Origin of the sequence: Rhodococcus mengyinensis, assembly GCF_048381435.1 — a bacterium.
Lineage (GTDB): Bacteria > Actinomycetota > Actinomycetes > Mycobacteriales > Mycobacteriaceae > Rhodococcus_F > Rhodococcus_F opacus_D.
The window spans coordinates 1-53,802 of sequence record NZ_JBLWIT010000162.1 but is presented as its reverse complement, the minus strand read 5'-3'; the positions used below and the strand labels follow the sequence as shown (position 1 = coordinate 53,802).

43 protein-coding genes and 1 pseudogene are annotated in these 53,802 nt (G+C 64.4%); 30 read left to right on the top strand and 14 right to left on the bottom strand.

All coding sequences use genetic code 11. The features are described 5' to 3' along the window. The first annotated feature begins 113 nt into the window (after nucleotides 1-113). From ACNJ7E_RS43715 to ACNJ7E_RS43690, 6 genes and pseudogenes are all read left to right on the top strand, one after another. The gene (locus tag ACNJ7E_RS43715; RefSeq protein WP_418340359.1) at nucleotides 114-1,316 is read left to right on the top strand and encodes a tyrosine-type recombinase/integrase; all 1,203 of its coding nucleotides are present in this window, start codon (nucleotides 114-116) and stop codon (nucleotides 1,314-1,316) included. Between the two features lie 680 nt (nucleotides 1,317-1,996). Continuing rightward, nucleotides 1,997-4,000 carry a tyrosine-type recombinase/integrase gene (locus ACNJ7E_RS43710; RefSeq protein ID WP_418340358.1) on the top strand — a complete coding sequence of 668 codons (2,004 nt, stop codon included), beginning with the start codon at nucleotides 1,997-1,999 and terminating at the stop codon, nucleotides 3,998-4,000. 103 nt (nucleotides 4,001-4,103) lie between these two features. Further along, the gene (locus ACNJ7E_RS43705) at nucleotides 4,104-4,541 is read left to right on the top strand and encodes a maltose acetyltransferase domain-containing protein (protein ID WP_418340357.1); all 438 of its coding nucleotides are present in this window, start codon (nucleotides 4,104-4,106) and stop codon (nucleotides 4,539-4,541) included. Nucleotides 4,542-4,654: 113 nt separating this feature from the next. After that, nucleotides 4,655-5,715, top strand: a pseudogene (locus tag ACNJ7E_RS43700) (double-stranded RNA binding motif domain-containing protein); the annotation flags it as partial. Nucleotides 5,716-5,912: 197 nt separating this feature from the next. Further along, nucleotides 5,913-6,626 (top strand): nucleotide-binding protein, encoded by a 714-nt coding sequence (locus ACNJ7E_RS43695; RefSeq protein ID WP_418342714.1) that lies wholly within the window; start codon nucleotides 5,913-5,915, stop codon nucleotides 6,624-6,626. Further along, nucleotides 6,626-7,498, top strand: a complete 873-nt coding sequence (locus ACNJ7E_RS43690; RefSeq protein WP_418342713.1) for a ParB/RepB/Spo0J family partition protein — start codon at nucleotides 6,626-6,628, stop codon at nucleotides 7,496-7,498. Before ACNJ7E_RS43695 ends, ACNJ7E_RS43690 begins: the two co-directional genes overlap by 1 nt. Nucleotides 7,499-7,768: 270 nt before the next feature. On the opposite strand, the gene ACNJ7E_RS43685 is transcribed toward ACNJ7E_RS43690, so the two are convergent. After that, complete coding sequence (locus ACNJ7E_RS43685; protein ID WP_418342712.1) at nucleotides 7,769-8,944, bottom strand: hypothetical protein; 1,176 nt, start codon at nucleotides 8,942-8,944, stop codon at nucleotides 7,769-7,771. 511 nt (nucleotides 8,945-9,455) lie between these two features. Between ACNJ7E_RS43685 and ACNJ7E_RS43680 the strand changes: the two genes are divergently transcribed. After that, on the top strand, nucleotides 9,456-10,076 hold the full coding sequence (locus ACNJ7E_RS43680) for a recombinase family protein (RefSeq protein ID WP_242324515.1): 621 nt from the start codon (nucleotides 9,456-9,458) through the stop codon (nucleotides 10,074-10,076). A gap of 65 nt (nucleotides 10,077-10,141) precedes the next feature. Here the strand turns inward: ACNJ7E_RS43680 and ACNJ7E_RS43675 are convergent, their stop codons facing one another. From ACNJ7E_RS43675 to ACNJ7E_RS43650, 6 genes are all read right to left on the bottom strand, one after another. After that, entirely contained in the window at nucleotides 10,142-10,585 is a 444-nt protein-coding gene (locus ACNJ7E_RS43675; protein ID WP_418342711.1) for a hypothetical protein, read from the bottom strand. An 812-nt stretch (nucleotides 10,586-11,397) separates the two neighbouring features. Next, nucleotides 11,398-12,381, bottom strand: coding sequence for a DUF2637 domain-containing protein (locus tag ACNJ7E_RS43670; protein WP_418342710.1), 984 nt, complete (start codon nucleotides 12,379-12,381; stop codon nucleotides 11,398-11,400). A gap of 1,469 nt (nucleotides 12,382-13,850) precedes the next feature. Continuing rightward, nucleotides 13,851-14,063, bottom strand: a complete 213-nt coding sequence (locus ACNJ7E_RS43665; RefSeq protein WP_418342709.1) for a hypothetical protein — start codon at nucleotides 14,061-14,063, stop codon at nucleotides 13,851-13,853. Between the two features lie 1,132 nt (nucleotides 14,064-15,195). Next, nucleotides 15,196-15,444: a ParB family protein gene (locus ACNJ7E_RS43660; RefSeq protein WP_418342708.1), complete on the bottom strand. Its 249-nt coding sequence runs from the start codon at nucleotides 15,442-15,444 to the stop codon at nucleotides 15,196-15,198. Nucleotides 15,445-15,550: 106 nt separating this feature from the next. After that, nucleotides 15,551-16,375, bottom strand: coding sequence for a ParA family protein (locus ACNJ7E_RS43655; RefSeq protein ID WP_418342707.1), 825 nt, complete (start codon nucleotides 16,373-16,375; stop codon nucleotides 15,551-15,553). Nucleotides 16,376-16,974: 599 nt separating this feature from the next. Beyond that, nucleotides 16,975-17,643, bottom strand: coding sequence for a ScbR family autoregulator-binding transcription factor (locus ACNJ7E_RS43650; protein WP_418342706.1), 669 nt, complete (start codon nucleotides 17,641-17,643; stop codon nucleotides 16,975-16,977). A gap of 247 nt (nucleotides 17,644-17,890) precedes the next feature. Here ACNJ7E_RS43650 and ACNJ7E_RS43645 point away from each other — a divergent pair, with 247 nt between their 5' ends. From ACNJ7E_RS43645 to ACNJ7E_RS43635, 3 genes are all read left to right on the top strand, one after another. Further along, nucleotides 17,891-18,715 carry an MBL fold metallo-hydrolase gene (locus tag ACNJ7E_RS43645; protein ID WP_418342705.1) on the top strand — a complete coding sequence of 275 codons (825 nt, stop codon included), beginning with the start codon at nucleotides 17,891-17,893 and terminating at the stop codon, nucleotides 18,713-18,715. Nucleotides 18,716-18,790: 75 nt separating this feature from the next. Beyond that, on the top strand, nucleotides 18,791-19,888 hold the full coding sequence (locus tag ACNJ7E_RS43640; protein ID WP_418342704.1) for a GAF domain-containing protein: 1,098 nt from the start codon (nucleotides 18,791-18,793) through the stop codon (nucleotides 19,886-19,888). 142 nt (nucleotides 19,889-20,030) lie between these two features. Further along, nucleotides 20,031-20,483 carry a hypothetical protein gene (locus tag ACNJ7E_RS43635; RefSeq protein ID WP_418342703.1) on the top strand — a complete coding sequence of 151 codons (453 nt, stop codon included), beginning with the start codon at nucleotides 20,031-20,033 and terminating at the stop codon, nucleotides 20,481-20,483. A gap of 54 nt (nucleotides 20,484-20,537) precedes the next feature. Here ACNJ7E_RS43635 and ACNJ7E_RS43630 read toward each other — a convergent pair whose 3' ends face one another. Then, nucleotides 20,538-21,743 (bottom strand): replication protein, encoded by a 1,206-nt coding sequence (locus ACNJ7E_RS43630; protein ID WP_418342702.1) that lies wholly within the window; start codon nucleotides 21,741-21,743, stop codon nucleotides 20,538-20,540. 787 nt (nucleotides 21,744-22,530) lie between these two features. Then, the gene (locus ACNJ7E_RS43625; protein ID WP_418342701.1) at nucleotides 22,531-22,983 is read right to left on the bottom strand and encodes a helix-turn-helix transcriptional regulator; all 453 of its coding nucleotides are present in this window, start codon (nucleotides 22,981-22,983) and stop codon (nucleotides 22,531-22,533) included. Between the two features lie 1,277 nt (nucleotides 22,984-24,260). On the opposite strand from ACNJ7E_RS43625, the gene ACNJ7E_RS43620 reads away from it, so the two are divergent. The 20 genes from ACNJ7E_RS43620 to ACNJ7E_RS43525 all read left to right on the top strand — a co-directional run bounded on the left by ACNJ7E_RS43620 (nucleotide 24,261) and on the right by ACNJ7E_RS43525 (nucleotide 45,330). Next, entirely contained in the window at nucleotides 24,261-25,412 is a 1,152-nt protein-coding gene (locus ACNJ7E_RS43620) for a hypothetical protein (protein ID WP_418342700.1), read from the top strand. Between the two features lie 204 nt (nucleotides 25,413-25,616). After that, a complete protein-coding gene (locus ACNJ7E_RS43615; protein ID WP_418342699.1) occupies nucleotides 25,617-26,315 on the top strand; it encodes a DUF8176 domain-containing protein in 699 nt (232 codons plus the stop codon). A gap of 200 nt (nucleotides 26,316-26,515) precedes the next feature. Next, the gene (locus ACNJ7E_RS43610) at nucleotides 26,516-28,138 is read left to right on the top strand and encodes a cutinase family protein (protein WP_418342698.1); all 1,623 of its coding nucleotides are present in this window, start codon (nucleotides 26,516-26,518) and stop codon (nucleotides 28,136-28,138) included. 10 nt (nucleotides 28,139-28,148) lie between these two features. Further along, nucleotides 28,149-29,423: a MinD/ParA family ATP-binding protein gene (locus tag ACNJ7E_RS43605; RefSeq protein WP_418342697.1), complete on the top strand. Its 1,275-nt coding sequence runs from the start codon at nucleotides 28,149-28,151 to the stop codon at nucleotides 29,421-29,423. Continuing rightward, the gene (locus tag ACNJ7E_RS43600; RefSeq protein WP_418342696.1) at nucleotides 29,420-30,082 is read left to right on the top strand and encodes a hypothetical protein; all 663 of its coding nucleotides are present in this window, start codon (nucleotides 29,420-29,422) and stop codon (nucleotides 30,080-30,082) included. The genes ACNJ7E_RS43605 and ACNJ7E_RS43600 overlap by 4 nt, the downstream gene beginning before the upstream one ends. Next, nucleotides 30,079-30,372 (top strand): hypothetical protein, encoded by a 294-nt coding sequence (locus ACNJ7E_RS43595; RefSeq protein WP_418342695.1) that lies wholly within the window; start codon nucleotides 30,079-30,081, stop codon nucleotides 30,370-30,372. Before ACNJ7E_RS43600 ends, ACNJ7E_RS43595 begins: the two co-directional genes overlap by 4 nt. Then, the gene (locus ACNJ7E_RS43590) at nucleotides 30,369-30,632 is read left to right on the top strand and encodes a hypothetical protein (RefSeq protein ID WP_418342694.1); all 264 of its coding nucleotides are present in this window, start codon (nucleotides 30,369-30,371) and stop codon (nucleotides 30,630-30,632) included. The genes ACNJ7E_RS43595 and ACNJ7E_RS43590 overlap by 4 nt, the downstream gene beginning before the upstream one ends. Nucleotides 30,633-30,681: 49 nt before the next feature. Beyond that, on the top strand, nucleotides 30,682-31,305 hold the full coding sequence (locus ACNJ7E_RS43585; RefSeq protein ID WP_418342693.1) for a DUF8175 domain-containg protein: 624 nt from the start codon (nucleotides 30,682-30,684) through the stop codon (nucleotides 31,303-31,305). Further along, nucleotides 31,302-32,198 (top strand): DUF8175 domain-containg protein, encoded by an 897-nt coding sequence (locus tag ACNJ7E_RS43580; RefSeq protein WP_418342692.1) that lies wholly within the window; start codon nucleotides 31,302-31,304, stop codon nucleotides 32,196-32,198. The genes ACNJ7E_RS43585 and ACNJ7E_RS43580 overlap by 4 nt, the downstream gene beginning before the upstream one ends. Next, the gene (locus ACNJ7E_RS43575; protein WP_418342691.1) at nucleotides 32,192-34,006 is read left to right on the top strand and encodes a hypothetical protein; all 1,815 of its coding nucleotides are present in this window, start codon (nucleotides 32,192-32,194) and stop codon (nucleotides 34,004-34,006) included. Before ACNJ7E_RS43580 ends, ACNJ7E_RS43575 begins: the two co-directional genes overlap by 7 nt. Further along, entirely contained in the window at nucleotides 34,003-35,538 is a 1,536-nt protein-coding gene (locus ACNJ7E_RS43570) for an SCO6880 family protein (RefSeq protein WP_418342690.1), read from the top strand. Before ACNJ7E_RS43575 ends, ACNJ7E_RS43570 begins: the two co-directional genes overlap by 4 nt. A gap of 4 nt (nucleotides 35,539-35,542) precedes the next feature. Next, nucleotides 35,543-37,324, top strand: a complete 1,782-nt coding sequence (locus ACNJ7E_RS43565; protein ID WP_418342689.1) for a helicase HerA domain-containing protein — start codon at nucleotides 35,543-35,545, stop codon at nucleotides 37,322-37,324. Nucleotide 37,325: 1 nt separating this feature from the next. Further along, nucleotides 37,326-37,604 (top strand): hypothetical protein, encoded by a 279-nt coding sequence (locus ACNJ7E_RS43560; protein WP_418342688.1) that lies wholly within the window; start codon nucleotides 37,326-37,328, stop codon nucleotides 37,602-37,604. 2 nt (nucleotides 37,605-37,606) lie between these two features. Further along, complete coding sequence (locus tag ACNJ7E_RS43555) at nucleotides 37,607-39,217, top strand: VldE C-terminal domain-containing protein (RefSeq protein ID WP_418342687.1); 1,611 nt, start codon at nucleotides 37,607-37,609, stop codon at nucleotides 39,215-39,217. Nucleotides 39,218-39,249: 32 nt separating this feature from the next. Next, nucleotides 39,250-39,924 carry a hypothetical protein gene (locus ACNJ7E_RS43550; RefSeq protein ID WP_418342686.1) on the top strand — a complete coding sequence of 225 codons (675 nt, stop codon included), beginning with the start codon at nucleotides 39,250-39,252 and terminating at the stop codon, nucleotides 39,922-39,924. Further along, a complete protein-coding gene (locus ACNJ7E_RS43545) occupies nucleotides 39,921-40,475 on the top strand; it encodes a hypothetical protein (protein WP_418342685.1) in 555 nt (184 codons plus the stop codon). The genes ACNJ7E_RS43550 and ACNJ7E_RS43545 overlap by 4 nt, the downstream gene beginning before the upstream one ends. 98 nt (nucleotides 40,476-40,573) lie before the next feature. Beyond that, complete coding sequence (locus ACNJ7E_RS43540) at nucleotides 40,574-41,227, top strand: hypothetical protein (protein WP_418342684.1); 654 nt, start codon at nucleotides 40,574-40,576, stop codon at nucleotides 41,225-41,227. Beyond that, entirely contained in the window at nucleotides 41,227-43,173 is a 1,947-nt protein-coding gene (locus tag ACNJ7E_RS43535; RefSeq protein WP_418342683.1) for a type IV secretory system conjugative DNA transfer family protein, read from the top strand. Before ACNJ7E_RS43540 ends, ACNJ7E_RS43535 begins: the two co-directional genes overlap by 1 nt. Further along, nucleotides 43,170-44,018: a DUF4913 domain-containing protein gene (locus ACNJ7E_RS43530; RefSeq protein WP_418342682.1), complete on the top strand. Its 849-nt coding sequence runs from the start codon at nucleotides 43,170-43,172 to the stop codon at nucleotides 44,016-44,018. The genes ACNJ7E_RS43535 and ACNJ7E_RS43530 overlap by 4 nt, the downstream gene beginning before the upstream one ends. A 112-nt stretch (nucleotides 44,019-44,130) precedes the next feature. Then, nucleotides 44,131-45,330 (top strand): hypothetical protein, encoded by a 1,200-nt coding sequence (locus ACNJ7E_RS43525; protein ID WP_418342681.1) that lies wholly within the window; start codon nucleotides 44,131-44,133, stop codon nucleotides 45,328-45,330. A 73-nt stretch (nucleotides 45,331-45,403) separates the two neighbouring features. On the opposite strand, the gene ACNJ7E_RS43520 is transcribed toward ACNJ7E_RS43525, so the two are convergent. Genes ACNJ7E_RS43520 through ACNJ7E_RS43500 form a run of 5 tightly spaced genes read right to left on the bottom strand, consistent with a single transcriptional unit; the run spans nucleotide 45,404 to nucleotide 53,661 of the window. After that, nucleotides 45,404-46,459 (bottom strand): Abi family protein, encoded by a 1,056-nt coding sequence (locus ACNJ7E_RS43520; RefSeq protein WP_418342680.1) that lies wholly within the window; start codon nucleotides 46,457-46,459, stop codon nucleotides 45,404-45,406. A 47-nt stretch (nucleotides 46,460-46,506) separates the two neighbouring features. Then, entirely contained in the window at nucleotides 46,507-49,314 is a 2,808-nt protein-coding gene (locus tag ACNJ7E_RS43515) for a helicase-related protein (RefSeq protein WP_418342679.1), read from the bottom strand. Continuing rightward, complete coding sequence (locus ACNJ7E_RS43510) at nucleotides 49,311-49,892, bottom strand: DUF6262 family protein (protein WP_418340445.1); 582 nt, start codon at nucleotides 49,890-49,892, stop codon at nucleotides 49,311-49,313. Before ACNJ7E_RS43510 ends, ACNJ7E_RS43515 begins: the two co-directional genes overlap by 4 nt. Then, nucleotides 49,889-52,495, bottom strand: coding sequence for a site-specific integrase (locus ACNJ7E_RS43505; protein ID WP_241962424.1), 2,607 nt, complete (start codon nucleotides 52,493-52,495; stop codon nucleotides 49,889-49,891). The genes ACNJ7E_RS43510 and ACNJ7E_RS43505 overlap by 4 nt, the downstream gene beginning before the upstream one ends. Next, the gene (locus ACNJ7E_RS43500; RefSeq protein ID WP_241962425.1) at nucleotides 52,492-53,661 is read right to left on the bottom strand and encodes a site-specific integrase; all 1,170 of its coding nucleotides are present in this window, start codon (nucleotides 53,659-53,661) and stop codon (nucleotides 52,492-52,494) included. Before ACNJ7E_RS43500 ends, ACNJ7E_RS43505 begins: the two co-directional genes overlap by 4 nt. Nucleotides 53,662-53,802 lie beyond the last annotated feature (141 nt).

The following is a 53,802-nucleotide window of genomic DNA, read 5'->3' as shown; positions in this document are numbered from 1 at the left end:
GTGCACGGCCTTAGCGACTGACATTTGCGTGTTCTCGACGTTCGCGGTGTGTCATCAACTGCTATGTCGCGTACACGTGCTAGATGTGATGTACGCGAGATGAGGAGCCACCCGTGGAGAGCGATGGCCAGCGGTACCGCGTTCGGCAGGTTCGCCACCGGGGTGGGCAAATCTCCTATTGGATCTTTAGTTCGGATGGGGAGCTCCATCACGATTCGATGCGCGTGTTGGCGTCGTATGGCACTGCAAGCCAGCAGACTTATGCCTTCAGTCTGGTAGACCACCTGAATTGGTTGCACATCAACGGCATCCAGACGAAGTCGGTAACCTTTGACGACTTGCGTCGGTACATGAATGCGCTCACCAACGAGGGCGCGGAGATCTTTGTGCCGTGGAGACGTGCTGATCAGCGACCACTTGGTGCCTCGTCCGCGTGCAACGTGGCAACTGTCGTGAAGGCGTTCTACATGTCGCTGCTCAAATCGGGGACGGTGAACGAAGACCTGGTATGCAAGCTCAACGCACCAGCGTCCCGCACGCAACGGGGCACCTTCGTACAGAGGAATCCCCTAGCCCCGAAACGAACTTCGCGAAGACCTCGGGTAGTTACGGACGCCACTGTGCAGGCCCTGTTTGAACCGGACATCCTGAGAAGCGCTCGCGATGTCATGATCGTGACCTGGCTGCACGACACCGGCATCCGGGTCGGAGGCCTTTGCGGACTGAGGTTTACCGACCTTCATCTCGTTGCGGATCATCCCTGCGGGCAACACCGATATCCACATATCCACGTGGTGGGGCGCAACGACAATCCGAACGGTGCTCGCGCCAAGATCCCAGGTGCGTTGAGCCGGGTTCAGCTGAATTCCGAAGGGTATGTCATTGATGGTGTCATTCGTGCAGTGAGTGACGACATGATCAGCACCTTCCACGCGTACCTCCTCGACGAATACAAGACCGTCCAGCACTTCATTGATCACCAGCAAGTACTCGTCCACACGGATGGTCGAACGCCGGGCGCTGCTCTCACGACAACTGGTGTTCGAGGCATGCTTCGGAGAGCGGGGGAACGAGCCGAGCTGCCGACCCGTGTCACGCCACACGCGTTTCGCCACAAGGCTGCCTCGGATTTCTATGCGGTCACGGACTTTAACGCCGAAGAAGTGGCGGAGGAATTCGGCTGGTCCAGACCGGAAATGGTCACGGAGCTCTACGGCAAGTCGGCTAGCTCATCGGTACTTTTGCACCTCGATCAGTACTGGACAGCAACTGCACGTCCGAGCGCAGAGCACGACCTCGTGCCGGACCGGAAGTGAGGGCTGGCGCAGTGGCAACGACTACCAGCAGGTATCCGACACTCACAGTAGTAGCGCATGATTCGGACATAGATAACCTCAGCATCGAGCGGCGATACACCATCGCCAGCGAGTTCTTCCCCGAGTGGATGAAGAACGAGCCGATCCAGTTTCCGCCCGATCACGACACGTTTGGGTGGGCGTGCCGGGTTCCAAACTGCGCGGCAATGATGTGCGGGAGCTACACGCTCCGTCTCTGCGAGGCTCACGCGACCAAGTACCTTCAGGCGAAGGACAGATTGACGCTCGATGAGTTCGCCGAACAGGCTCAGCCACAACGGAGTCTACGGTTCGGGTGGGCCCTCGAACGCGGTAGGGACTGCGAGGTGTGCGGGTCCCATCGTGAAGCAGTGACACGAGGACTCTGCGTGCAGCACAACAACGCGAGAATGAGGGCATCGGAGTGCGGCATACCGCGGCCCGACTGGCTGTCAACTGCAGTTCCACTTCCTCCTTTCGCCTGCTGCGAACTCGGGGTTTGTGTGCGTGACGCTACGATGACGATTGGGGTAGGCGCCGCCAGTCGGCGGGTTTGCCGCGGACACCAGCACGTGTGGTCACGCTGGCGCAAGTCATTGACGAAGCCTCCCACACGGCGGCAAGCCGAGGAATGGTTCTCCAGGGAAGACGCCGGGGATGCAATGCAGCCGCACGAGAGTCGTGGCCTGCTCTCACTCTCGGACCTTCCGGCCAACGTTCAAAGAGAGGTCCGGTACGGCATCTATAGACACGCCAAGGCGCCGAACCGGACCCAGTGGCGTCCGCTCGACATCAGGGAAGCACTCAATCGACTCGCAGCCGAGGGCATTGAGACCTTGGCCGATCCACGTGTCGAGGCCATCGCGGGCGCAGCGAAACGCGGCAGCATGGTCAAACGAGTACTCACGGACCTGCCGATCGCGGCCCGGCCGCTACTCCTCGACGCCAAATCGGCGAAAGATGCTGGCGTGTTCGACCCGGTGTTTGTCGGTGGCGAGCCCTTCCAATCATCGTCGGTGCGACACCGCCGCTACCTGTTTGATCTTCGAAACGTGTCACAGCGATGGCTTCGAGATGTTCTGTGGGACTATCTTTCCGACCAGGCACTCGCAACCAACGGGAAGCGTGCCACGCTGCCAACCATCCAACTACGTATAACCAGCGTGATCGTCCTGTCCTTCATGCTCCGCCAAATCCGTCAGGACGGCGGCAACGTGGCAGAAATTCTCACCAGCGAGGATTCGGCGGCACTCGGCGATCTCTGGAATATCTGGGTATCAGAAAATATTCACGTCCCGTGCATCAAGCCGCCCAATCGCCCAGTCAAGGACGAGCGCACCGCCTTGGTTCGCGCACGGTTCAACTTCACCACGAACGCACGAATCGTTCTCCTTCACGCGTTGAACCACAATACGATCGCGCGTAAGACGGAGAGCTTCATCCTCCGCTTTCCGGAGTACTCCAGGCCGAAGACCAGTCCTCGCCCACGACCGCTCAGCGACGAGGAGTTCATGCGTCTGGTATCGGACGAGAGCATCACGAAGCTCGAGGATTTGGACACAAACGACGTTGGGATCGCCGACATCTGGGTAACTCATGCATTCCAGGGCGGGCGAATCAATGAGACACTCACGCTACGCCTCGGATGTATCGGCTTTGTGGGCGCGATGCAGCCCTACCTGTGGCGGGACATATCGAAAGCAGGTCAACTTGACTACGGCATTCCGTGCCACCAACCCGTCTATCAGAGACTGCTGAAGCGGCAAGAGAAAACCCGGCAACTACTGCGCCAACGGTATGCAAAGGAATTGTCGAAGCTCGGAAAGCGCCAGGCGACGGCGTTGGAGACCAATTGGGACCGGGAGATGCCGCTGTTTCCACGCCCGAGCAGCAACCCTGACCTGGTTATACCATTCTCCTTCAGCGGTTTTCAAGATTCGTGGATGACGTGGCTGGAACAGATCGGAGTCGCAGGTGTGACGTCGCACCGGACACGTGCGACGATGGCAACCACCCTCCTCGACAACGGGGCACCACCAAAGCTCGTTCAGCAGATTCTCGGGCACTTCTCCGATGCCGCTCTCGCCTTCTACGGAAGGTACAGCGACGAAACCACCGTCCGCCACCTCCAGATGTTCTGGGCAGGCGGGCCAGGCACCAGTAAGCCTGGCGCCATCGTGGCGCAACCCAGCGATTTTGCCGACAGCACGTCAACTGCCGCTCGAATAGACCTTGCGGTTGTGCCCGTGGAGCACGGCCTCTGCCGATACGGCCCGGTCGTTGGTGGCGCGCTCTGTCCAAAGCAGAAGAACTGCACCACCGGACCTGGCGGCGTGTGTGAGCACTTCGCCCTCACCGGTGCGGATCTCGCGTATTGGGAACGGAAACGAGACGCCGACTACCAGTTCGCGGAGGGAGCACCCACCGAGGAGGCGCGCGAGTACATCTTGAGCCAGTGGCGCGAGTGGGAACCAGTGATCGACGGCCTCAGGGAAGCGCTCGAGGACGCCGGCCTGTTGGAGGCCGCAGAACAACTCGACTTGAGAAGTCCAGCCCAGGACTACTTCAGCCCGGTGTTCTCCATCGGCTGGACGGCAGGAGAATTGGATCAGAATTCCAACGAAGTGGGAGGCGGTGACGATGGCCACGGAGCGACGGCCAGCTGAGGCAATTGCGCGGCGCACTGCCCAGTCGAAAGCTTGTGAAGATAGGGTGCGCCAGGCGCTTTCACGACTCGTGAAGGCGGGGGTTCCGTTCACCGTTGCTGATGTGTGCACTCTCGCCGGGGTTGGACGAACGTTCATCTACAGCCAGAAGCGGCCCGAGCTCACTCAGGCAGTCCTCGACGCACGGAAGCATTCAGTCCGGGCAGCGACCACAAGGGCCGAGGAGTCGCTCGATACGCAGACCGCATCCTGGCGCGAACGAGCACTCAACGCCGAGGCAGTTGTCACCTCGCTCAGGTCAGGGATTCAGCGGCGTGACGAGCAGGTCAGCGCCCTCACCGGGATGCTCTATGACGCCGACGGCGTCCACCTTGTCGAGGAGAACACACGACTGCGCGAGCTGATCAGGAATCTCACCCGAAGCCTGGCGGAGTCGGAGAAGGAACGAACCAGACTCACGAGATCCCTCGACGGCGCACGGGCCAACGTGAAGCGCGAAAGGGAACGCAACGTCACGCAGCTCTTCGGCGACAACCCATAACGCAAAGGCGATGGTTTCGCTGTTCGTACCCGGTTGCGGGGACTGTCGAGAGCATGTTCGCGATACCGTGACCTGCAAAGATAGTGGCAGCTGACTCCGGATCAGTCGCTAAGCACGGCCACTACGGATTACGGCTCAGCGCCTACACCCACGTCACCTCCCCGCTACGCCGGGTCGCCGACCTGATCAACCAACGAATCATCCTCGCCCACCTCGATCACTCCCCACCCCCTACACCCCGGACCAGTTGGCGGCCCTCGGCGCCGACCTGAACCGACGCACCCGCGCCGCCCGGGAAGCGAAGAAGAACCACTTCAAACACGCCGACCAACGCATCGTGACCCAAGAGGCAGCACGCGACCTCACTGCCCTCGATGCCCGCACCTTCCACAAGGTCCTCAAAACCGCAGCCGCCGCACCACTTCGCGACGAGATCGCCACCGAACTCGGCCGCCGGCTCGCCACCGACGCCTTGACCGTCGCCGACGTCGCACAGCTCGTCGACATTGCCGATCCCACCTGGCGTCCGATCCAACTCCTGATCGTCGACACCTTGACCGACACCCACCCGGAGATGGGACCGAGCGTGTCGTCGGTGTGGCGACAAGCCCACCCCGACCAACCAGAGCCCACGGTCGATCACCAAGCGCGCGGTGCCGACCACAATAGAACCTTCGCCGCCCGCGCCACCCACCTCGGCGTCCGCGGGCCGTGGGTCACGGCAACGGCGAAGAAACCGGCCGAACAGGCAGCGCTCTGGTCGGCGCTGCGGGCCTATCTCACCGACGCCGACCACACTCAGCCGGAACCGGAATGGCCGCTCCCGCCGCAAACCCCGGAAGCCGAGCGCGGGGACGTCGCCGACGCTTCCCTCGCACGGACCCCAATCAAGGGTGCGACCGGCGTGCCGCTTGCCACGATTACGGGCCTGTCCGAGACGAAGAAGCGCAAGGCGCTGTCCAACCCGGTCGCCTGGCTGATGAGTCTCGCCCAGAACGAACAGCTCCCGAAGCCCGAGTGGGAATTCCACACCGACGGTCCCGCGCACGCACCCCACTTCACCGCCACCGCGCACTTCGCCGGATGCACAGGCATAGCCGATGCCTCGTCGAAGTCCGCCGCCAAGATCGCATCTGCCACCGCACTGGTCGAGGCAATCGCAACGGAAGCTTGAACGCGCACTGACGCGGTTTGTTTACCGCGGTAAACAAACCCGACCCCAGGTTGGTTTTGTTTACCGCGGTAAACAACGTCAGCGATCACACCGATGCATGCGCGTGTCATCCCCGATATCGACCCCTCGGTGCCGTACCGTCCGTACCCGTCCGAAGTAGCCCGCACCAGGTGGGTGAAGCAAACGGAAAGGGTCTCATGACCATTCATGTCCTTCTCAATCAGAAGGGCGGCGTCGGAAAGAGCACCGTCGCCGTCAATCTCGCCGCCGTCACCGCAGATGTTCTCAATCAAGACGACGACCCCGATGCCACCTCCCCCGTGGCAGCCGTCTCCGTCGACCCACAGGGTTCGGCGATCTGGTGGGCCGACCGTCTCGACAATCTGCCATTCCATGTCGTTCAGGCCCACGACGACCTCAATGGGCTCCGCCAGCTGGGGCAACTGCCCGGCATCCGCCACACGTACGTCGACACCCCAGGCTGGATCGACCTCAACGCCGCCGACGACACCTCCGACCCCCTCGGCCGTGGACCAGCTGCCGATGCCTTGCGGACGGTCCTCGAGGTTGCCGATCACGTCATCGTGCCGATGGAAACCGAACCTCTATCCTTCGACCCGACCGCACGCACGATCCGAAAGATCCTCGAGCCCCGCGGAATCCCGTACACCGTGGTGATCAACAACTGGGATCCCCGCGACGGCAAGTCCGACCTCGAGGAGACCAAGGACTTCGTGCGCGCGAACAAGTGGCCGCTCGCCAAGACCGTCATCCGGCATTACAAGCTGCACGCCCGGGCCAGCGCCGACGGCCTGGTCGTCACCGAATACCCGGCGAACCGCGTTGCACTGCAGGCCCGCGAGGACTTCTACCGGCTCGCCCTCGAGCTGCGAATCGACGGTGGTCGGTGATGGCGCGCGGATCCCGCACCAACCTGGCAACCCTCGCAGCTGCCGTCGGCGACAACTCCCCCGTCGACCGGCCGAGCAACGGAATCTCCGCGACGCCGACCAGCGTGCCGCTGAGCGAACTCGCACCGAACCCGCGCAACCCGCGCGACGACCTCGGCGACCTCGCGGACCTGGTCTCGATCACCGGCACCCAGCTTCAGCCCGCTCTGGTGGTCACCAGATCGGCCTACTTGCGGCTGTATCCCGAAGACGAAACCGAGATCGGCCTCGCCCGCTGGATCGTGATCAACGGCTGCCGGCGCCTTGCCGCCGCAGCCAATTTCGGTCGCCCGGACCTAGACATCGTCGTCAAAGACGAGGTCGCCGCGGACCGGATAACACTGCTGGCGGCGGCGGTGATCGAGAACGTCGGCCGGCGAGACTTCGACGTCATCGAAGAGGCCAAGGCCGTCGAACTGATGGTCGTCGAATGTGGAACCGTCGAGAAGGCCGCCCTCAAACTCAACAAGTCCAAGGGATGGATCTCGCAACGACGGGCGCTGCTCAAATTGGCCCCCGAACTCCAAACGGCCATTCGTACAGGTGAACTCGCGATTCGTACCGCACGCTCCCTCGCGCAGGTTCCGCAGGCGGAACAAGTCGACAAGTGGCAAGCCGAACGGCAGCGTGAGCATCAGGCACACGAGAGCGAACAGGACAACTCTACAGTCGAGCGAAAGCCTGACCGTGTTCCCGCGACGGCGGCAAAGGTCACCAAAGCCTTCCGTCGCATGGATGCCGATCCGGCGACCCTTGCCGATGCACTGCTCGAGTACCTCGATGAGGATGGCTTGCACGCGCTGCTCGAAGTCCTCACCAGCCCCCGCCCCTAATCGCACCGTGCCGGTGTTGTTTACCGCGGTAAACAACACCGGCGACAGCGGCGATCGGTTCCGAGTCACGTGCCGACGGCGCCAAACTCCTCCACGACGCCCGCGCGTTTAGTCGGCCATGCCTACGTCTACCCCGTTTCCACTATGGCCAGTAGCTGACGGTTGAGGTCATCCGCCGCTTGTGACCGACAATGACCGAGGAAACAAGACCGGCTCGTCGCCGTTCTTCACCCACCAGCGTCCGTTCGCCATTCCATCCCGGGACGCTGATCAAGCCCCATGCGATCGGCCACCAGTCGGTCGTAGGGCTCGTTGTTCGTCGATAACGCGGTTCGTCAGTTCGATGCTGGACAGATAGAGCCAGAAGACCCAGTCGAGGTAGTAGTCCGGGTAGTCGCGCTTCTGGTCGGCTCGTTGATGCCTGATGTGGAATCCGTTTGCGATCTCGAACAATGCACCTCGATCTGTCTTCGTCATCACGTCGGTGAGGACGTCATGACGACGCTCCTCCAGCACCAACGCGAGGGCGGCAACAGCAGAGCGTTTCTGGTTTCGGTCTGCACTTCTGTCTCGGAATAGTGCTAGTGCGTGGCGGACCTGGTCGGTCGTCGGCTCGTTGTCCCCACGATGGACGACGGCCTCCACGAGTTCGGCACGTGCATCGTCAGTAACCGTCACGAGTCGACCTACATCCTCACCCTCATCGGCCATCCGCAAACCGATATCGCTGCGGTCGAAGAGCTTGTTGACTCGCCAGCGGTACACCGCTCGCCCCGTCTCGATGTCGAACTCTTCCCGATGCCAACCGCAATCGTTCCAGCCGTGGAAAAACACCGGCTTGCGTGGACGGGCGACACAATCATGAAGAAACTCGACGAGCGTGTAGAACAGGTCAGGGTCGTCAGCGAGCGCCCTCGGATTAAGTGGCCACACGTCCGTCAGGCCGAGCTCTCGCTCGATCACGGTCGCCGCTTGGTTGCCTCGAGATTCTTCTTCACAGTTGATTCCGAACCGTCGGTCGAGGTAACACGCCAGATCCAATTCATGGACTAGAACGGCGAACTCACGCGCAACCATGTCGATCGACCACCGCGCATTTGCAGGGTCTGATGAGTAGCCCTGGCGGTCACGCCAGTATGGCCGCTTCGGCGGAGGATTCTCGTGGAGGAGATCTGAGTCCGCCATCAGGTCCTTGAGGAACTTCTGCCGCGGCGTCAGAGCAGTAGGCCTCCTGCTCCAAGGATCGATGGATTCAGATTCGATCCGACCAAACTCGGCAGTCGGGCCATCGACGTAGTCACCTACAAACGCATCGGTCAGCAACAGGAGGCAGCGATCATCCCAGTCTGGCTCAGTGCGGACATTCAGCAGCTTGGACGACTCCGCTACAAACAGGCTCCTTGGCCACACCAGTTGGTAATCCGGCTCAGACAGTCGCGCATTCACGTATGCGATTATCGCCGGACCTCAGTCGACCACTGTATGCCGCCCCTGCTCAGCCGGAACCCGATCTGCCCTCGGTCGCAGTGAGCTCCACCGGATGCAACTCGACATCGATGCCGCCGTCCGAACAGGACGACCACTACCTCGGCGTCGAGGAACGCTTCCGGATCGCCATGCCAAAACAGTACGGCCACATCAGACGTGGGCTCGCGCTTCAATGAGCTGTTGCCGAGCCCCGGTCGAGCAGGCAAAACCGGTTCAAAGCCGCTCTGCTGTCCCCAGATTTCGTTTTGGTCATGGACAAAACGGACACCCGTTACTCGTTTGATCGGTGTGGTCCACGCGAGTGCAGTCGGCTGTTGACGGCGTGCAGCCGACTTCTGAAACTGACAAACCTACGGCTGGTGAGTCGACTCCGACCCGTTCGTTATAGATGTCCGGTTGAAAATTCCGGTAAGACGCGCCGGAAAACGAACGATCTGAGATGTCGGCCCGTTCGGCGATACTGACGAGCATGAAAATCGGCTACGCACGGTGTTCGACCGCCCGACAAGACGTCGCCGGCCAAGTTGCATGGCTCGGCAAGCTCGGCGTCGACGGCGCTCAGGTCTACACCGATCACGGCTACACCGGCCGCAATCGGAAACGACCGGCGCTCGCCCGGGCGCTCGAAGTCTGCCGCAGCGGCGACCAGCTCGTGGTGACCAAGCTCGACCGCCTCGGACGCTCGGCCCGCGACCTCCACCAGATCGTCGACGGACTCGTCGAGTGCAACGTAGCCCTTAACATCGACGGCACGGTGTATGACCCAACTGATCCGATGGGCAAGATGTTCATCGGGTTTCTGGCGATCATGGCCGAATTCGAGTCAGACCTCAATCGTCAGCGCACGAAGGCCGGCGTAGAGGTTGCGAAGGCCAAGGGCAAGATGCGCGGCAAACAGCACAAACTGTCACCGCTCCGCCGCAATCTCTTGCTACGGGACCACGAGACCGGCCGTTTCACCGTCGATGACCTGTGCGCGGGCTACGACCTCAAGAAGACGGCCCTGTACGAGAACCTCAAGCTCGCGCGCAATGAACGCGCTGGCGCGGCACCGCAGCCCGAGTTGGCGGAGGATGAACTGTCAGCGTGAAATTCGGAGGGGCCGATTGAGAGCTCGGCCCCTCCGAATCAATCAGTCGAGATGAGGCGCCTCGACTACGGGACCAGCACGTAGCTGCTGATCGCCAGTGCCCGGAGCGGAAAGTTCGAGACATTGACGAGGCTCACGCCGGCACCCGTCGGCACGTCGATCCTGGTGGCCCCGTTGTCTACCGGCACGCGCAGGGTGTGTGTGAACGGGGCGATCCCGTTGATCCAATCGACCTGAATATTCGTCGCACACGCCGGGCTCGCCCCGAAAGTACCGCGCGGAGTGAGCAGTACGGAGAGGTTTCCTGGCCGGGTAGCGCTGGTCTCGAAATCCACGTGGATCGGTCCGTTGCACGGTCCACTGTTGTCGAGCTGCACGATGTCGTCGCCCATAATACCCGGCGTGCGCGGCGGAACGTCCGCCGCTGCAACCGCGTTGGTGACGAGTGCCAGCGCGGCCGCGGCGGCGCTGACTGCAACCGTGCGGACAGCGTTCTGCCGAAATGTCATTGGTTTCTCCCCTACCCCACCCGAACGTGTTCCGAATCGACGATTCCTCGACCCGGCCGTGAACCATGGGATCAACCCTATCGGACACACACCTCGCATCAATCTGAGGCCGAGAGCGGAGGAGATATCACCTTCTGACCGGCGAGGCCGTTTCGCAGCTCGGACACCCATTCGTCGCACGCGGTTGACCGAAACTCGTCGGCGGACGTTGCATGGTTCGACAGGACGAACGAATGCAGGCGATCGGCGTAGGTCCTTACCATCGCAGGGCGATCACTCGAATCCGATTCCGCGAGTATGACTGACAGCGCATCAAGAATGCTCACCGCTTCTTCCATCGTCCGTATGTCGCGGACGGAGGGCGCCGTGGCCCGTGCGGTGTCGGTACTCTCACGCTCGAGTTCTGGGCTTATTGCTGCCCGATCCGAGACGTTCAATCTACCCTTCGCTCCTTCTGCTCACGCGAGCCTCAATTTCCAGTCGTGCCTGGTCGAAGACGAGGCCTCCTACTCAGGTTCGACACTTTGACACCCAGGCGCTCGACCTCGGTACTGCCGGCAGGGCCAATACGGACACCGCTACTCGTTTGATCGGTGTGGTCCACGCGAATGCAGTCGGGTGTTGACGACGTGCAGCCGACTTCTGAAAATGACAGCGACCTTCGATGAACCTGCTACGGGAGGCGGCTACGTATCGCGCTGGGTACGGGACCAACTGGGTCGCTCAACAGTGCCTACTTTCGCTCGTGATTCAGTGTGGAGCCCGGCGGCCCGACCTGAACGAGTTCGGGCGGGGCCGCACCGGACTGGTCACTACACTCCCGCTCCGACGAGACGGCCTGCTGGAACCATGGGGCGCGACTCTGATTCACGCGCTTCCTTGAGCCACCTGTACACGGTCGCTCGAGAACGGCCGACATGGGTCGCGATATCGTCGGGCTGAACCTGCATGGCGTTGAGCGTGAGCGCACGCTCAAGCCGTTCGTCTACGCTGGCATGCTCCGGAAGCGGAGCAGGAAGGACGAAGTCGTAGGGTGACTCGTAGCCACCGCTGCGGGGAGTCAGAGCACCGGAATCCGTATCGCCAGCGTCTTCGCACGATGGATGGACCAGACCGAGAACACCCTGGCGAGGACCTCCGTCCCACTCGTCGATCGGATCGGTCGAGTTGTCCGTTGTCCCCCGCGCTTCCGGCTCCAGAGTTCCGTCAGGAGCGGTCGCGTGTGCGGCGCGGTTTGGGGTCTTGGCGACTCTCCGAGGCGCTCGGATCAGGACCTCCACAGCCTCGGTCATCGCCAGGAGAAACAGGGGCGCAAGTGCCCCGATTGCAGCCGCAACGAGCCCCCGCCAGATCTCATGTTGGGTCATGTAGGCGTGACCGCTGTTCATGATCACCGACACTGCTGCCGCGGTGTACTCGACCCGCCTCAAGAAGAGCCGACCTCGGACGGTCCACTCGTCTCGGTGCTGCGAGAGCGCAATGACGCAGAATGACGAGCCGACAATCGCTCCGTCGATGATGACCGGGATCAGCCAGGCGAATCTCTTGTCGGCGCCAAAGTCGATTACGAGCGCCTGCATGGCACTGAAACTCGTGACGAAGCACGCGACTCCGATGACCAATGCCACGATGCTCGCGATCACGAGCGCAGCCCAGATTACGACCGGGTGAATCTGCGGCCCGTCTTCCCAGCCGTCGGCCTCGCGGCGATCACTCTCCCCGTTAGCGGGCTGACCAATCACTTCAGTGTCGTACTCGTCGCGGCGCGATCGCCGCCGAAACTTCAACGTCGGCACTGGGACGTCCTTTCGTGTCATGAGGTCTCGTTGCTGTCGCATTTCCACCTATGCGAGACGCGGTGAGAACCGCAGCGAGGTTGATGGGCGAGACGAGACATTCGCGCCTCTACGGCCCCGTCTTACTGACTCCCGGCGGATCGCCCTGCCTGGCTCGGTGGGACGCGAGAGTAGCTCGAGCAGCACCCGCTCACAGTACCTATAGAACTATGGTTCTTATGGGAACCTGACGGCGTGTCGGGTGATAATCCCAGCTCAAATGACAGTTCCCACAGTTCCATAGTTCTATAGGACATATGGTTTCTCATAGTTTCCACAGTTCTGTGATGCAGCGAGACGACGTCGTCTTACCCGGGAGCACCCGCTTGCGAAGTGCTAGCGCATGGCCCGGCAGCAAGATGAACCACGGCGGGCCCCCCACAGCTACCCCTGGCGAAACCCGCAGCCCCCGCTCGACAAGCCAGTACCAGCACGACGGGCCCGGCGATGAAGAAAACGCCGGCGTCCTTGAACAGCTCGAACTTCGCGGTCATCACTCCCCTCCTCCGGTATGAGTCCACGACCCCCGCTGCCACTCACGGCAAGCCGATCAATATCGGGCTCAGCAGCCGCGATGCAGGACCCCGGCCGGGGTCCTGCATCTCTCCAGTCCGGAGTCATGGGTCCATGAGTTCCATAGTTCTGTGGAACCCGGCAACATCCATCTCGGGAGTAAACGGTGGTGGCGGCGCGGTTCTCATAGTTCCGATGGACCCATAGTTCTGTCGCACCTGCGAGTCTCGCGCGGCAACACTTCGGCTGCCGGACCAAGGTGAGATCTGCACGTATCACTTCGGCTCATCGTGGCCCAGCGCATTCAACCGGAGAGCAAACCCCACCGGCATTCGGGAAGCCTCGATCGTATCCGCCCATAGCTCTATGGAATCCGGAGAATCTAGAGGACGTCTCAAGAGAAAGCCATGATGGCGGCGCGGTTCTCATAGTTCCGATGGACCCATAGTTCTGTCGCACCTATGAGTCTCACGCGGCAACACTTCGGCTGCCGGCCCGCAAAAGGGAATCTCCTGGCGATGAGGCACCGCTCGTCGGGACAGATGCCTGTCCACATCCGAGAATCGTCCAATCCACTAGGACAGGACTCGTCGGATGGGACAAGGTGAGATCTGCACGTATCACTTCGGCTCATCGTGGCCCAGCGCATTCAACCGGAGAGCAAACCCCACCGGCATTCGGGAAGCCTCGATCGTATCCGCCCATAGCTCTATGGAATCCAGAGAATCTAGAGAATCTAGAGGACATCTCAAGAGAAAGCCATGATGGCGGCGCGGTTCTCATAGTTCCGATGGACCCATAGTTCTGTCGCACCTATGAGTCTCACGCGGCAACACCTCGCCCAGATGAAACAGGCAATACATCCAGGCCGGAGAGGGCATTTTCCCACCTCCGAGAGACGGACGCTTGGAGTCCCCCTACAGTCGTAGGGACCCGGCGGCGGAAGCGAGTCGCCCGTCGAACTCGTCGAGCGCATTGCTCAGGCGTTGGCTATCCGGTCGGCAGTAGCAGGTCGAGAGTTGTTCGACGCGGACGATGAAGAAGGCCCGATAGAGCGACTTCACGGGGAGCGAGTCAGGGACCCCTTCGATCCTGCGAGCAAGTTCGTCGAGTCGGGTGTCGGCAGCCATGCTGTTCCCCCTCCTAGTTTGGTTCCAGCGGACTCACCTGCGGCGAAGAGCGAGGTCCCACGCGTGCCGCTCCCAGCCCCCATAGCTCTATGGAACCCGGCAGAGCACGCGTGTCTCATTGAGATTCCCTGGTAGGGGAGCGGTTCTCATAGTTCCGATAGATCCATAGTGCTGCCGAACCTATGGAAATCATCACGGCACATCATCCGGGCGCCAACATCGCAGCAAGCCGGCAAGGACCTGGTGCCTCCTCGACCGGACCGCGTTGCCGCGCTTTGGCTACGGTGATGGTGTCGACGTCTCCCATTGGTCGGCCACGTGTCCCCCCGGACTGTTGCGCAGTCGCGGGAGTTCCCCGTGGGGCACTTGCATTGTTGCTGCCCCTGCCCAGTCGTCCCATCTGCCGGCGAGAGGGCGACACCCCGCGGCAGAACTCGACGAAACTGGACACCTCACGCTGTGCGCCCCAGTCGTCGAAGGTTGTGGAGCTTCCGGCAACGGGGAACCAGCCAGAGATAGGGCGGGGGAGACCTAAGCGCATCTCGCTCCGAGTATCGGAGATCGCGGCACTGGCCGAAACTCAACCGGGCCAATGGTCTCACCGCCATGGTTATATCGGAACCGACATCCCCCGATCGCCTCACTGAGAAAGACGTGGTGGCGACACAGTTCTCATAGTTCCGATGGACCCATAGTTCTGTCGCACCTATGAGTATCTAGGCCATCCCGCGGCACGGGCCGCCCTACCGCTTGAGGGGGAGCGAGGCCAGCGTGCACGACCTTCACGTCTCCAAGGGCAGCGCGCCAGTCACACCGGTTGGACCGCCGGTAGGACCGTGATAGTTGGGATAGGACGGCAAAGATTCGGCGCGTCTCACTTCCCCGACCCTCGTCGCTTTTGACATCTGCTACTGCGGTGTCTCCGGTAGCTCTGGACTTCCCGATTGAAACCGAAGCAACCCTCATAGCTGTGGAACTGTTGCTTGCTCGTGCGTGTCTCATGAGAAAGACGTCGTAGCAGTGCGGTTCTCATAGCTCCGATGGCCCCATAGTTCTGTCGCACCCATGGATCTCATGAGAACGCCCCACGTCGCTAGACGCGGGGCGTTCCGGATCAGAGGAGGGACTGGGACTAGCGGGGCCGGTTCCTGCCAACGCCTAGTTGAGTGATGCTCTTGATCGTCCCCGCATCGACACTGGGCCATTGCTCGCCGCCGTTGTGCTGTCCCTCGAGCCGTTCGATCTTCTCGAGAACGGCGTTCTCCATGAACTCACCGAACGTCTCGGCGCGTTCTTGTCCCCGTGTGTGGAGGTACGCGGCTCGGATTCTGCCGCCCTGACCGGTGTAGAAACCCATCTTGACTCGCTCTGTGTCGTCCACGACAGGTGTTGGCACGGGAGCGCGGCGGCGTGATTGAGCATGCCGCGCTGCGACCTCAGAGACCGGAGCGATAGGGCTGCGCGATTCTAGGTCACTCTCGAGTGGCTTAGGCCGGGGCGACATTGTGTTCTCCAATCAGTGCAGGCAGCAGCTCCGCATAGAGCGCGGCGGTGAGATGGGCGCGGGTGTTGCCAGACCATTCGTCCAGACCGATGCCGGCCTGACTTGCGTCCTTGATGACGACACGCCGCGGGATGACCGGTTCAAGGACATTGACCTTGCCCCTGAGCGTTTGGAGCCACTCACCGCCGGAGACCGTCTGCGCGTCATGGTTGTTCACGATCGCGCCTGTCACCTCTAGCTCCGGGTGGAAGTATTCGCGCACATCGTCGATCGTGCTTAGAAGTTGTCCGATGCCATCCGCCCCAAACAGGCTCGACTCCGTAATGATGACCGCCTCGCTGGCGCCCGCCAGTGCGTTGATGGTCAGCAGGTCAACTGATGGCGGGCAGTCAATGAGAATCAGGTCGTACTCGTCTTGGACTGCTTCCAACGCCTTTCTCAGACGCAGTTCCCGCCCCATGCTTGCTGCGACCAACTCGTTCCTGACATTGATCAGCTTGCGACCGCTGGTGGGTGCGAGTGAGAGACCGTCCCACCTTCCCTCGACGATGACATCTCCCAGCTCGTACTCGCTGTCTTCGGTGAGAACGTCCGCGACGCCCAGCTGCCGGACTTCGACCTTCTCGCGCGAAGAGATCTTCGTGAGGTTGCCTTGCGGGTCCATGTCGACCAGAAGCACTCGCAGGTCACGAAGCACGGCCGCCCGCGCAACGTGGAACGTTGTCGTAGTCTTCCCAACCCCACCCTTCTGGTTGCAGAACGCGAGAATCAGCGCCTTGAGCTTGCCGCCTCGATGCCGAGCCGTCATACGTTCATCCTTCGGTCGTGGGCGTCTCGCGTCCGCGGTCCGGCGTCTTAGTGCCGATAGCTCTATGGAATCTAGCAATACCGCATGTGCCTGTCACGGACATATCCCCAGCGTGTTGGCATGTTCTACGGGATCCCATAGAACTAAGCTCGACCTGCACAAAGGGTGTATGGTCGCTGAGTTCCTGGCGAAGCTGAGTTCCTGGCGAAACTGTCCAGTCTGGCTCCCGAGCCCAGGTCTGCCGTTGGTGGCGGCATTCACCGTTTGGGGCGGGGTTGCCCTTGGAGTCGCCCCTCAACGGAGGGTCTTCCTCGAGCTTGTCAACTTCGGTTCGAGTCGCACCGCAGTCGCGGCGTGCTGTACTTTCCACACTGCTCAATCGGGCTACATCGAAGGGTTGAGATGCCAAACACCACGCTGCCGTCCTCGTTCGACGTTGAGACACCTCGGGAAACCTCGTCAGAGTCGGGGTCTGGTGACTGCGTTCGGCCACAGCGCGATTTCAAGGTCGCTCCGTTCTCGTCGCGTCCCACCTCGAACTCGCGATCGCAGTAGGCACGCTGGAGAGATGCGTGTCCGGGCACCCCGCCGACCACGGTCTACAGCGAGAAGACTGGCCCGAACTTCTCGGGAGGGCCAACACTGCGTGCATTCCGCGTTCTGCGTAGGTCCTTGTGTCGGTACCGGGGCATGATGCCAGGTAGCAGCAGCATCCACATGTCGTCGACACGTTGCTCGAGGTCGGCTCCTCCGGTGTGGATCAGTGAGAGGGTTTGGACACCGGTGAACGCTCCGATCACGAAACGCGCGAACGTCGCCGGATCTGTCTCATGGCTGATGTCGCCCTGGTCGATGGCGCGGCGTGCGAGGTAGTCGCAGGTGTTGATCCAGTCGATGTAGGGGTCGGCGGGTCCATAGCCTTTGTCGCTGAGCTCGACGGTGATGCGGATGCCGGCTCTCACGATTGGCTCGTGAACGATCTGCCTGGCCATTTCGTGGCACAGCATCACGATCTGTTCTATCGCCGGCGCGTGCTCTCCTCTGATGGCCTCGACCGCGGCTATGGAGATCGCGTGTTGCTCGGCGATGATGGCCCGCGCAAGCTCTTCCTTGGAGCCGAAGTGGAAGTACAACGCACCCTTGGAAAGCCCAATGCTCTCGACGATCGTCTCTAGACTGGTCCCGACGTAGCCGTTCTGCTCGAATGCCTCGGCCGCTCCCGAGATGATCTGGGCTTTGGTCGCCAAGCCCCTAGCCTGTTGACCCATCTGCACCTCCGCCCACAACGCGAAAAAAAACCAACTCGCGGAACGGTACCAGCGCGGTTTGCAGGAACATGTTCCGGATTCAAACCCCAACGGCGGCCCGCTATCTGTGCACCCACGGTCCCATGTACTATGACTCCGCTTCCCTCGAATGGGGGACTCTTCCCGGGACCCACAACACTTGTTCCGGTCGTAGCAGCTGCAGAGTGCGATCTCTGCGGTCACTCCTACTTCCGGGCGGTGTCGAGTTTTGTCCATTAGCAGAGTCCATCATCTGAATTGCGGAACGTTCCTCACGCCATTTGTCGGCCCCCTGGTCTCACATGTGCTGCTCTGCGAGACGTCCGGCGGCCTGGTCCTCGTCGACAGCGGCCTCGGCCTTCGTGACATCGAGTCACCACGGCGACGGCTCGGTGCGCCCGCGATGATGTTGGGACCCGCGTTGCGTGCAGAGGAAACCGCCGTCAATCAGGTTGAGGCATTGGGATATAGCAGTTCCGACGTCCGGCATATCGTCGTGACCCACCTGGACTACGACCATATCGGCGGCGCAACGGACTTCCCCGGCGCCGTCGTGCACACCACGTGCACAGAACTACAAACGGCACGTGCCCAGCGCACATTGTCTGAACGGTTCAGGTACCGGCAGCCGCATCTCACGGCCCTCGCGAATGTGCAGACATACGACGAGATGACCGAGCAACTGCTGGGTTTCGAGCTCGCCTATCCGATCGATGGCGTCGAGAACATGTGGCTGGTGCCTCTACCTGGTCATTCGGAAGGGCATTCCGGTGTTGCCTTGCAGGTCGACGGGCGTGGATGGTTGTTCCATGCCGGCGATGCGTTCTTTCATCACACCACCATTCACCGGTCGGCGCCCTGGAGCTTGCGACGTGGGGCCGTGCGAGTCGTGGAAACGATCCTTGCGGACAACGTTGCCGCGGTACGCGAAAATCATTCGCGCTTAAGGCAACTGGCGCGCGAAACCGACCTCGTGTCGGTTTTCTGTTCGCATGATGCCGCGATGTTCGAGGAGATGAGGTCTGCCGCAGAGTCAATGCGCCGACGTTGCTAGGGTTCTAGCCCATGCAAGGGGGTAGAACATTTGACTGACACGGTGGAACCGCGTGTAGCACAGCGGCCGGCGAGCATGAAGAGCGCCAAGCTGGCGAATTGGCTGATTGTCGAGACACTGGGGCGTTGGTCCGATGAGGAGCCGACGCTGGTCGCGGAGAGTGGAGCACCGAAGGAGTTCACGAGTCTCCGCAACCGAAAGTGGAGCATCGCCAGGAGCCCCGGCGAGGGCGCACAGATCAGCAAGTTGGCGAAACTGCTAGTCGAGGCGGTGGCGGTCACCGGCGAAGAGCAGGTGGAGCTGATCACTATCGCCAGCAAAGCGCAGGGCGATATACGGGCTCGGATGGCCGGCCATCCGATCTTGTCCGCGCGCGGCGAGGTCTTCGGTGTGGAGCTATGGGTCGGCGACGCACGCCAACCTGTACCTGCTCGACGCTCCGTGGGGGCGTTCGAATGGGACTACCGGACGCAGGTCACCGAACACGGTCCAGGTGCCGAAGAGAGCATCCTCGGTGCCGACGCGGCCGCCGTCGAGCGCGGTGTGCAGGATGTCTGGAAGTTCTTTGGTGGTTTCGAGCGGCTGAACGAATACGAAGACTACGTAAAAGATTTCGCGATCGGAGCGAAGCCAGCTGGTGCGCCGTTTGCATCGAAGGTGACAGTCCGTGGGTCGCAGCCGCGTTTGACCTACATGACAACACGCACGCGGGAAACTGCGGAGGGCAAGAAGATCAGCGGGGTCGTTCACGACATCACCTCGGCCGAGAATCGCCCGCAGCAGGATTTCAGCCTTGACGCGTTGCGGACGGCTGCGCGACTGATTGCGGAATCTTCACCTGATCCTGTCGGGGTCTGCCAACTCACCCTGGCGACAGGGATCTTTCTGGAGTGGTATCACAATCCGCCCGGATCGCTGTCCAGGTGGGCGACTGAGGTTCCCGAGATCCACGAGAAGAGCATCCCGGTACTTGAGCAGGCCAGAAATGACCTGCGTAAGGGAGAAATGACCCGCGTCGACCTGGCGCTCTTCCTCCGGTTCGCCGGCGACGAGGGGTGGACTCCTGCCGACCTGACCATCATCGCTGCGGAAGAAGCAGATCCGGCCAGGGGAGTGGAGGCCCGTCAGGGCATCGTTCAGGCACGACCGGGCACAGGTCCTCTCTGCTGGTAGGCACCGGGATGGGTGCGAACCGGCGGGCGCGTCGTAGATACGTGCAATGCACGTTCAACGCGACAGGTGGCGGGTTCGCACCCACTATGGTTCTTCAGCAATCGCCATTCGGCGATAGCCTGACGAACGCGGAGGAGACCGGATGAGTACGAATTCAACTGAGAGCGAAGCACTTCGCGACGACCCGGACCGGGTAATGAGTGTCGGACCCGGCACCGTCGAGATCCCTGTACTGGCGCTCACCGAACTGCTCGAGGCCACTACCGAGTTGAACGAAGCTGCTGGTCCACGACCTAGCGCCGCCCTCGAGGCCGCGTTGCTGCGGGTGGGTGCCGCTACCTCCAGTGTCGTGTTACCGCACATCATCGACACCGTCGAACGCAACGCCGGCCCGGGACGCGAGCTTCCGAAGTTCCTCGAGTACATGTTGGCGGAGCACCTGGACCAGCCAGCGGATCGACCGGGGGCGCATCCTCGCAATCTCGACGACCGGCTCTACCTTCGGTGGCTTGCGCATCGGCCGATCGATGTCGACGCCGCCACGATCGAGAGCTTCCACCGTCGATGGGCAGCGCGGGACAACAGCCGCCCCTGACCGCCCCTGACCGCCCCTGACCGCCCATGACCGGCCCGGTCCGGATCGTCGCGGTCAGCCCCGCTGGTCCTTTCGGCGGCGAGCGACCAGCTCGGCGCGGGCGACCAACTCTTGCTGAGTTTCACGCTGCCGCCGATCCCTCCTGCGCTGGTCGATGAGCGCGGTGTGTTCGGCGATCGCAGCGCGAGCAGCACGACGGCCGGGGGAGTCGGGGCCAGCAGCATCCGCGTACCGAGCACGCTCGGCGGCAAACTCGGCCGCCTGCCGTTCCCGTTCGGCTTTCTCCTGGTCGAACGCAATTTGCGCGAGGACATGCGGAGGGAAGGCGAGATCTTGTTGCCCTAGGAGCCAGCGGACGAATGCAATCGGAGACTTCGGGGTTGGGGTCACCCGACGTGCGGCCGCCCAGGTATCGATCGTGTCGTTGAGGTCGGCCGCCGTCCAACCATGAGCGGCTGATTCGGCCAGAGCCGGTCCCCAACCCCTCGAGGTATGTTGCCGTGCCCATGCCGCCGTTCGTGGACTGCCGAGCCACCTGGCAGCCAGCAACACACCCTTCCGGTTCGCTGCCGCCTTCTCGCGTTGAACCCTCGTCTCAGGGCGCCGCGAAGCGGCTCGTTTTTCCACAGATCGCTTTGTATTAGAAACCTCTCTACGAGAGGAATGATCTAAAGAGTGACCCCTAGGGGGGTGGGGTGCCATTTGTATGGATCCGTCGACTGATCTGCGGGTTTGATCCACAGGCTTGCGCGGGTGCAGCGCCCACACGGATGCCCAGCCGCGCGACCTGTCTCCGACTCGGTAGGACCCCATGCGCTCGGACCCCAGACCATCACCGCGGTCCTTCCATCGCCGGAGTCGCCCACGGAGAACTTCGGTGGCCACGCCGAGCATCTTGAGGGCGAGCTTGGCGCGCTGCACGGTGCTCTTGCAGTACCCGGTCCGCTCCATCAGGGTGTCGTTTTTAAGTCGGGAATTCTGTCCGGTGTCGTGGTTGGCGGCGGCCGCCATCTCAGAGGCGACCTTGAGCAGCGCCTTAAGCGAGATGCCACCGCCTCCGCGAATCCGGCAAAGAGCGGGGCGGATGATGAGGTAGAGGCTCTTGTATGCCTCGCGGACCTCGATCTCGACCCAGGTTTGCTCGCCGCTCCATACGGCGATACCGCCGTACGCGCCGTCGCCGAGGTCGAGTGTCACCTTGCAGAATCGCCGGCATGCTTCCTCGGGGCCGCCGATCGCATTGATGAACGCTGGGGTCAACGAATTGCACTGATGCCCGCAGATATGGCCCGGGATGGTGCGCGGCGTACGGGCCGTGCCGTATCGCGGACGAGCAGGACTGCTACCGCGGTACCCGCCGTAATTGGTCGTCGCGTACTCATGAGTCGAGACACGCGCATGGATTGCTGAACCTGCATCAGGGTGCGCAGTGCTACCCTGGGCTCTGTCACGCAAGACAGTCCCTTCGGGGAATAGCAGTACCGCTGAGAGGGAGTTGCTCGCTCACTCTCGCCAACCTCGAGGACCCCTGTTCCGCGCCCACGGAGCGGGGGTTTTTCGTATCTCGGGTCTGGCTGCGTAGCTGCTAAACGAATATGGCGGCAATCAGTAGGAGTCGCCCAACCCCAACCGTTGCTGAATTTGTCGTTCAGGCCGTCAGCGGAAGCACCTCCTGGCCAAGTTCGCGAACGAGATCGGGCCGGCCGACGTAGAGACTGAGAACATCAGCGATGAGCTGGCTCTCCGTGAGACCGAGTTCCGCCCTCTTCTGATCGAGGAGATGCTTCACCGCTACAGGCACTCGCCCGGAGACCCCAATACGTGGGCCTTTGTACGGCTGAGCCATTTGATGCGCCCCTCTCTCTTCGACCGGCGCTCTTTGCCGGTTGACCACCGCGGCTGATTCTGCCGCAGATTCAGGCCCCCGGACCGCCGACACGCCGAAGCTGCGGCAGTTTGGGAGTCGGGCTCCAACGCTGGCGTGCACCAATACCCCGACAACCTCGACGTCGCGCTCAACAAACGCGAACATTAATTGCGGACAAGTCTACAGATTGTCCACGCGTGTCGTGCGGTCCGCGACAGTGCGCTCCCAAGCGGCTGCGACGTCCTCCAGCTTGACCGCGTAGAGCTCTGCGAATGCGGATGCCATTGCGGGATCGTAAGATTTGCGGCCACGCTCGATCTCGGACAGCGACGTTGGCGAAATTGAGAGCTCCTTCGCCGCAGCCCGGCCGTTGAACCCGGCGTGAAACCGCAGGTCGGCCAGTCGGAGTTTGCCGGACGGTATCGGAGTGAGGTCGGCCGGAGAGATCCCGAGGGCTTCCGCCATCTTCTTGAGCGCCGCCGGAGTCGGCGCGGCTTTCCCACGCCGCCAGGTGGATACAGCCTGGTGGCTCATCCCGATTTTGTCGGCGAGGTCTTCGGCGGTGATCTTCTTACGTGCGAGCGCACGGTCGAGCGCGGCACCACTGAAGCCGCGTACGCCGATGCGCGGCATCGAATCTCCCTGCTGCAGATCTGAACTTTCCCCACTCATTGTTGCGCCCTTCTGGTCGATCGCTGCACAAATCTCCGCACATCAATTGCGTACATTAATAGCGTCAACTAGTGTTGTCGGTGTAGGAATCGAGTAGGCAGCTTCGGGGAGGAGGTCGCCGGCATGTCACTCCCGCATTCGTTGCGCAAACAATGTGCGCGTGCCTATACTTTCCCGGCCACCCCTCACGGGGTCTTCCTTGAGCCCGGCTCCGGCCACCTAGGTTCGAGACGTAGCGCGGTGTTGTGCGTACACGCACACACCGTTTCCCAGTCATATCCAAGATGGGTTGAATCGTTGCGCTCGAACTGGTCTGCGGTATCTGTCACGGGGTCATCCCGCGACTTCCGCATGCGCTCAGCCTGTTTCGGCATCATCAAGAACGCGAACCCCGGGCTACATTTCGCCTCGCCCATTACGGCGGCATGTACATCCGTCGGATTCGTCCCCGGTCAACGCCCATTCGACCGGAACTCTGACCATGCGCGACGTCGCGCTTCCCAGCTTCCGGACTCGCGCGCCGGCCCCATAGATGAGCAAGCCCCAGGTGCGGTGATGATTGGCGTCCTCGCCCGCACCTGGGGTTCTACTCCCCACAGCGTTTCAGCACGTAAACGTCCACGCCGCAGGATCTCGGATCCCCGCGGGCCATTTCTGTACCCAGTTGGAGGCTCCGATGTCTTTGGGTGCCCAGATCCACCCGCCTACTAATCCTACTGTCGCCCCGTTTTCGTTACAGGCAGATTCCAGCGAGTCCGTTCCTCACGATCCGATTTCGACGAGTGAGGGGGTGCGACCGCTCAGCGTCGTCGCTCATTGCGCTGGACGGGCACCCGGTTACAGGTGCTACAGCCTCGTTCTTCCTGGGTTTTCGACCTGCCCCGCAGGCCACTCGCTGGTGCGGTACTCGTCGCCCTGGATTGGCCTCCAGTCGGCCGTCTAACTCCGGGCTGCGCTCATTCGGGGCGGGATCGGATGACAACCAACTGAACTATCGGTGGGCGCCGGTGACGCATTTACGTTTCGCAACAACAGGTTTCATGATTCCGATGGAGGAGTAAGTGATGTTCAAGGTCGCCAGATCGACGAACAGGAGCGGTGGCCGGCACCGTCGCGGCTCGAATCGAACCGCGACGGTGTGCGCGGTGCCGATTGCGTTGTGCCTAGTGTGTGCCGGTGTCGCGCAGGCAGCTCCCGGACAGCCTGGGGTAGCGGTACCACCGAGCCAGCAGCCTGGTGTGACGGCACCATCCGCTCCGCAGGCAGAGCGTGAATACCTGCCTGGCTACCAGCCCTCGGAGCAGGTTGAGAACGCCGAGTGGCGGTCGTACGAGGACTACCAGCAGGGCTATACCCAACCGTCGTACGTCGAGCCGCCGTACGTCGAGCCGTCGTACGTCGGACCGGCCTACTACGACTATGAGGACAGCGCTCCCAGCTTTGTCGAGCCGCAGCCTGAGGTCCTGCCCCCACCACCTCCGCCGATGGTGCAGCGGCCGGGGATTGCCCCGATTCAGGCGCCGCCGAACAAGCTCCTGTTCGGTGCCGCACTCTTTGATCGGCCTTGGTTCGTCCCGGAGCGGGAGGGCCAGCAGCTCAGCAACACGATGTCTGCGATCCAGGCGGATGGCGGGAACTTCGTCACCTCGCTCGGTGTGCCGACGAAGCAGGCTGATCGGCTTGTGGCGGGCGCGGTGACCGGGGCGGCGCTCGGCGGGGTCGGTACGGCGATCGCAGTGGGTGCCCCGATGGCGGTGCTCGGTGGGGCAGCTGGCGCGATGGTCGGCACCGTCGTGGGTGTCGCGGTTGGCTCGACATTGGCGTCGGTGTTCATCCCGGGTGTTGGCATCGTCGTCGGCCCCGTCATCGGGGGCGTGAACGGCCTGTGGATCGGCGGGGCTGCGGGTGCAGCCGCACTCGGGATCCCCGCGGCAATGGCCGGTTTCATTGTCGGCGCGGTCGCGGGCGGGATCGTCGGAGCGACCGCATTCGGCGGTGAGGACGTAGTGATCGAAGAGCCTGCACTTACCCCGGCGCCGGAGGCACCCGCCCTGGCCCCGTTGTGGATCCCGTCGGTGGTCGACGCGCAGGCAGTGACCGGGCAGACGCAGCAGGTGATTGAGCAGGTCGAGGCGGTTCCCGGCGGCACTGAGGTTGTCGAGCAGGTGCGTGAGTACACCGAGGCGGCACCGGAATACGCAGCTCAGACGCAGCAGACGTTCTCCGAAAGCACCTCCGCGGTACGTGAGGCTGCCCTCGCGCAACCCGGCGGCGACCAGCTCGTCGCGTCGGTAGAGCAGGCCCGGGCGGATGCCGCGGCTGCCGCTGCGCCGGTGATCGAGCAGGCCGGAGCTGCATGGAATGCGTTCACAGCGGGCCTGAACGCGTAGGGGAGTGCGGGGTGTGCCCGGTGCAGTCGTTGCCAGCGGAAATCGAGGAGGGATCTGACCATGTCGTCGTCTGATCGTGGTCCCGTCACCCGGCCGGGAAGCCGACCGTGGGAACGCGGACAACGTACGAATGCTCCGGGCACACCTCGTGCACCGAGGCGACCGGCAGCACCGGCACCGCCCCGGCATTTTGATGCGCGGTCGGTGAGCGAAGCGCAGGCAACGAAGTCCGCACCCCCGCGACCTGCGGAACGCCCCAACCCGAAGCCCACCCCGAAGAAGCCCGCCCCGAGGCCGATGCGGCAGCCAAGCGGTCGCCGTCGGCCGATGGCGTGGGCCGCGGTGTCGGCGGTGGGGATGGCAGCGGTGGGGTTGGTCGGTGCCGGAGTTTGGGCGTTGATGCCGGAAGACTCCACGGGCAGCGACGATTTTGTCGACGGAATGTCGTCGATGATGACCTCCCCGGCGAATCCGGCGGTCCCGGAAGCGGTGTCTTCCTCCGTCGTTGCGGCGCCGGCGCCGTCGTGTGCGGAGTCCAGCGAGGGCGGGGTCGTCACCGGGGCCGGACCAGGCGGATTCGCCTCCGGACCGGAAGCGATTCTCGGCTTCGACTACGCCTACTACGTCGACCGCAGCGGTGCGAGAGCCCGGGAGTTCACCACACCGGACGCCGCGGTCGGTACTTCCGAACAACTGCAGAAGGAAGGTATCGACACCATCCCCGCCGATACCCGCCACTGCCTGCGGATCACCACCCGCGCACCGGACGAATACAGCGTCGAGCTGACGCACATGGTTCCCGGAGCGGATCCGGTGGTGTGGACACAGCTGGTGCGCACCCGAACTGAGGGCGGACGCACCCTCATCGCCTCCATCACCGATACCACTGGAACGGAGAAATGATGCAGCTCAACCGATTAGCGCGGTCTGCCACGACCGCTGCGCTATGTGTGGCAGTGACGGCCGCGGCCGCCACTACGGCGGGCGCGCAGCCGGTCACACCAAGCGAGTGGCCCACAACGACCACCACCGACCCGTGGGATACAGGGTCACTGACACCGACCAGCTCTGGCCCGACGTCAGGGAACGATCCGTGGTCGAAGGTGACCACCACAGCCTCACCGGGTGCGGCGAACGCGCAGAGCGATGGGTGCCCGATGCTGCACGTGATCGTCACGCAGGGCACCACCGAGTCGAGTGAGGGCACGGACCCCAAGCAGGACACCGGCACCTTGTCGGCGGCGATCTTGCCCGTTCTCAGCGAGTTCGGCGGTGTCAGTGACTCGGACCAATTCGCCCGCACCTATGTTCCCTATCCTGCCGACTACGGACTCGCCGGGACCTCCTACGAGAATTCGTACCAGCGTGGCGTCGACAACACGCTGAAAGTCGTCGCAGACGAAGCCGCGAAGTGCCCCAGCACGAAGTTCGGGTTCCTTGGCTATTCCCAAGGCGCGAACGTCGCGTCGACAGCGTTGCGTCTCATTGGAGCTGGTCAGGGTCCGATCGCACCGTCGCGAGTCGCGATGGGAATGCTGTTCTCGGACCCGACCCGCGACCAGGGTGACGGGATCTTCCCTGGACGACCTGTCTCCCAGCAGCATCCCGATCCGGCGCCCGGTACCCGCGGCAGCGAGGTTGCCCGGATCGACGCTCCGGCCGCCACCGGCCAGACCACGGGTGGGGGCATCGCACCATTGACCGCGGAGACTCCGAAGACATTCGGTGCGCTGACCGGCCGGGTGGCCTCGGCGTGCGCTGCGGGGGACCTTGCCTGCGACACACCTGCGGACGCTCCGCTGGCGAGGTTGGTGACGAACGTGTCGGGTCGGATGGATCTCGATACCCGCGACCCGGTGGGCATCTTGATGTCTGCGTCGGAAGTGTTGGGCACAACCGCGCTGAAGATGACTGCCGATGTGATCGAGAACGACATCGTCTCCACGGATGGCACGACTCGCGGTCTGGACTACCGGCCGAAGGATTCGCTGTCGAATCGTGCAGCCGACGCCTCGAACCCGGAGCACCAGGTCGACGCGTTCGCCGCGATCGACAAGGTCCTCGGGATCGGGATTAACACCGCGGTCGCGTTCGTGAAAAACGTTGTGACGATGGAGAACATCGCTCAGGTTGCCGCCGTGGGGCTGGCGAATCCCGCGGCTGGTCTCGCCCTGTTGGCGGCGAGGGCGGGGGAGGCTGCTTTGCAGCTGCTTCCGGCGAACATCACCAATAAGACCGCGAAGGCAGTGCAGACCGTTATTCAGAACGAACTCACCGACAACGCCGGCCTGGTCAAGATGGCGACGGACGTCAAGTACTGGGCGGTGCGCGCGAATCACGAGTCGTATCAGCGCGACGCGGTCACCTCCGGCGGCGGGACGTGGTTGACGTTCGCCACCGAGTGGATCAAGGCCGTCATTCGTGACCTGGAGGCCGGGTCTTCTCTGCCCGCAGCAGCGTCCGGGGCGTTCTCGCGGACTGTCCCCGTCACTGGTCAGGGCTCGTACCAGGGCCTTCCGGGTTTGCAGTGGTCGCAGCCGGAAACGCAACAGCCAGCCGCGGCATACGACTTCACCGCACCGGTTTCGGTCGCACCGGCCTATGCCCGACCGGAACCGGCCACGTCCGAGACGGCGGTACCGACGTCCTCGACGCCACAGGATCCGTGGCTGATGGTCCCCACCACCGACGAGGACTCGTCGGGCTGGCTGACACCAGGCAATTGAGGGAGCACAGATGAGCCAGAACTGGATGGACGGGTTACGCGACGACGAGCCGCAGCTCCCGGCGCAGTGGAACGACGATCTCGACGAAGACTCCGAGACCGGGCAGGTCGTGCCGCTCCGTGACGATCGAGCGGCGATGAACGTGTCGCCGGAGCACAACGACTCGCTACGGGCAGACATTACAGCCGCTCCGAAGCCGCTCGCGGCTGACGACACCGCACCCGACGCCGCTGAGGTCGGCGTGTCTGCGGTCTCGGTGGGCTCACCCTTGCCGGTGAGCCCACCGGTGCGGGTGCCCGCCGACGCTGCAATGCTTCCGCGCCTGGGCCAGCGCAACGACCTGGTCGTCGAGCAGGTCAAGCCGGTGCCGAGGTCAGGTTGGCGGCGTGCGCTGTTCATGGCGTCACTCAAGACGATCAACGCGGGGGAGAATCCCGCGGACGTGCGCGAGCGTGAGATCGACATGCGCATCGCCGCACCGATTCGCAGTGACCACAAGATCACGGTCGCCGGCCTCAAGGGCGGGGTCGCCAAGAGCACGGTGTCGATTGCACTCGGGCACGCATTCGCGTCGGTGCGCAGCGACCGGGTGCTCGCGGTCGACGCCAATCCGGACGCGGGGGTGTTGGCCGAGCGGATCGCGCAGGTCGGCGCCCGCGCCGGGTACGCACCGACGATCTACGACCTGATCGCAGACACCCGACACGATCGCTACTCGGACGTCCGTGCACACACGCTCGAGGCCGAGACCGGGTTGCAGGTACTCGCCTCACACGACGACCCCGCCCGGTCGGAAGCGTTGAGCGAGAGCGACTACCGGCAGGCGATGACGATCTTGCAGGACCACTACCAGGTGCTGGTGTCGGATTGCGGCACCGGCATCACCCACCCGGTGATGTGCGGCGTTCTCGATCTGGCGGACTCGCTGATCGCACCGACCAAACTCGACGTGTCGGCGGTGACCCGTACGAACGCAATGCTCGATTGGTTGGATGCCCATCACTACCAGCCGCTTGTGCAGCGGTCAGTGGTGGTCATTTCCCGGATCTCCGGTCAGTCGAAGACTCCGCTGTCCGAGCAGCAGGTCCGGGACTACTTCGACGGCCGTGTGCGGGCGGTAGTGACGATTCCGTTCGACCGGCACTTGGATGAGGGCGCGGAAATCTATTGGGAGCGGCTGCAACCGGCCACCCGCAATGCGTACCGGGGCTTGGCGCAGTTGGTGGCCGAGGACTTCGGGCACACGGTACGTCCGGAACCTGCCCCGGTGGAGCGGTCGAAATGAGTGCCGCGTGGCACGCCGAGCACGGCGCATCGGACGCAGCACCTGCGCTGTCCGCTCATCCCTTGGTCGAGCCGCCGCCACCGGAATGCCAGGCCGATATCTGGCCCGAGCCGGTGTACGTACCCGACGACCGACGTACCCCGTCCTGGTGGCTCGTCGGTGCCTGCGGTGGGGCGGGGGTATCGATGCTGACCGCGTCCTGGTCGATCGCGGGGGACACTCAGCGCGCCTTTCCTGGCGGGCTCGAGGAGGAGTCGCCGTTCGTCCTCGTCGTGGCCCGCGAGCACGCGGCCGGAATCGGGCAGGCCCACGACCTGCTCACACAACACCTGTCCGGGTATGGCGGGCCGACGACGCTGCTCGGGCTGGTCACCGTGGCAGCCAAGCCCGGAAAGCTCGCAGCGCCGCTGCGCCAACGCCTCGAGGTCGTCGCGGGTCTGGTCGATGACCGGCATTGGCGTATCCCGTGGATCGAACAGTGGATCTCCTTGACCCCGAGCGAGCTTCCCTCGTGGAGCCCTGGCGATCCGATCGGTACCGGCCGCAAACGTGAACCACCGGAGACCACGGTGCCCCGTGAGGTGGCCGCGGCCGGCGAATCCATCCGCGCCACCATCCTGCAATTTCTGCAAACCCCTACAGAGGAGCGACAGCCATGATTCACACCTTGTTCGACGCCGCCCACACGGTCTACCTCGCAGTCCCGCAGCCCGAGCCGGTCCAGCCGCCCGGCGGTCCCAAACTCTGGCAGTTCATCGGGGTGACGCTGTGGGTGCTTACCGGAGGCGCCGTGTTGGGTGTCATCATCGGCGGCGGCTGGATGTGGGTCGACCACATGACCGACCGCGGTGCGACGAGCGGGAAGGGCATCAAGGTCGTCCTTGGTGCCGTCGGGGGTGCGGGCGTGATGTCGATCGCCGCAGCCCTGGTGACCTGGGCAATGTCGTGATTCTGCACACCCAACCGGCACCGCCGTCGAGGCCGCTGCCCAAGGAAGTGACCGATCCGATGATGCAGCTCCTCGGGTTTGGCGTGTATTTCGCCGGGGCCATTTTCGTGGTCGCCATCCTCGCCGCGGCCGGCTTGCTGTGGTGGGTGTTCTGGCTCGGCAATCCCACGACGGCGGTTGTTCGCAAGATCGCGTGGGTCATTGGCGCGGCGATCGCCGTCGGCTCGGCCGGCCAGATCGCCGGATTCGTCCTGTCCTAGTCCTCAACCGATCCGAGCCCCCTTTTCAGTCTGGACGGAGTGTATTTCGATGAAACGGCACATCTTCGCCGCGGCTACCGCCGCGACCATCCTTCTCACGATCACCGGGTGCGGTTCTGACGACACCGCTCCCGGAACCGAACAACAGGTGATCGACACGACCACCGCCCCGCAGCAGGTGCAGTGGGAGAACTGGCAGGGTGTACCGCTGCCGGTCTCCGTCAGCGACGGACCGTCCACGATCGACGGAGATGTCGCTCGTGGCTACTCGGCCACCCCGCAGGGCGCGGTCCTCGCTGCCGTGCAGGGCATCACTCGTCTGCGACTGGCCCCGGACAACTCGTGGCCGCAGGTCGCGAATACGGTCGCCGCACCGGGGGAGGGCCGGGACACGTACGCCGTCAACCGGGCGATGATCACGATCACCGGACCGGCTCCGACCGGCACCGAAGCATCGATCACCGGATTCCGTGTCGTCGACTACACGCCTGAACAGGCCGTGGTCGAGCTGGCACGCAAGCGAGCGGACACCACCGTCGTTGCCACCACCCACACGCTCGTGTGGGCCGGTGACGACTGGAAACTCGTCCTGCCCGGACCAGACAGTGAGGCACCCGCCGCGGCCTCTCTCGCGAATCTGGACGGGTTCACCGAGTTCGAGGCCGCACGATGAGCCGCCTGGGCTCCCTGGGCTCCCAGGGTTCCCCCGATCCCGAAGAGCAGCGCCGCTCGATCACCACAGGGACGTACCTGGCGATCGGTGTCGTCGTTGTGGTGGTTGCGTGCGCACTCGTCGCGGTCGCGGTGCGCTTTTTCGGCGGCGATGACGCCGCTGAAAGCAGGGGGCCGGTCGAGATCGTCCCGTCGCATCCGTCGGCCGCACCCGCTGCGCCGAACAGCACCGACGATGCGACGCAAGGGCTCGGTGCGCCAACCGTCGACCGGCTTGGCCGCCGGGTCGATCTCCCGAAATGGGCAGGTGGATGGGCGCTTCCGCAGAATCAGATCGAGCACGGCCCGTACAGCCCGGCCGCGCCGGTCACAGCCCCGGCCGGTGTGTCCTGGCAGAAGGTCAACGACGGTGCGATCGTGCCGTTCTCGACGTCGGATGGGCCGATCGCGGTGGACGGGCTGACGGCAGTCGGATTCGCCCATAGTCCGCAGGGTGCGGCGTTGGCGGCCTGGCAGATTGCGATGCGTCTGGGGGCGTCGAACAACGAGGTCGCCCGCGAGATCTACGACCGTCAGGTCGTGATGTCTGACTCGCAGCGCCGGGAGCTGTACTCCCAGCTCGACTCCGAAGGCCCCTACCATCGCGGGGCGTCCGATGCGGTGCTGTCCCACCAGAGCAAGGCGGATGCCTTCCGCGTCCGCGAATATGCCGACGACCTGGCGGTAATCGAGTACGCGAGCGTCGCGCAGAAGGCCGATGACGGCGCCGACCAGTGGTTGACCTCCCGGCTGATCGCCTCCTGGGTCGACGGTGACTGGAAGCTGACCTTCCCCGAACAGCTCGGCGACCCCACCGGCACATCGACCTCACTGAGCGGGTGGACGACATGGTGACCGCAGTGGCGGGACGTGTCGGTCGGGTGGTGCATGCGGCACTGGCGTTGTGCCTGGTGGCGGTCGTCGCCGCCTCGGTCGCCACGGCGTTCGCCGCGACCGCCGCCGCTCAGGATCCAGCCCGGATTCCTGCCGCACCCGAGGGATATTCGCTGGTCGACGAGCCGACCCGGCAAGCGAACAACCTGCCGGAGGGGGCGATCCTGCTCGGCGCAGCGGGGCAGGCGAAATCGGCTCCGGCCGGTTACACCACTGTCGAGCGGCAGGGCCAGGGGTCGTGCACCACGATCCCGCTCGGTGGTGGCGCCACGACTCAGGTGTGCGCGACCACGACCTACGCGGTTCCCGAGAGCGGCCCGGCAGAGGCGCAGCCGACGACCCCCGAGCTGCCTCCGGTGGGCACCGGTGCGCCCGGGGAGGGCACGTTCGGGTTCGACCAGTACTGCGAATCGATGACCAAAGACACCGGCTCGTGGCTGCAACCGTCGCAGATCGTGCGCAAGCTCATCGCAAACCCCAGTGAGCAGGTCTGCAAGGTCGCCAACGTCGTCTCCCATCCGGGTGACGCATTGCAGAAGATGTGGGACAGCCAGTTCGGTAAGAACGTCAAGTCGCTGGTCGCGGGCGTCGCAGACGGCTGGGGCACGATGTTGAACTGGTGGTTCACCACCCCGAGCCCTGTGCTCTCGGATGCGCAGTACCTCGACGTACTCCAGTCGTACATGCTGCCCATTCAGGGATTCGTGCTGGTGCTGTCGATCATTGTCGCCTGCATCCGGATTGCGCTTGCGCAGAACGGCTCTGAAGCAATCCCCGCGATGGATCTGGTACGGACTTTCGTTCGCACGATCATGTCGATGACGGTCTTCGGTGTCGCACTCGGGCTGGGGATCCAGATCTCCGACGGTATTGCGATCTGGCTGCTCACCGAATCCGGTGGCACCGACCTCGGCGCGAAGGTCGAGGGAATGCTCATCGATGACAACTCGACTTGGGGACCGGGATGGGTGTTTTTCATCGCCCTGTTCGGCATGTTCGGCGCATTCATGCAGACGGTGCTGCTGGTCGTTCGGCAGGCGTTCTTGATGGTGATCGTCGGTTTGCTGCCGGTTGCCGCAGCTGCCTCCGGCACCGAAATGGGTTCGCAGTCCTACGAGAAGATGCGGAACTGGGCGATCGCGTTCGTGCTGTTCAAGCCTGCCGCGGCCGCCGTGATGGCCGTAGCGTTCTGGGCGGCCGACCCACAATCCGATGTCACCAAGCTCCAGGGCTTGATCCTGCTGACCGTCGCCGCAGTCGCACTCCCAGCCCTGTTGCGGGTGCTCAACGTGTCGACGTCCAATTCCGGAAGTCCGATGGCGGTTGTTGGCCCCGCGGCCGGGGCTGGTGCCATGGCCGGAATGCTCGCCTCCGGCGGAACATCCGCGGCTGTGATGGCCGCGGGCCGCGGAGCCCGCGCCATCAGTGGTGGCGCAATGCGCAGCCATGGCGGGGCCACCGGAAACAGCAGCGGCGGCTCCGCTGGCGGTGGCGGTGGCGGTGGCGGTGGCGGTGGCGGCGGTGGTGGTACCGGCGGCGGTGCCCGTCAACGCTCGATGAGTGGAAGCCCCTCCTCGTACGGCGGCGGCCAACGCCGTCCGGGCGGAGGGTCGCGGCCCAGCGGCGGTGTCCGGTCACTGTCCAGCGGCGCGGCAACGGCCCGTGCTGGTGCGGCACGCAGCGGACAGGCCCTCGACACGATCGCCAACGACATCGCCGGTGACATCCCCGGCCGGCCGTTCACCGGTGGAAACGAGGTACACAAGTGACCAGCCCACTTACCCGGGAGCGCCAGGTCTTTCGCCTCGGCCCGGTGCCGAAGGAGTCGTTCTTCTTCGGCCTCAACATCATCGCCAGCGTCTACCTGCTTGCCTGCATCGGTATCGCTGTCTTCGCATTCGCCCGTCTCCCGCTGACGTCCGCCCTGCTGATGGCCGCGGTGATGACGTTCTTCGGCGCTCCGCTCATCGCACGGTTCCAACGCAAAACCCTCTACCAGTGGATGTCTCTACTCATCCGCTGGTCCCTACTGATCTCGAGAGGTGAGAACGTGTACCTGTCAGGGCGATTCTCCCGTGTCCCCGGTGGGACGAACAAACTTCCCGGTGTGCTGTACGAGAGCGTGCTGCACGAAGGTTGGGTCCAGCACCGGGCACGCCAGAAGTTCGGCGTGATCCAGATGCCAAAGACCAACCAGTTCACCGTCGTCATCGAGTGCTACCCGCAGGGCAATGAAGCAATCGACCAGGACTCAGTCGATTTGAGCGTGTTCAACTGGGGGTCGGCGGTCAACTTCATCTCGATGGGCGGCGACGTCGACGGCGTGACCGTGATCATCGAGAACGGCATCGAAACCGGAAACCGGCTGCGCCGCGAGGTCCGTGCCCTCGCCCACCGCGACCCGACCGGCCGATTCGGCGGCGACGGGCTCTACGGCGGGGAGCTACCCGCACGCATGATGCTCGAGTCGGCCGAATATCTCGCCGACGGATCGCCGCGACTGTGGGCGCGGGTCGCGATCACCTACCGTGCTACGACCAACTCGCGCCGCAACGATCCGGGCGAGCAGATCAAGGAAATGGCTCGCCGACTCGGTGGCGTGCTCACCGTCCTGAACGAAGCTCAGCTCAACCCCCGCCTGCTTGCACCCGAGGAGATCGTCACCCTCACCAAACGGGCCTACACCCCGGCCGCAGTCAACGACCTCGAACTCGCCGAAATGACCGACGAGGGACACGGGTTCACCTGGGACGATGCCGGTCCTATGGCGCAGAAGGCCAAGATGTCGACCCTGTACCACGACGGTTGCTTCTCCACGACGTGGGAGATGGCCGAACGACCGAAGTCGGCGTTCGTCGAAACCGTGCTGCGGCCCCTGCTGGACCCGAACCCGGATCTGATGCGCAAGCGCGTCGCGATCTGCTACCGCCCCCATGCACCTGTGGAATCGGCGCGGATCATCGAACGCGACCTCAAGCACGCCAAGAGCGGCATGAACCGTTTCCGCAAGGCAGGCCCGAGCTTCGAAGCACAAGAACGCCTCGACGACGTTGAGGAACAGCGTGAAGACCAGGGACAGGGCCACGGCCTGACGATGGTGGGCCTGATGGTCACCGTCACCGTTCCAGAAGATGCGGACGTGCCGAAGGCGGACGCGGTGACCAAAGACCTCGGGGTGCGTTCACGACTGCGGCTGCAACGGATGTGGTTCTCCCAGGACACCGCGTTCGCCGCGACGCTCGGGGTAGGGGTGCTGATGCCGTCGCACGCGGCGAAGGTCTCGTCGAAGCTGGGGGCATGACGCGATGAAACTGACCACGCCGTGGCGAAACGCCGCCGACAACGCCGATCCCTCAGCTGCGACGCACACTGCCCGCAGTGCGGCGCAGCGGCAGCGCTGTGAGGACATCGAAGCCTCTGCTCCGCTGCTCGATGACACCGAACGCGCGGAGCTGCAACGAGAAGCCCAGTCCGGAAACGTCGTGACCCGGATGCGGGCCGAGATGCACCTCCAACGCGACGCGCAGGCGCGCTCGCGCACCGTGGCCGGCAATCAGCACGCCGAGACACTGCGCGGTGACCACCGGGGCCTGTCCGGGGCGGGCGGTGGCAAGGCCGGCCCGATCCTGCCGCTGACCGAGTTCCGCGCCACCACTGCGAAAGCGGCCGGATTCTGGCCGTTCCCGGTGGGGGCAGGGGCGCCGATCGTCGGGGTCCCGCTCGGCCAGCACCTCTACACCGCGGCCCCGGTGTGCTTCGACCCGCTGTCGTGGATGACCCGGGCACGGTTCCTGCAACAGCCGTCGATGATGCTGCTCGGGCTTCCCGGATTCGGCAAGTCGACCCTCGCCCGCAAGATGATCCTCGGAATGATCTACGCCGGGGTGTCCTGCCTGGTGCTCGGGGACATGCGCCCGGACTACCGCAAGCTGACCGAACTGATTCGCGAGGACGTCGGCCCGGAACGTGCGCAGGTCGTGGAACTCGGCCGCGGCGGGAAGATCAACCCGCTCGACATGGGGCCGCTCGCGCAGATCCTGCCGACCCTCGAGTCGGCGGGCACCGAGATCGCCTCCAAGACCGCCGCGCTCGTGCAGTCGCGGATTCGCAACGATCGGCTGCGGCGCGTGACAACGTTGCTCCAGCTCACGCGCGGGAAGAAGGAGATCAAGGACTTCGAGATCTCCGCACTGCGAGCCGCGATGCGCGAACTCGACGAGCAGTTCACCGGCGGGACGCAACCGGTGCTCGAGGACCTCGAGGCAATCCTCGAACGGGGCTCCGAGCGGTTGCGGGACGCTTTCAAGTCCGACACCGCCCAGGAGTACCGGAAGGACTCGAAGAAGCTGCGCCGCACCCTGCACGCGCTGATCGAGGGCGAGTTCGGGGACGTGTTCAACGGGCAGACCACCGACCCGATCAACGTCGACGCCGCGATGGTGTGCGTGGATGTCTCGGGCGTGGCCACCAGCGACCGCAAACTCAAAGGCGCGGTCCTGCTGGCCTGCTGGGAGCACGGTTTCGCCGCAACCGAGGCCGCGCACTACCTCGCCGACGCCGGGTGCGGACCCAAGCGAAATTTCATGGTGATTCTCGACGAAATGTGGCAGGTACTCCGTGCTGGAGTCGGGATGGTGGACCGCGTCGACGAGCTGACTCGCCTCAACCGGGCCTGGGGAACGGTGCTGCTGATGTGCACGCACACGATCGGTGACCTGCGCTCGCTCGCACGAAAGGCTGATGTACAGACCGCCCAGGGGTTGGTCGAGCGTGCCGCCGCTCTGGTGGTCGGGGCATTGCCTCGGGCCGAGATGCGCAGGCTTTCGGAGATCAAACCGTTCACCGATACCGAGGTCGCCGACATCACCTCCTGGTCGTCGCCGTCAGCTCTCACAGGTGAGTCCGGGTCGATGAGCGCACCACCAGGGCAGGGCAAATTCATCATCAAGATCGGTGAACAAGGAGCACCAGGTATCCCGATGCAGACCGTACTCATGCCCTCGGAGATCGAATCCGGCGTCCACGACACCAATTACCGGTACACCTTCGCGGGTGATTCCGACGAGTACTACGACGAGGCGGCGTGAGATGGCGCGCCGTAGATACACCCAGGACTTCCGCAGTAAGTGCCTGTCCCTCGTCGATGAACAGATGAAGGTCGCCTCATCCCGTGAGGACGCGATCGTGACGGTCGCAGCATCACTGCGTATCCCGGTGACCACCCTGCGTAACTGGGTGCGCGCCGAGCGCGGGGCGGCCCGAACCGACCAGTTCCCCGCGGACGCCGTCTTGGCGATCCGATCGCTCCAACAGCAGGTACTCCTGTTGCAGAGGGCTGCCGGCGTTCTCGGACACGGGAGCGACTGACCGTGAAGAACCCTGCCGGAAAGATCGGCGTCGCTCTCATCGCCACGTTCGTGGTCCTGATTCTGGCGTTGATCTTGCTGATTTTCCCCAGCGACGAAGAATCCGAGGTGTGCCCTCCGGGCGGAGCCCCGGCCGCAACGTTTCCGGCCGGGACCAAGGTCAAGCCGATGAAGGACGGCACCTACCAGCTGACCTCGGGTTTCGGCCCCCGCTGGGGCACGATGCACAACGGGCAGGACTTCGGCTCGGCCGCAGGTGAACCCATCTACGCGACCGCGGACGGTGTGGTCTCCGCGTCCGGTCCGGCGGCGGGTTTCGGGCAGTGGATCGTCATCGACCACAACGTCGACGGGCAGATGTTTTCGAGCGTTTACGGTCACATGTTCGAGGAAGACCTGATGGTCAAGGCCGGTGAGCAGGTTCGGGCCGGACAGCAGATCGGCAAGGTCGGGTACAACGGGGAAGTCTCGCCGCCCGGCCCCGGTGGAGCCCATCTGCACTTCGAAATCTGGCAGGGCGGGCGCAACGGTGGCGAAGCGGTCGACCCGACCGGGTGGCTCGCCGACGCGGCCGAACCGGATGCACCGGTCGGAGCCGTACCGGCACCGTCCGCACCGCAACAGCAGGCAGACGGGGACCTGCCACCCCTGCCGGAATCGGTGGGATCGGAAGCGCACTGGCAGGTCGACACCATCCGGGTGGCCCGAGCCGTGGCGCAGAAGTTCCCCGAGGTCAAGACCATCGGCGGGTGGCGACCCGTCGACGCTTACGACGACCATCCCAGTGGTCGAGCGGCGGACATCATGATTCCCGACTACAACACCGGCGGCGGTAAGGAACTGGGTGACCGCATCGTCGAGTACTTGATGGCGAACAAGGCCGCGTTTCACATCGAGTACCTGATCTGGCGACAGCAGTACATCCCCGCCGAGGGCCCGTCGAACCTGATGGAGGACCGCGGCTCGGACACCCAGAATCACTTCGACCACGTGCATGCCACCACCGTCGGCGGTGGGATGCCCGACACGATGACCAGCTACGGTGCCGCCCCGGGGACACCGGGAAGCCCAGGCGCGGTGCCGGTGCCGTGCGGACCGAACTCGGCCGTGACCGGCGGGGAAGCAGACCTGGCACCGGGCAGGCTCGACGCGGAGTTCGAGCCGTGGGTGATCAAGGCCGGAAACATCTGCCCGCAGATCCGTCCGCCGCTGATCGCCGCGCAGATCCGACAGGAATCGGGCTTCGACAAGAACGCGGTCAGCCCCAGCGGGGCGCAGGGCCCGGCGCAGTTCATGCCCGGTACCTGGCCCGGATACGGCAAGGACGACGACGGGAACGGGCAGGTGTCCCCGTTCGATGTCGGCGACGCGGTCATGGCGCAGGGACGGTACATGTGCGAGATCGCCGGACAGGTCGATGCCGGTGTCGCCAACAAGTCGATCAAGGCACCAAACGGCGCAGTCGAGCTGTATCTGGCCGCCTACAACGCCGGGTTCGGTGCCGTGCAGTCCTCGGGGGGATTCCCGACCGGGTCCCCGGATTACGTCAACCAGACCCGCCCCTACGCCGATCAGATCCAGCAGTACGCCACCGAGTACGCGGCAGTCGCATAACCGCTCACAACGACACGGAAGGTAGACCCGAAATGGCGAAGAAGAGCAACAACACGGCAGCGGCCTGGGAGAAGGCGAAGAGCACCGTCAAAGAGCACAGCGAGGACCTCCGCGCTCTGGACTCGCACGGCGCGCTCTACGCATGGGCGAAAGAGCACAAGCTGGCCACGACCGCCTTGTTCCCCAAGTTCAAGACCGAGCTACTCAAGCAACTCGGTATCGACTACAACGATCTCCGCGAGCAGGCCTATGCGCAGCGGCGCGAGCAGATCGCGGCGGCGGCCGCGGACGGACCGCTGGTCGAACTGTGGACTGCCGCCGATGACGAGGTGAACAGCTTCGCGATCTGCGGTCCCGGCGGCGCCGTGGTCACCTACAACACCTTCCACGACGACGACAAGACCTACCGGAGCGGGGACCAGGACTCGGCAGACCGCTCGGTGGCCGAATTCGCGGTGTTCATCGCCGGCAAGGTGCGCGAGGAACTCGACGTCGACGCGGCCCGGTTGACCCTGCACGTACTCAACCACGAAGTCGCCGCGGACGATCCCGGCCTGACGCGATCGGCACTCGGCGCACACGTGAACGTGACGATCGAGATCGACCAGGACAATCCGGCCGCCGAATGGTGCCGGGAACCCGGCTACAAGTCCTGGCGCGAGACGGACCTGCGCACTCTCATCGCCGATGAGGCGGTGGCCTCATGAGACGCGGACCGATCGCGGTCCTCGTCGCGATCGCAGCGCTCGTCGTTGCGGCCGTTGCCGTGGTGCTGATCGTGGCGACCAACGAGGGCTCCGAGACTGACGCCGGTTCCGGCCACGACGATCACACCCACGTCGAGACCGAGGATCCGGCGAACGCCGAACCGGCCACCGTCGCCGAAAGAGCCCTGGCGGCGATGTTCTCCTGGCAACCGGTCACCGACCCCTCGCCCGGCGCTGCGGTGACCCGGGCACTTCCCTGGCTCGGCGGCGACCTCGCCGCCCAAGCTCAGCAGCCGCCGGCCACCGGTATCCGACCGCTTCCGCAGTGGCAGCCGTGGAAGGAATCCGGCGACATCGTCTCGGCCACAGCCGAAGCATCCGCACCGATCCTGGCCACCGCCGACCGCCAGGTGCTGCCGGTGACGCTGACCCAAACGGTGCTGCACGGCGACGGCAGCACCACCCCCTATGCCACCCACCAGGTCACGGCGGTCGTCGATCGCACCGACACCGGATGGCGATTGACCGAATACAACCTCGCCCCCAACTAGCTCCACCCGACGTGCCGCGGCCCCACGCCGCTCGCGAACCGCACGTGCTGGGCCCAAGTGACCGACCTACCGAGAGTTGAGGAAAAGCAGTGATTCTCATGAAGACACAGCCGAAGCAGACAGTTCCGGTCGATACGGTCGATCGAGAGGACTGGGAGCACGCAATCGACGAGGTGCAGCGCGATTACAGCACCGAAGCGGGTGCGCAGCTGCGCGAGGATGAAATCATCCTTGCGCGGGCGCATGCCGTGGTGAGCTTGACCGACCTCACCGAAAGGACCGAGCGGCCAGCTCCCCGTCGCGCACTCGAAAACTACGCCCGCGCTGGAGTTCGGCGGGCACTCGGGGAACGTATCCCCGTCCGCAGAGTTGACCTGATCGTCACGGCCGCCACGGTGATTCTCATGGGCGGAATCATCGCGTACTTCTGGTGGGCCACCGTCGATTTTGCGCACATCGTCGCCCGCGAGAACTTCGCCGACTGGGTGCCCGCCGAGGCTCAGCGTGAGGCGGCCTCATCGGGGCTGTGGCTTGCACAGTTCGGGGGAGTTGCTTCAGCGGTGCTCTTCGCACCTGCCATTGTGCTGCTCGCCCTCGCGGTTGGCACTGACCGCTTCCGGACCCACCCGATTCGGCGGAAGGCTCGTTCCTTCTGCATGGTCGCGCTCAGCGTCGAAGTGCTGTTCTCGGTGCTGACGATCGGTGTGCTGTTCGGTGTGTACCTCCTCGCGGCTCCCGGGGTGGGGGCGTAATGGCGCGCGCACGCAGGACAGGGTCGGGTCAGTCGTCGTCTGCCGAGGCCGTTCAGCTCACTTTGGTCGGCATCGCGTTGGCCCTGGTGGCCACCGCGCTCGGCTCATGGTGGGGCGGGTCATCGCTCGCCGGACTGGACACCAGCGGGAACCCGGTGAACGGGTTGGTGGAGGCAGTGACCGGTAAGCGGCCGTGGCCGTGGCAGTCCACCGTCATCGCCATCGCGGTGGGCATCACCCTGCTCGCGGTGATCGTGCTGGTGGCGGTGAAGACGTTGCGCGGCCGTACCGCGGTCGATGGGGCGGCGAAGACGATGGTCGAGCCGGGCAAACTGCGTGGCGTCGGCCGCAGCGAGTCCCAGCGATTGGTGCCGCAGTTCGAGAAGAAGGATCCGCGGTCGTGGGGAATTCTGCTCGGCTACACCGTGCGTGGGCACCGGCCGGTGTACCTGTCGTGGGAGATGGTCATGGTCGCCCTGGCCGGCACTCGCATGGGTAAGACGGTGGCGGTGGCCGTCCGGGCGGCTCTGGCCGCACCGGGCCCAACAATCATCACCAGCAACAAGCCCGACCTCTACGCGTTGACCAGGTTGGGGCGGGAAGAGAGCGGCCGCGTGTGGGTGTTCGACCTACAGGGCGTGACCGGCCAGCCTCTGATGAACTTCTGGTGGAACCCCCTCAAGGGGCTGTCGAAGATGGCCGAAGCCCGCAAACTTGCCTCGTTCTTCGTCTCCGCGTCCACGGCAAAGGGAGCGCGGGTCGACTCCTACTTCGACGGCAGCGCGAAGGAACTGCTCGCGCTGTACTGCCTGGCCGCCGGGTGTGCAGGCGGTGACCTGCTGCATGTGGCGACCTGGCTGGGCCGCGACCAGGACGACACGCCATGCCAGATCCTGACCGCGTACGGCAAAGTCCGTGCCGCGGGACGCGTCCGGGAGATCCAGGGATTGACCGAACGCCAGCGAGACGGCGTGTTCGACATGGCTCGCCGGTTCCTCGATGTGCTCTCCGACGACGAGTACGCGGCCGCGGTCACCCCGCCGTCGCGGGCGAAGATCGAGGTCGACGCCACGGACAAGAAGAGCAAGCCCACCGTAACCGTCGGCCGCGATGCAGCAACGCATGATCTGGACGAGTTCGATCCGGCTGCGTTCGCGGCCAGTTCCGACACGCTCTACGCGTTGTCGATGGAAGGCGCCGATTCGGCCGCACCTCTCACCACCGCGTTGGTCGGGCAGATCTTCGAGGCGGCAATGGCGCTGGCGTCGCAGACCAAGGCCAAGGAGTACCCGAAGCGCATGCCGTCGTGGTGGCCGCGGTGGTTGCCGCAGCCAACTGTGAAGACCGCCGGGGGGCGCCTGGAGGTTCCGCTGGTAGCAGTCCTGGACGAGGCCGCGAACACGGTGCTCCTCAAGGAGCTCCCAGACCAGTTCTCGCACTTCGGAGGCCGTGCCGTCATTCCGATCGCGATCTTGCAGTCGCCGCAGCAGGGGGCCCGGGTGTGGGGGCGGGAGGAGCTCGATTCGATGATCGCCGGTGCGGTGCACTTCTACGGCGGCAATATCAAGGACGAGCAGTACCTGTCGGCGATGTCGAATCAGATCGGTGCCCACGAGGTGCAGGCCACGACCCGCAACGCCGGCCGCGGGGGCGGGGGCTCTTCGCAGAGCTGGCAGGAGCGGCCGATCATGGCGGTCAGTGACCTCGCCGCTCTGCCGAAGTCGCGTGCCATCGTGTCGTTTCCGGCGAATCCTCCGGTTCTGGTCGAGAAGGTGTTTTGGTGGGAGACCGAGGACGCGGACACGATCCGTCAGTCGATCGCTCGCTACGCCGGAAGCCCGGAGCTGGTGGACGAGTTGCTGCACGGCACCGACGATGACGGCTTTGACGAGGGCACCGGTTATGTCGAGGCCAAATCGATCGAAGAGGCGAAGGTGCGACTGTGAGCGACGACCTGTTCTTCGACGAAGCACTCGACCTCGACGACCTCGACGACGAGTCGGCAATCGAGCCGGCCTTCGGATCCGTCGACGAGTGGGTGCACGGATACCTGGTCCACGTGGTCAACCGCAAGATCGATCCGAAGCCAGGTCACGGCCTGTCGTGGGATCGGCGATGGTGGCTGCACAACGAAGTCATCGCCCGTACGACCGCGCTGTGGTGGGCGTGGGAGGGTGCTCGCCGGCGAACCGAAGACCGTGCCGCCATGTCCGGGTGGTGGGTCGATCACTGCGAGCCGCACCTTCGGGTGTTGCTCGACGGGGAGACCGGACCGATGAGCGGAGCCGATGAGGACGGCACCTGGCGCGGTCACGGTTCCCTTGCGTGGGAGCCGGTCCCGGACGGGTGGGTCGGCGACGATCTGGCCGATCTTCCGAATCCGCAACCGACACCGGTGGGGGAGGACGCCGACGACCTCCCCGCCCCGGCATTCACGCGGGTGCAGGATTTCGTGGAGCGGTATCTCTGCGAGGTCGTCAACCGCAAGATCGACCCGAAGCCCGGGCACGGCCTGTCCTGGGATCCACGCTGGTGGCGGCATCAGGAAGTCGTTTCCCGGCTCACGGCGCTGTGGTGGGCGTTCGAGGACGCCCGCGCCGCGCCCGACGATCCGGCAGCAATGTCGAACTGGTGGCTGCGCCACTGCGACCCGACGCTGCGAGTGCTGCTCGACGGGGAGTCCGGACCGATGAGCGGGGCCGACGAGGACGGTACCTGGAGGGGCCACGGACCGCTGCCGGTGGACGAACCACCCGAGGGATGGACTCGGCCGAACCATCTCGTCCCATGAATCAGGGTTGGACCTTTGTTAGTTATGCCGACCCAAGCTGTTCGAATGTCCGCGAACCGACACCGATAGCCCAAACTCTGGATCCGCCGCCGTGCCCGGTAACGTCAGTCCGATGTGGGGATCCAGCCGGCGACTGGCCGACTATCTGCAAGATCGGTTGACTTCGGCACAAAAGGAACTGAATTCCTTGAATGCCGATTACCTCCTGAGCGAAAACGACAATGTCCTGATTGCAGCACTTCTCGAGAAGCACATGCCGAAACCGTTCGGGGTTAGCTGGGCGGGTGTGACACGAAGCCCTGTCACTGAAGTGTCGACACGGATTCAGGACCAATTCCACCGCGACCGGATTCATACAGTACCCGCGAGCAAGATAACGCTCTCCTTTCCGTTCACCGGCACAGCTGACTTACTCAACTACCAAGCTTCGACGTTCAACATGGAGGATCTGGAAGGGACGGTGTCGGGTGACTCAATTGTGCTGGAAGTAGTTGAACGGTCCCTCAACGCCAGCGTGATCCAGACCCGTATTGAGCGTCTGAAGAACGACCTCGAGAAACGGGCAAATTGGGCGAACGTCGACCTGCAGAACTTCCTGGGCATAGCCGAGCAGTCCCTCCGAAATGTCTATTCCAGTCGCAAACAGCGGATCCTGAACGACCGATCCGTCGAGGACACACTAGGAATCCCCGTGAAGGTGAGTGGGGCTCCGAGGCAGCCTATACCCGCTCGCCGAAAGCAGGTCTCGCTACAAGAACGCCGTGCGCAAGCGACCTTCGCACCCGAACCGTTCCTCGACGAGGCGATCTACCGCGATGTTCTCGAAGCAGTGCAGGCATGGGCTCGAAGCCTTGAGAGAACGCCGGGAACGGCGAACAAACTCGCCGAGGAAGAGCTGCGCGACCTGCTACTCGGAACTCTCAACGGTTACTGGAACGGAGCCGCTGCCGGCGAGTTGTTCAATGGCGCAGGGAAGACCGACATTCTCATACGAGAGAATGGGCGCAACGCCTTCATAGCTGAGTGCAAGGTATGGCACGGCCCGAAGGCTGCGACCGAGGCAATCAACCAACTCCTGGGCTACCTAGTGTGGCGAGACAGCAAAGCTGCCCTCATCATGTTCATCAAGAGAGCGGATCCGGCGGCGACCATCGGGAAGCTCCACGCTGCTATCGAAGCCCATCCGCGTTACGTCCTCACAAGAGGCAAAGACACCACCGATCCGTCGAGGCAGGTCGACTACATCCTCACCGCGGATGACGAGGGACGCCGAATCTCCCTGGCAGTCATCCCGGTTGTACTCAACTGTTGAGACGACGCTCGTCTGACCTATCCTCACACCTGGGAGCGGCCCCATAGTTGGCCACCGGCGGGTCGAACGCGGGTCATTCAGCCCAGAGCGGAAGTTCCTTCCAATTGCTGGGAAAACCCATTTCGGAGACGGAGCGGTGGTTGAACTTGCTGAAGCTGCCTTCGACCAGAGCTTCGACCTTCGACGTCCAAGAATTGCCGGGTGACGTTGATCGCAGGAGAAAGGCGATGATGCAGATCGTCCCGTAGACGTGCTCGGTTTGATCGGCGGGAAGTCCGTCGAATCCCGGAAGATGTGCCGTGGCAGGCGTACTGAGGGGTGTGAGTTGTCTATTCCAGAGACGACCGTGGTGTGCGCAGATGTTGCGAACAATGGTCAGGTGTAGGAGCCAGTTCGCTAGTGGGTGGCGCCGACTCCACTTCTTCTTCTGATTCTTCGACGCGTCGGGGCGAGGAGCTAAGTCGAACCAGTCCGCGACAGCGCGTTGATCGACGGAGATCATGCCGTCGAATAGTTTGGAGATGTCGGCAAAGTCGAGAACATCGGTGAGAACCCAGATCGGCAGCTGGCTTCCGTATTTCGCGTCATGGTGGTCGATGAATTGGTCGCGTCCACGGCCGCGGGCAATTCGGTTTCCTGCGGTGGCGTTCCAGGCATTGTGGGCGAAGGTTGATCGGAACAACTGACTGTCCTTGTACGCGAGAGGATCGTGTCGGCCGAGTGTGTACCCGATCTGGCTGCGCATTGCGACTTCGACACGCTCGAGCCCGCTGTGTATGAGGCTCTTGAGGTGTCGATCGAATTCGTAGAGTTGCACGACTTCTTGGAAGGTGGTTCCTGTCGCGAACGTGTCCAACCGCCGCCCGGGGTCGGTAGGGTCAGGGAGCCGAAACGGGTGCCAGTACCCACTGAGCCGGTAATACCCGACAGCTTCGAGCCAGCGAGCAGCCTTCGCCTCGTCGTCGATCTGCATCCCTCGGGACTTGATGCGCGCGATCTGGTCGACGATGGACAAGAATGGCTTCACGGGCGTGGACATGCCTATGAATATAAATCCGGCCCGCTCCCGGTAACCGGGGCGGGCCGAACGATTGTCAAAAGTATATGCGTAGGCGCACTCTTCCAGCAAACTAGCACCTCAAAGGTGGTGCAACGGGTCCACGCCTCCGTTCTGATTCAGAGGTCCCGGTCGGATACCCGACCGATCGCAGTGAAGCCCCCAACGTCGCGCGCTGTGTCTCGGCTGGGATTCTTCCGCGACTGCCGGTTGAGCATGTCGGTGATGCTGGGCGGATGACCGCCGACTTCGGCGTCCACGCCGTGGTCGACAGCTGGGCTGGTGTCGGGCCGTTCGGAATCCTTCTCGAACCGCCGCATCGCGGTCTCTGCGGCGTAGCGAGCGGAGTCGCGGCGGTCTTCGAGTCCGCTGGTCTTCTCTCCATTCCCGTTCCAAGTTGTCCAGTGCCAGGATCGGTCGGTCCACTGGATGACCGCCCCCGGCTCGCCGCTGTTCTGGTCGGCGCCGAACTGGAACCGGGATCCGTCGGGGGATCGGGGTTTCCACGGGTCTTCGGCGCGTCGTTCTTCCCGCTCGTCGGCCCCGGCTTCCCAGGCGCGTGCGAAGGATTCCATCCGTGCGGGCACCGATGCGGCCAGCATCGCCGGGGTGGCGCCTTCTCGTTCCGCATAGGCGGGTGTGGGGTTCAGTTCGAGCGACCACCGGGAGTAGAGCCCCTCGGCGCGGCGCCGGTCGAGGTCGTGGCCACGGGCGCGCAGCGCGTCGGGGGAGTTCTCCCGGGCGTTGACGTCGGCCTTGAGTTCGGCGAGGTCATAGCGGGCGCGGGAGAGTTCCTCTCCTCTGGTGAATTCGCCGTCCGGTTGGGCGGCCAGGTCGTCGCGCCGGGCGATGGACTGCGCGAGCTGCCCGTGCGCCGATTCCGCACGTGCGGAGAGCTCTTTGACCAGGTTGCGGACCTGCTGGATGAGGCCTCGGGCCGCGGTCGCGCTCGACGCCGCCTCGAGGACCTTCTTGTGGTCGAGCAACCGGTGCCCGCCCGGCGTCACGGCCAGTTGCAGCACGTCGTTCATCGGCCGGTAGCGGCCGGTGACGGTGATGCCGCCGATCTCGAACATCGTGATCGGCCGGTCGCTCTTGATGGCGCGGGCGTCGATGTAGCTGCTCTGGAGCACGTGTTGGAGAGCGACGACCAGGTTTTCGCTGTCGCTGTCGGCGATGGTGCGGCCGTCGACGGTGAGGAGGCGGTGGTCGCGGTCTTCGATCGCCAGCCAGGCCACGGCTTTTTCGGCGTGGGCGTCGAGGGCGGGGATCTCGGTGTCGAGGCGCGCAACGGTGCGGTCGAGCCGCCCGATCGCCCCGTGGCGGGCGGCGTTGGCGTTGGCGATCATCGTCTGCTCGGATTCGAGCGAGTCGACGTACGCCTGTTGCTCGACGACCTGGACGTAGACGGGGTCACCGGTGGCGGCGGCCTTGGTCTGGGCTGCGGACAGGGCGATGTCGCCGCCGACGTCCTCCATCGTGTCGGGCACGTCGCTGCTGCGGAGCTGCTGCACGGCGTGGGCTTTGCGTTCGATGATCTGCCACATGGTGGCGTCGTAGGAGCGGCGGGCGACGATGTTGACCACGTCGACCTCGGCGTGCACGTTGCCTTGCCGGATGATCCGGCCGAACCGTTGCTGCATGTCGGCGGCCGTCCATGCCGGGTCGAGCGAGATGAGCTGCTTGAGCAGGCGTTGGGCGTTGACTCCGGTGCCGAGCTTTGGGGTGGACCCGATCAGGACCCGCACCTTGCCTGCGCGGCAGTCGGCGAAGAGCTGCTGTTTCTGTTTCGGGGACGGGTAGTCGTGGATGAACGCGATCTCGTCCCGCGCCATGCCGCGGTCGACGAGCGCGTCCCGCAACCGGCTGTAGAGGTTGTTCCCGCCGGTGGCACCGGGTTTCGGTGTGCCGCGGTCGCAGAACACCATCTGGAACACCCCGTGCGCTTCGGGTCCGTACCGGTCGGCGGGGGTGATCAGGTCCTGGTGTTCGGTGTGGGCGGCCCAGATCAGGTCCGCGGCCACGACGATCCGGTCGTGTTCGGGCTCGGGTTCGGGCAGACCGGCGAGGGTCGGGTGCAGGGATGCGTTGCGGCCGTCGTTGGCGATCTTGAGGGCGTTGTCGACGTCCATCTCTTTGCCGGAGGTCATGCCCATGCGCTCGTCCAGGTCGAACATGAAGTCCCGCACCTGCGGTGAGAGGTCGAACTCGACGACAATCGGCTTGCCGGTCCGCATCCGGGGCAACTCGACCGGGATCTGGTCCTCGGTCACCACGTCCCGGAACTGGTCCACCATCGACATCAGCGACGGCAGGTTCTGGTACTCGGCCATCCGCGAGACCGGCCGCAGCGACGTGCCGGTCACGTTCATTTCCACCGTGGTGCGCTGTTTGGCGAAGGTCTGCGCCCAGGCGTCGATGTGGCTGACTCCGGCCTTTTCGAGCAGGTCAGGCCGCAGATACCGGTTCATCACCCACAGTTCGCTCATCGAGTTGCTGACCGGGGTGCCGGTGGCGAACGCGATCGCCTTCGCTGGGGCGTCCGGGCGGCCGGCCTCGATGTTGCGGAGGTAGGCGCGGTCCCGCAGGAGGCGGGCTTTCATCTCCAGATCGCTGGCGCGCTGGGAGCCTTCGGGCAGGGACAGATCGGCGCTGTTGGAGGCTCGGGCGAGGTTCTTGTAGTAGTGCGCCTCGTCGATTTTACCGACCGCGGACGCCCGGATACGCCTTTGACCTGCGAGTATGCGTAGTTTACATGTTCGCGATGATGGCTTGGGTTTGGCGGCGCGGCGTGTCGGATCGAGTTTTGCGCGTAGGGGGCCGGGTTGGTCGAATCCCGAATTCGTCCCGCGAAGATGGTTCGGGATTGCGGGGAGTTCGACGGTCTGGCAGGTGGGCGGATCAGAGCGTGCCGGAGTGGTGATCATGGGCGAGTCCGTGCATCGGCCAGTTGTGCTTCGAGGTCGGCGATTCGCCTGTCTTGGAACCGCAGGTTGGAACGCGCGGCTGTCAATCGCTCGTCGAGGCCGCGGTTGTCGCCGGCGAGTTGGTGGACGCGTTGTTTGAGCGTGGTGTTCTCGGTGGTGACGCGCTGGATGGATTCCTCGGTCCATTCGGCTTCCAGGTCACGGATGCGGCCGAGGAGTTCGCCGATGCGGGTGCGTTGAGTCAGGATTTCGGTGTTGGCGGACTTGAGTCCGTGCTCGGCGTTGAGGGCCCGCTCGCGCCAGGTCGCCTCCTGCCGATCGTCGGGTTCGTCGCGAGGTTGGTGATGTTGTTCGCCTGCTGCGGCTTTCGCTGCGTCGATCGCGGTTCTGGCCTCGGCGTTGGTGTAGAGAAACGTTCGAGAAACTCGTGCGTGGCGGGCGACGGCGGCCGTGCTGACGGGGGTTCGTTCGCGGCGGAGCCGGGCGATGGCGTCGTGGACGCGGTCCACGGCGGCTTGGGTGGCGCGTCGGCGGGAGGCCAGCGCCGCGGCGGTGCGTGGCTGAGCCGGGGTGCTCATGCGTCGGTTTCTCCTTCGCTGTGGTCGTTCTCGGCGTGCGCGGCATCGGTGAGGTCGGCGGCGCGGAAGGCGACCGTCCAGACGCGGTGGAAGTAGTCCTGGGGTTTGCGCAGGTCGACCGCGAGTGCCTGGTCGAGGAGGCCGAGCCCTGCCAGGGCTTTCTCGAGTCCGTCGATGGCGCGGGCGGTGGGTTCGAAATGTTGGTGCAGGTAGTCGGCGGTGGCGTCGTCGGGTGCACCCTCGGCGAGTTGCCGCCATTGCTCGCGTTTGCGCCGCCAATACAGCAGGTCCGCGCCGGACAGGACGAACTTGTCGCAGTTGTGGCAGTCCAGGTTCCAGGGGCAGCTGCCGCCGTCGACGACGGGCTGGAAGGTGCAGAACCCGCCCTCGGCGGGGGTGCTGCGCCGCGACAGGTCGACCGCCAACGCCTGCGCCTGCTCACGGGTCATGGGTGTAGCGTCTCCGGCGAGGAATTCGCCGGGGCTGACCGCGCCGGGACCGGCGACCCAGACGTGCGCCAGCACCTCCTCGAGGTCTGAATTCGACAGGTGCACATAGTGTTCGGCCATTCGGTCGCTGACCTGACCCAGGTAGGTGCGGATGTGGGTGAGGGACGCGCCGGCGCGCAGCAGATTGGTCGCCAGGGAGTGTCTCGCCTGGTGGGGAACGGCAGGGCCGATGTCGAGGGAGTCGACCCATTCTTTGAACCGGCGGTGGAACCATTGCCTGCTGATCGACATGCTGCCGTCGGGGTTGAGGCGGGTGGCCGGGAACAATGCCATGCGTGCGCTTTCGGTGTCGGTGGGCCGGCGGCCGTGTTCGGCGATGAACCGGTCCATGGTCTTGCGTTTCCGCTCGGCGAGCAGGTCGTGGAGTCGTTGGGGGATGCGGATGGCGGCGTCGTAGTTGCCGACCTTGGTCTGGTCGTGCCAGAACATCGGCAGTCCGCCGTAGCGGCCCAGGCAGTCCCATCGGACGCCGACCACCTCGCCGATGCGGCGGCCGGTGATGACGGTGGTCTCCCAGATGTCGCGTAGTCCGCGGTCGAGCGGATCATGGATGTCGGCGAGGCGACGCAGGTTGTCGGGGTCGGCCAGGGCCCGGGCGACCTCGTCGGGGAACGGGCGGCGTGGGGTTCGCCCGGTGGTCGCTCCGGCGGTGGGGACGGCGACGATGAATTCGCGGCGCAGCCCGATCCGGTCGGCGCTGCCGTCGTCGAGGGCTTCCCGCAGTATCTTGCGGACGGCGTTGAACACCAGTGACCGTGTCGTGGTGGTCACGGTGCTGGCCGACCCGTCGGGGCGTTTCACTGCCAGCGACGCCAGGCCGTCGCGTTCGCGGCGGCGTTGGTCGGCGACGAACCGGCGCATGTGCTCGGTGCCGAGCACTCGTGGGTCGTGGCCGCCGTCCGGGGCGTCGATCTCGAGAAACGCTCCCAGTTCCACTGCTGCCCTGCGGGTTGCGTCGAACACGCCGCCGGTGCGGGGGCAGCGCGCAGAGGCCAGCAGGCCGGCCAGGTGGTCCCAGGTGAGGTCGCGCAGCCAGCGTTGGCCGATGTCGGTCAGATCGAAGTGGCTGCCCCGATGCGGGAACCGGACCCCAAAGTGATCGGTTTCGAGGAACCCGGCGTCCTTGGTGTCGGCCGGGGTGAAGTAGACCAGCCGCAGCTCGCGTTGCACTTCCTTGATGATCGCCGCGGCCGGTACCGGGGCCTCACCCGCGCTGCGGTCGAAGTCGGTCAGGGTGTCCAGTTCCAGGGCGCGGCAGGTGGTTACCAGCGAGCGGATCCATCCGAGATCCCAGCGTTGGGGCCGGGCGCGCCGGGCGTGGATGAAAAGGCCCCACTTGAGCTCCGCGCGCACCAACGGCCGCAACCCGAGCAGGTTGATCTGCCCGCGGAACGGCGGCGCTGCCGCGGCGGCGCACCACCGTCGGAATTCCTGCTCGTCGTCGTAGCCGACCGGGACCCGCCGGCCGTTGTTCTCGTAGCGGTGCCACCAGCTGCGCGGCAGTGCCGCGCCGCCGGGCTTGCCGTCTCGGGTGTAGCGGGCGCCGTGGCGAGAACACAGTCCCAACGGTGAGTCCGCCCGGTTGCCACACACCACCACCTGGCATGGCCCGTATCCGGGCAGCGCCTGCTGCCCGGTCAGCCACGTCTCGAAGTCGCAGCCTGCGCCTTCCGCCTTGCGGTCGCGGAGCCAGCGCATCGAGTGCGCTCGGCACAATTGTTGATCGGTCTGGGCGACCGGGCGGTCCGGACAGAGCCGACACGCGGCGTCGGCGACCCGGACGTGACGTGCCAATCCCGTCGCCGCGCTCAGGAACGCGGCCTTCCCGACACCATGTGCCCGCTCACGCGCCCACTGCTCACGATGCTGACCACACAGATCCAGGCCAGCGCTGGCGGGCCGCTCACAGTCGGCGACAAGACATTCCCACCGATAAACCGGATGACCCGGCGGAACCTCGATCACGTCGGGACGGAAGATCGGGTCGAACGACGGGCCGTTGATCAGCGCGGTCAGGATCTCCAGTCGGTCACGGCCCTCCCGGTCGTCTGGCTGTGTGAGGGCGGCCGGCAACAGTCCGATCGGGGCGTTCACCGCTGCCCTCCCCAGACCTGCCGCAGCGCTGCGTCGAATGCCGGGTCGTGCACGTCGATATGCCCGTAGACCTCGCCGACCATCGCCGCCGATGCCCAGCCGCCCGCGTCGCGGGCGATCAACAGGTTGCCCTTCGAGGCGTCGAGCACGGCACTGGTGAAGGAGTGCCGGAATTGGTGTGGTCGCACCTTTCCCAGTCCCGCGCGGTCTCCGGCCCGCGCCAGCATCCGGCGAGCGGCCACCGGCGCCCACGGCCGCCCCGCCGCGGCGCCGTGCAATTGCACCAGCAGCATTCCGTGATCTGTTCCACCACAAGGGTATTCGCCGGTGATGTAGTCGAAGTAGGTGTGGATCATCGCCGGGCTGACCCGCTTGACCAGGCCGCCGGTGATCACGCCGTCGTCGACGCGCCACGGATGCTTCGTCTTGGCCTCGGCCCGGTTCGGATTGTCCGGCCGGTGACACACGTGCAGGTGCGGTGCCCGGCACTGCCCGCAGTCCGCATCCTCGCGCAGATGCAGGTCGACCAGATGCAGCCCGCACAACTCACCGATCCGCAAGCCGGCATCTCCAAGCCAGGTCACCACCATGGCGTCCCGCGCCGAATTCATCACCGGCAGAAGAGCGTCCCGCGCCCCGTCCGGCAGCATCTTCGGATGTCGCCGCCGCGGCCCGGTCGGCGCCAGCGGATTCGCCGGCAGCGATGTCGCAACATGCCCCAGAAACGAGCGCCGCCGGTCCGCCCGGGTCGGCAGTCGGCGTTTGTCCAGGCCCGCGCCCAACTCCGGATTCATCCCCAGCGCGGCCTGATGCAGGTAGAACCCCTTCACGCACGCCGCCGCGGTCGTCAGTGCGGCATGCCCGTACGGGCGTTTGCCGACCCGCCACGGCTCGCCCAACGGCATCGCCACCTCGGCGCCGACGATGCCCATGTACCGCTCCAGATCCCGCAGCACCACCTTGTCCAACGTCAGGCACTCGCGTTCCAGCCAGCGCAGATGATCCACCAACAAGTAGGCATACGTCCGCTGCGTGCCCGACCCGTCGAAACAGCGCAGGAACCGGTCCGCCTCCCGATGCTCGCGCCCGTCCGGCCAGACGATCGTCCACGATCGCCGCCCGCCGGCGCGGTCGATCCGCTGAACCCGGAGGTCCCCGACCACCATTCGCAACACCACACGCCCTCCAAATCTCGACCCGAACATGACGGACATCCCGATCCGTGGTCGGTAAACAACCACGGGATGTCGGTGAAGTCACGCAGGACGAACGGCGTGTACGGATATATCTGCGGTCGGTAATGTCGA

Coding starts and splice junctions, on each gene's coding strand:
- ACNJ7E_RS43710 (WP_418340358.1), top strand. CDS start 1,997: ATGCAGCCGCACGAGAGTCGTGGCCTGCTCTCACTCTCGGACCTTCCG.
- ACNJ7E_RS43695 (WP_418342714.1), top strand. CDS start 5,913: ATGACCATTCATGTCCTTCTCAATCAGAAGGGCGGCGTCGGAAAGAGC.
- ACNJ7E_RS43690 (WP_418342713.1), top strand. CDS start 6,626: ATGGCGCGCGGATCCCGCACCAACCTGGCAACCCTCGCAGCTGCCGTC.
- ACNJ7E_RS43680 (WP_242324515.1), top strand. CDS start 9,456: ATGAAAATCGGCTACGCACGGTGTTCGACCGCCCGACAAGACGTCGCC.
- ACNJ7E_RS43675 (WP_418342711.1), bottom strand. CDS start 10,585: ATGACATTTCGGCAGAACGCTGTCCGCACGGTTGCAGTCAGCGCCGCC.
- ACNJ7E_RS43665 (WP_418342709.1), bottom strand. CDS start 14,063: ATGGCTGCCGACACCCGACTCGACGAACTTGCTCGCAGGATCGAAGGG.
- ACNJ7E_RS43655 (WP_418342707.1), bottom strand. CDS start 16,375: ATGACGGCTCGGCATCGAGGCGGCAAGCTCAAGGCGCTGATTCTCGCG.
- ACNJ7E_RS43650 (WP_418342706.1), bottom strand. CDS start 17,643: ATGGGTCAACAGGCTAGGGGCTTGGCGACCAAAGCCCAGATCATCTCG.
- ACNJ7E_RS43640 (WP_418342704.1), top strand. CDS start 18,791: ATGAAGAGCGCCAAGCTGGCGAATTGGCTGATTGTCGAGACACTGGGG.
- ACNJ7E_RS43635 (WP_418342703.1), top strand. CDS start 20,031: ATGAGTACGAATTCAACTGAGAGCGAAGCACTTCGCGACGACCCGGAC.
- ACNJ7E_RS43625 (WP_418342701.1), bottom strand. CDS start 22,983: ATGCCGCGCATCGGCGTACGCGGCTTCAGTGGTGCCGCGCTCGACCGT.
- ACNJ7E_RS43605 (WP_418342697.1), top strand. CDS start 28,149: ATGAGCCAGAACTGGATGGACGGGTTACGCGACGACGAGCCGCAGCTC.
- ACNJ7E_RS43600 (WP_418342696.1), top strand. CDS start 29,420: ATGAGTGCCGCGTGGCACGCCGAGCACGGCGCATCGGACGCAGCACCT.
- ACNJ7E_RS43595 (WP_418342695.1), top strand. CDS start 30,079: ATGATTCACACCTTGTTCGACGCCGCCCACACGGTCTACCTCGCAGTC.
- ACNJ7E_RS43585 (WP_418342693.1), top strand. CDS start 30,682: ATGAAACGGCACATCTTCGCCGCGGCTACCGCCGCGACCATCCTTCTC.
- ACNJ7E_RS43580 (WP_418342692.1), top strand. CDS start 31,302: ATGAGCCGCCTGGGCTCCCTGGGCTCCCAGGGTTCCCCCGATCCCGAA.
- ACNJ7E_RS43575 (WP_418342691.1), top strand. CDS start 32,192: ATGGTGACCGCAGTGGCGGGACGTGTCGGTCGGGTGGTGCATGCGGCA.
- ACNJ7E_RS43565 (WP_418342689.1), top strand. CDS start 35,543: ATGAAACTGACCACGCCGTGGCGAAACGCCGCCGACAACGCCGATCCC.
- ACNJ7E_RS43560 (WP_418342688.1), top strand. CDS start 37,326: ATGGCGCGCCGTAGATACACCCAGGACTTCCGCAGTAAGTGCCTGTCC.
- ACNJ7E_RS43550 (WP_418342686.1), top strand. CDS start 39,250: ATGGCGAAGAAGAGCAACAACACGGCAGCGGCCTGGGAGAAGGCGAAG.
- ACNJ7E_RS43545 (WP_418342685.1), top strand. CDS start 39,921: ATGAGACGCGGACCGATCGCGGTCCTCGTCGCGATCGCAGCGCTCGTC.
- ACNJ7E_RS43540 (WP_418342684.1), top strand. CDS start 40,574: ATGAAGACACAGCCGAAGCAGACAGTTCCGGTCGATACGGTCGATCGA.
- ACNJ7E_RS43535 (WP_418342683.1), top strand. CDS start 41,227: ATGGCGCGCGCACGCAGGACAGGGTCGGGTCAGTCGTCGTCTGCCGAG.
- ACNJ7E_RS43525 (WP_418342681.1), top strand. CDS start 44,131: ATGTGGGGATCCAGCCGGCGACTGGCCGACTATCTGCAAGATCGGTTG.
- ACNJ7E_RS43515 (WP_418342679.1), bottom strand. CDS start 49,314: ATGATCACCACTCCGGCACGCTCTGATCCGCCCACCTGCCAGACCGTC.
- ACNJ7E_RS43510 (WP_418340445.1), bottom strand. CDS start 49,892: ATGAGCACCCCGGCTCAGCCACGCACCGCCGCGGCGCTGGCCTCCCGC.
- ACNJ7E_RS43500 (WP_241962425.1), bottom strand. CDS start 53,661: ATGGTGGTCGGGGACCTCCGGGTTCAGCGGATCGACCGCGCCGGCGGG.